Annotated in this window: 51 protein-coding genes and 1 pseudogene; 45 read left to right on the forward strand and 7 right to left on the reverse strand. The window is 35.3% G+C overall.

The annotated features are described in order from the left end of the window. Positions 1-146: 146 nt before the first annotated feature. The 5 genes from HW423_RS06755 to ftsY all read left to right on the forward strand — a co-directional run bounded on the left by HW423_RS06755 (position 147) and on the right by ftsY (position 8,222). Positions 147-1,928 carry an oligopeptide ABC transporter substrate-binding protein gene (locus tag HW423_RS06755; protein ID WP_218931178.1) on the forward strand — a complete coding sequence of 594 codons (1,782 nt, stop codon included), beginning with the start codon at positions 147-149 and terminating at the stop codon, positions 1,926-1,928. 156 nt (positions 1,929-2,084) lie between these two features. Next, positions 2,085-2,783, forward strand: a complete 699-nt coding sequence (gene rnc, locus HW423_RS06760; protein WP_218931179.1) for a ribonuclease III — start codon at positions 2,085-2,087, stop codon at positions 2,781-2,783. Then, the gene (smc, locus tag HW423_RS06765) at positions 2,783-6,346 is read left to right on the forward strand and encodes a chromosome segregation protein SMC (protein WP_218931180.1); all 3,564 of its coding nucleotides are present in this window, start codon (positions 2,783-2,785) and stop codon (positions 6,344-6,346) included. Before rnc ends, smc begins: the two co-directional genes overlap by 1 nt. An 11-nt stretch (positions 6,347-6,357) precedes the next feature. Continuing rightward, positions 6,358-7,158 (forward strand): Cof-type HAD-IIB family hydrolase, encoded by an 801-nt coding sequence (locus tag HW423_RS06770; protein ID WP_218931181.1) that lies wholly within the window; start codon positions 6,358-6,360, stop codon positions 7,156-7,158. A 38-nt stretch (positions 7,159-7,196) separates the two neighbouring features. Then, positions 7,197-8,222, forward strand: coding sequence for a signal recognition particle-docking protein FtsY (gene ftsY, locus HW423_RS06775; RefSeq protein WP_218931182.1), 1,026 nt, complete (start codon positions 7,197-7,199; stop codon positions 8,220-8,222). A gap of 58 nt (positions 8,223-8,280) precedes the next feature. Here ftsY and HW423_RS06780 read toward each other — a convergent pair whose 3' ends face one another. The 4 genes from HW423_RS06780 to HW423_RS06795 are packed head-to-tail and all read right to left on the reverse strand — an operon-like array spanning position 8,281 to position 11,758. Beyond that, positions 8,281-9,144 carry a metal ABC transporter permease gene (locus HW423_RS06780; protein WP_235956365.1) on the reverse strand — a complete coding sequence of 288 codons (864 nt, stop codon included), beginning with the start codon at positions 9,142-9,144 and terminating at the stop codon, positions 8,281-8,283. After that, the gene (locus HW423_RS06785; RefSeq protein ID WP_218931183.1) at positions 9,141-10,022 is read right to left on the reverse strand and encodes a metal ABC transporter permease; all 882 of its coding nucleotides are present in this window, start codon (positions 10,020-10,022) and stop codon (positions 9,141-9,143) included. The genes HW423_RS06780 and HW423_RS06785 overlap by 4 nt, the downstream gene beginning before the upstream one ends. Continuing rightward, positions 10,015-10,800, reverse strand: a complete 786-nt coding sequence (locus HW423_RS06790; RefSeq protein ID WP_218931184.1) for a metal ABC transporter ATP-binding protein — start codon at positions 10,798-10,800, stop codon at positions 10,015-10,017. The genes HW423_RS06785 and HW423_RS06790 overlap by 8 nt, the downstream gene beginning before the upstream one ends. Before the next feature lie 25 nt (positions 10,801-10,825). Further along, entirely contained in the window at positions 10,826-11,758 is a 933-nt protein-coding gene (locus HW423_RS06795) for a metal ABC transporter solute-binding protein, Zn/Mn family (protein ID WP_218931185.1), read from the reverse strand. A gap of 160 nt (positions 11,759-11,918) precedes the next feature. Between HW423_RS06795 and HW423_RS06800 the strand changes: the two genes are divergently transcribed. From HW423_RS06800 to rplS, 12 genes are all read left to right on the forward strand, one after another. After that, positions 11,919-12,284 (forward strand): metal-dependent transcriptional regulator, encoded by a 366-nt coding sequence (locus HW423_RS06800; protein WP_218931186.1) that lies wholly within the window; start codon positions 11,919-11,921, stop codon positions 12,282-12,284. Positions 12,285-12,293: 9 nt separating this feature from the next. Continuing rightward, on the forward strand, positions 12,294-12,617 hold the full coding sequence (ylxM, locus tag HW423_RS06805) for a YlxM family DNA-binding protein (protein WP_218931187.1): 324 nt from the start codon (positions 12,294-12,296) through the stop codon (positions 12,615-12,617). A gap of 19 nt (positions 12,618-12,636) precedes the next feature. Continuing rightward, entirely contained in the window at positions 12,637-14,124 is a 1,488-nt protein-coding gene (gene ffh, locus HW423_RS06810; protein WP_218931188.1) for a signal recognition particle protein, read from the forward strand. Between the two features lie 193 nt (positions 14,125-14,317). Then, positions 14,318-14,590, forward strand: coding sequence for a 30S ribosomal protein S16 (gene rpsP / locus HW423_RS06815; protein WP_138405513.1), 273 nt, complete (start codon positions 14,318-14,320; stop codon positions 14,588-14,590). A gap of 43 nt (positions 14,591-14,633) precedes the next feature. After that, on the forward strand, positions 14,634-14,885 hold the full coding sequence (locus HW423_RS06820) for a KH domain-containing protein (protein WP_171031390.1): 252 nt from the start codon (positions 14,634-14,636) through the stop codon (positions 14,883-14,885). Positions 14,886-15,022: 137 nt separating this feature from the next. Next, on the forward strand, positions 15,023-15,550 hold the full coding sequence (gene rimM, locus HW423_RS06825) for a ribosome maturation factor RimM (RefSeq protein WP_218931189.1): 528 nt from the start codon (positions 15,023-15,025) through the stop codon (positions 15,548-15,550). Further along, positions 15,540-16,259: a tRNA (guanosine(37)-N1)-methyltransferase TrmD gene (gene trmD / locus HW423_RS06830; protein WP_218931221.1), complete on the forward strand. Its 720-nt coding sequence runs from the start codon at positions 15,540-15,542 to the stop codon at positions 16,257-16,259. The genes rimM and trmD overlap by 11 nt, the downstream gene beginning before the upstream one ends. Before the next feature lie 150 nt (positions 16,260-16,409). Then, positions 16,410-17,645 carry a betaine/proline/choline family ABC transporter ATP-binding protein gene (locus HW423_RS06835; protein ID WP_218931190.1) on the forward strand — a complete coding sequence of 412 codons (1,236 nt, stop codon included), beginning with the start codon at positions 16,410-16,412 and terminating at the stop codon, positions 17,643-17,645. Continuing rightward, positions 17,642-18,274: an ABC transporter permease gene (locus tag HW423_RS06840; protein ID WP_218931191.1), complete on the forward strand. Its 633-nt coding sequence runs from the start codon at positions 17,642-17,644 to the stop codon at positions 18,272-18,274. Before HW423_RS06835 ends, HW423_RS06840 begins: the two co-directional genes overlap by 4 nt. An 11-nt stretch (positions 18,275-18,285) precedes the next feature. Further along, on the forward strand, positions 18,286-19,215 hold the full coding sequence (locus tag HW423_RS06845) for an osmoprotectant ABC transporter substrate-binding protein (RefSeq protein WP_218931192.1): 930 nt from the start codon (positions 18,286-18,288) through the stop codon (positions 19,213-19,215). After that, a complete protein-coding gene (locus HW423_RS06850) occupies positions 19,215-19,868 on the forward strand; it encodes an ABC transporter permease (protein WP_328803138.1) in 654 nt (217 codons plus the stop codon). The genes HW423_RS06845 and HW423_RS06850 overlap by 1 nt, the downstream gene beginning before the upstream one ends. A gap of 137 nt (positions 19,869-20,005) precedes the next feature. Further along, positions 20,006-20,359, forward strand: a complete 354-nt coding sequence (gene rplS / locus HW423_RS06855; protein WP_138405506.1) for a 50S ribosomal protein L19 — start codon at positions 20,006-20,008, stop codon at positions 20,357-20,359. A gap of 185 nt (positions 20,360-20,544) precedes the next feature. On the opposite strand, the gene HW423_RS06860 is transcribed toward rplS, so the two are convergent. Then, positions 20,545-21,159 carry a hypothetical protein gene (locus tag HW423_RS06860; RefSeq protein WP_218931193.1) on the reverse strand — a complete coding sequence of 205 codons (615 nt, stop codon included), beginning with the start codon at positions 21,157-21,159 and terminating at the stop codon, positions 20,545-20,547. Between the two features lie 450 nt (positions 21,160-21,609). Here HW423_RS06860 and HW423_RS06865 point away from each other — a divergent pair, with 450 nt between their 5' ends. From HW423_RS06865 to HW423_RS06895, 7 genes are all read left to right on the forward strand, one after another. Further along, positions 21,610-22,590: a tRNA dihydrouridine synthase gene (locus HW423_RS06865; protein ID WP_218931194.1), complete on the forward strand. Its 981-nt coding sequence runs from the start codon at positions 21,610-21,612 to the stop codon at positions 22,588-22,590. A gap of 72 nt (positions 22,591-22,662) precedes the next feature. Then, complete coding sequence (locus HW423_RS06870) at positions 22,663-23,691, forward strand: YeiH family protein (protein ID WP_218931195.1); 1,029 nt, start codon at positions 22,663-22,665, stop codon at positions 23,689-23,691. 79 nt (positions 23,692-23,770) lie between these two features. Then, complete coding sequence (locus HW423_RS06875) at positions 23,771-24,214, forward strand: hypothetical protein (protein ID WP_218931196.1); 444 nt, start codon at positions 23,771-23,773, stop codon at positions 24,212-24,214. An 11-nt stretch (positions 24,215-24,225) separates the two neighbouring features. Next, entirely contained in the window at positions 24,226-25,134 is a 909-nt protein-coding gene (locus HW423_RS06880) for a YitT family protein (RefSeq protein ID WP_235956369.1), read from the forward strand. A gap of 449 nt (positions 25,135-25,583) precedes the next feature. Then, positions 25,584-26,750 (forward strand): ABC transporter substrate-binding protein, encoded by a 1,167-nt coding sequence (locus HW423_RS06885; RefSeq protein WP_218931197.1) that lies wholly within the window; start codon positions 25,584-25,586, stop codon positions 26,748-26,750. Positions 26,751-26,856: 106 nt separating this feature from the next. After that, positions 26,857-27,609, forward strand: coding sequence for a helix-turn-helix domain-containing protein (locus tag HW423_RS11405; protein ID WP_218931198.1), 753 nt, complete (start codon positions 26,857-26,859; stop codon positions 27,607-27,609). Then, the gene (locus tag HW423_RS06895; RefSeq protein WP_218931224.1) at positions 27,510-28,400 is read left to right on the forward strand and encodes an IS3 family transposase; all 891 of its coding nucleotides are present in this window, start codon (positions 27,510-27,512) and stop codon (positions 28,398-28,400) included. The genes HW423_RS11405 and HW423_RS06895 overlap by 100 nt, the downstream gene beginning before the upstream one ends. A 98-nt stretch (positions 28,401-28,498) precedes the next feature. On the opposite strand, the gene HW423_RS06900 is transcribed toward HW423_RS06895, so the two are convergent. After that, positions 28,499-29,308 carry a Cof-type HAD-IIB family hydrolase gene (locus HW423_RS06900; RefSeq protein WP_218931199.1) on the reverse strand — a complete coding sequence of 270 codons (810 nt, stop codon included), beginning with the start codon at positions 29,306-29,308 and terminating at the stop codon, positions 28,499-28,501. Between the two features lie 136 nt (positions 29,309-29,444). Between HW423_RS06900 and HW423_RS06905 the strand changes: the two genes are divergently transcribed. From HW423_RS06905 to HW423_RS06925, 5 genes and pseudogenes are all read left to right on the forward strand, one after another. Continuing rightward, positions 29,445-30,284, forward strand: a complete 840-nt coding sequence (locus HW423_RS06905; RefSeq protein WP_218931200.1) for an alpha/beta fold hydrolase — start codon at positions 29,445-29,447, stop codon at positions 30,282-30,284. Between the two features lie 336 nt (positions 30,285-30,620). Next, positions 30,621-30,911 carry a hypothetical protein gene (locus tag HW423_RS06910; RefSeq protein ID WP_218931201.1) on the forward strand — a complete coding sequence of 97 codons (291 nt, stop codon included), beginning with the start codon at positions 30,621-30,623 and terminating at the stop codon, positions 30,909-30,911. 185 nt (positions 30,912-31,096) lie between these two features. Beyond that, a complete protein-coding gene (locus HW423_RS06915) occupies positions 31,097-31,315 on the forward strand; it encodes a hypothetical protein (protein WP_218931202.1) in 219 nt (72 codons plus the stop codon). 108 nt (positions 31,316-31,423) lie between these two features. After that, positions 31,424-32,275 (forward strand): annotated as a pseudogene (locus HW423_RS06920) (alpha/beta hydrolase). A gap of 143 nt (positions 32,276-32,418) precedes the next feature. Further along, positions 32,419-32,772, forward strand: coding sequence for a hypothetical protein (locus HW423_RS06925; RefSeq protein WP_218931203.1), 354 nt, complete (start codon positions 32,419-32,421; stop codon positions 32,770-32,772). Between the two features lie 48 nt (positions 32,773-32,820). Here HW423_RS06925 and HW423_RS06930 read toward each other — a convergent pair whose 3' ends face one another. Next, positions 32,821-33,333 carry a type 1 glutamine amidotransferase domain-containing protein gene (locus HW423_RS06930; protein WP_218931204.1) on the reverse strand — a complete coding sequence of 171 codons (513 nt, stop codon included), beginning with the start codon at positions 33,331-33,333 and terminating at the stop codon, positions 32,821-32,823. A gap of 120 nt (positions 33,334-33,453) precedes the next feature. On the opposite strand from HW423_RS06930, the gene mgsA reads away from it, so the two are divergent. The 16 genes from mgsA to HW423_RS07010 all read left to right on the forward strand — a co-directional run bounded on the left by mgsA (position 33,454) and on the right by HW423_RS07010 (position 52,655). Further along, positions 33,454-33,909 carry a methylglyoxal synthase gene (gene mgsA, locus HW423_RS06935; RefSeq protein ID WP_218931225.1) on the forward strand — a complete coding sequence of 152 codons (456 nt, stop codon included), beginning with the start codon at positions 33,454-33,456 and terminating at the stop codon, positions 33,907-33,909. 24 nt (positions 33,910-33,933) lie between these two features. Next, positions 33,934-34,509 carry a xanthine phosphoribosyltransferase gene (locus HW423_RS06940; RefSeq protein ID WP_218931205.1) on the forward strand — a complete coding sequence of 192 codons (576 nt, stop codon included), beginning with the start codon at positions 33,934-33,936 and terminating at the stop codon, positions 34,507-34,509. Positions 34,510-34,638: 129 nt separating this feature from the next. Next, entirely contained in the window at positions 34,639-37,245 is a 2,607-nt protein-coding gene (clpB, locus tag HW423_RS06945; RefSeq protein ID WP_218931206.1) for an ATP-dependent chaperone ClpB, read from the forward strand. A gap of 147 nt (positions 37,246-37,392) precedes the next feature. Beyond that, complete coding sequence (locus HW423_RS06950; protein ID WP_218931207.1) at positions 37,393-38,589, forward strand: AI-2E family transporter; 1,197 nt, start codon at positions 37,393-37,395, stop codon at positions 38,587-38,589. Between the two features lie 97 nt (positions 38,590-38,686). Then, entirely contained in the window at positions 38,687-39,280 is a 594-nt protein-coding gene (locus tag HW423_RS06955; protein WP_218931208.1) for an NfeD family protein, read from the forward strand. Position 39,281: 1 nt separating this feature from the next. Further along, the gene (gene floA / locus HW423_RS06960; protein ID WP_218931209.1) at positions 39,282-40,298 is read left to right on the forward strand and encodes a flotillin-like protein FloA; all 1,017 of its coding nucleotides are present in this window, start codon (positions 39,282-39,284) and stop codon (positions 40,296-40,298) included. After that, complete coding sequence (locus tag HW423_RS06965) at positions 40,298-40,975, forward strand: hypothetical protein (protein ID WP_218931210.1); 678 nt, start codon at positions 40,298-40,300, stop codon at positions 40,973-40,975. Before floA ends, HW423_RS06965 begins: the two co-directional genes overlap by 1 nt. Before the next feature lie 259 nt (positions 40,976-41,234). Next, positions 41,235-42,017, forward strand: a complete 783-nt coding sequence (gene rpsB / locus HW423_RS06970) for a 30S ribosomal protein S2 (RefSeq protein ID WP_218931211.1) — start codon at positions 41,235-41,237, stop codon at positions 42,015-42,017. A gap of 117 nt (positions 42,018-42,134) precedes the next feature. Continuing rightward, positions 42,135-43,019: a translation elongation factor Ts gene (gene tsf / locus HW423_RS06975; protein WP_218931212.1), complete on the forward strand. Its 885-nt coding sequence runs from the start codon at positions 42,135-42,137 to the stop codon at positions 43,017-43,019. Between the two features lie 73 nt (positions 43,020-43,092). Further along, positions 43,093-43,833, forward strand: a complete 741-nt coding sequence (gene pyrH, locus HW423_RS06980; RefSeq protein WP_218931213.1) for a UMP kinase — start codon at positions 43,093-43,095, stop codon at positions 43,831-43,833. A 148-nt stretch (positions 43,834-43,981) separates the two neighbouring features. After that, positions 43,982-44,542 (forward strand): ribosome recycling factor, encoded by a 561-nt coding sequence (gene frr / locus HW423_RS06985; protein WP_218931214.1) that lies wholly within the window; start codon positions 43,982-43,984, stop codon positions 44,540-44,542. A 176-nt stretch (positions 44,543-44,718) separates the two neighbouring features. Next, positions 44,719-45,441 (forward strand): isoprenyl transferase, encoded by a 723-nt coding sequence (locus HW423_RS06990; protein ID WP_218931215.1) that lies wholly within the window; start codon positions 44,719-44,721, stop codon positions 45,439-45,441. A 43-nt stretch (positions 45,442-45,484) separates the two neighbouring features. Beyond that, positions 45,485-46,273: a phosphatidate cytidylyltransferase gene (locus tag HW423_RS06995; RefSeq protein WP_328803140.1), complete on the forward strand. Its 789-nt coding sequence runs from the start codon at positions 45,485-45,487 to the stop codon at positions 46,271-46,273. 11 nt (positions 46,274-46,284) lie between these two features. Beyond that, positions 46,285-47,550 (forward strand): RIP metalloprotease RseP, encoded by a 1,266-nt coding sequence (gene rseP, locus HW423_RS07000; protein ID WP_218931217.1) that lies wholly within the window; start codon positions 46,285-46,287, stop codon positions 47,548-47,550. A 67-nt stretch (positions 47,551-47,617) separates the two neighbouring features. Continuing rightward, positions 47,618-51,919, forward strand: coding sequence for a PolC-type DNA polymerase III (locus HW423_RS07005; protein ID WP_218931218.1), 4,302 nt, complete (start codon positions 47,618-47,620; stop codon positions 51,917-51,919). A gap of 184 nt (positions 51,920-52,103) precedes the next feature. Further along, the gene (locus HW423_RS07010; RefSeq protein WP_218931219.1) at positions 52,104-52,655 is read left to right on the forward strand and encodes an NADPH-dependent FMN reductase; all 552 of its coding nucleotides are present in this window, start codon (positions 52,104-52,106) and stop codon (positions 52,653-52,655) included. Positions 52,656-52,816: the final 161 nt, after the last annotated feature.

Consider the following 52,816-nt stretch of genomic DNA (forward strand, 5'->3'; position numbering starts at 1 on the left):
AAAACGCTTTTAAAGTTTATTCTGAATCGATTTTTAGATTTATATCTAATAAAATTAAAATAAAATTAAAATTAAGCTTGATATTCTAATCTAAAACGGTTAATATATTATATATAAATAAGAATTACTAATTGGAGGTTAGTTTTATGAAAAATTTGTTTAAAAAGTCATTTGCACTAGCAACAACGGCGCTTACTTTATCAACTGTATTTGCAGCTCCAGCTGCTAGCCTAGTTCACGCACAAGAAGAAGGTGAAGGAGATGTTTTAGATTTCTCTCCTACTGCTGTAAACGAAGGTGAACCCATTGAAGGTGGATCTTTACGTTATGCCTTAGTATCTGATACAACTTTCGCTGGTGTTTTAAATAACATGTTATATCAAGGGCAACCAGATTCAACAATTATTAAATTTATTAACCCTGGTTTATATGGATACGATGAAAACTTTGCAATTGATAACTCAGGTTTCGCTGATGTCGAGTTTGATCAAGAAAACAAACAAGTGACAATTACAATTCCAGAAGGAACAACTTGGCATGATGGTGAAGAAGTCACAATTGATGATGTTATCTTCCCATATTATGTTATCGGGAACCCAGAATATACGGGTATCCGTTACGGAACTGACTTCCAAAATGTTGTTGGTATGGAAGAATATCACAACGGAGATGCTGAAGAGATTTCAGGATTAGAACGTGTGGATGACTACACATTAACAATAACATATCACAACTTTAATAATTCATTATTACAAGCTGGTGGAGGTGTTTCTAGATATATCGAACCTGAACACTTATTAGGTGAAGTACCAGTAGCTGAACTAGAAGATAGTGAATATGTTCGTACGAATCAAGTTGGATTTGGTCCATTCAAAATCGAATCGATTACACCAGGTGAGTCAGTAACATTCTCTGCTTTTGATGATTACTTTGATGGTCGTCCTAACATTGATGAAGTTATTCTTGAAGTTGTTAACCCAACAACAATTGTCTCAGAATTAAAAGCTGGTAACTATGATATCGCAGCATTACCATCAGACCAATATGATACATATTCAGATGCAACTAACTTCCAAAGTGTAGGATTCTTAGAGAACGCTTATACTTATATTGGTTTCAAACAAGGAACTTGGGATGCTGAAGCAGGGGAAGTAGTAACCGATTCAGAACGTATAACAACAAATAAAGCATTACGTCAAGCAATGGCATATGCTATCGACAATAATGCTATCGCAAATAACTTCTATTATGGTTTACGCCAAAATGCGAATTCATTAATCACACCAAACTTTACAGATTATCATAATGCAGACCAAGAAGGCTATGGTTATGATCCTGAGCAAGCAGCTCAAATCTTAGCTGATGCTGGTTTCGTTGATAATGATGGTGATGGTTTCGTGGAGGATCCAGATGGTGAAGCATTCACATTAGGTTTCGCTTCTATGTCAGGTGGAGAAACAGCAGAACCAATCGCACAATACTATATCCAAGCATGGGGTGAAGTTGGAATTAATGTTGAACTAGTTGATGGTCAATTAATGGAATTCAACTCATTCTACGAGCGTCTTGAAACAGATGATCCAGCGATCGATGTTTATCAAGGAGCTTGGGGAACTGGTGGAGATCCAAACCCAACTGGCTTATATGGTCGTACAGCTGCATTCAACTATACTCGTTGGGCAACTGAAGAGAACGATGAGTTATTAGCGGCGATTGAATCAGATGAATCATTTGACGAAGAATTCCGTCAACAAGCATTCTATGACTGGCAAGCGTATGCAATGGAAGAATTACCAGTAATCCCAACATTATTCCGTTATACATTAACAGCTGTTAATAACCGTGTAAGTAATTGGGATACTTCAATTGGATCAGATTTAAAATGGTCTGAAATCTACTTGTTAGCTGAAGAGCCAATTGCTGAATAATTATTAAGCCTAAATATTATATTCCTTTCTTTTTAGAACCTCTTCGGAGGTTCTTTTTTACGTCTATGATGGTATACATTGAGCTTTCATGATAGAATAAGTGTTGCATTGTAAGCTACCGACATTGGTAGAAAGAGAGTAAAGTAGGAGGATGCTATGAGTTTATTAATAAAACATTTAGAAAATATATTAGGCATAGACATAGAAGATGAAGCGTTATTTAAACGTGCTTTTATGCATAAATCTTATGTCAATGAACAAAAACATCACTTGTTAGAGTCGAATGAACGCTTAGAGTTTCTTGGCGATGCGGTGTTAGAAATTATTGTGAGTGATTACTTATATAACTTTTATCCCGAAGAACCAGAAGGATCATTGTCTCGGACTCGTGCGCAATTAGTTCGTGAACCAAGTTTAGCCCTTTTAGCAAGAAAAAACGACTTTCATGAGTACATTCAACTTGGTAAAGGCGAGTCTGCAAGTGGTGGTAATAATCGAGATTCAATCTTAGCCGATTGTTTTGAGGCCTTTTTAGGTGCAACGTATTTGGAACAAGGTATAGACGTTGTAACTAACTTTTTAAACAAGCAATTGTTATTAAATCACCAAGATATTCTTAAACAAGTGAATTTAGATTACAAGACACTTTTCCAAGAAAAAGCTCAAACACATGGAACAGTCTTAATTGAATACCGTTTAATTTCTAAAAAAGGACCCGATCACAATCAAATTTTCGAGATGGGCTTATTTGTAGATGATAAATTAATTAGCCGAGGTAAAGGGAACAGTAAAAAACAAGCTGAAATTCAAGCAGCGAAAATTGCTTACCAACATTTAATTGGAGAGGTTTCATAATGTATCTTAGTAGAGTAGAGATGACAGGCTTTAAGTCATTCGCTGACAAAACTGTTATTGAATTTAATGAAGGAATGACCGCTGTCGTAGGTCCTAACGGAAGTGGTAAAAGCAATCTTTCGGAAGCGATTAGATGGGTATTAGGCGAGCAATCAGCTAAAAGTTTACGTGGGAATCGAATGGAAGATGTTATCTTTAATGGAACACAAGCGCGTAAGCCAGTGAATATTGCAAAAGTGACTTTAGTTTTAAACAACGAGGATCGATATTTGGATTATGATTTTAGTGAAATCAGTATTACTCGCAGTTATAATCGAAATGGTGATAGTCAATACTTAATAAACAATGAACAAGTTAGATTAAGGGATATCGTAGATTTACTTTTAGATTCAGGATTAGGAAAGAATAGTTTTTCAATTATTTCCCAAGGACAAGTTGAACAAATATTTTTAAGTAAGCCTGAAGAACGACGGACGATATTTGAAGAAGCTGCAGGTGTTCAAAAGTACCAATACCGTAAGACTGAAGCTGAGAGACGCTTAGATAAATCAAGTGATAACTTAAGCCGGGTTAAAGACATTATTCATGAACTCGAATTACAATTGAATCCTTTAAGAAAACAAAGAGAGACGGCACTTCTTTATACGAGTAAGAAAGAAGAATTAAAAGAGCTAGAAGTTTCTCTATACACCCAACAAATCGAAGATTATCAAACAGGGTGGGAAGAACTTGAGGAACAATTAAAGAATATCGATGTAACCATAAATAATATAATCACGCAAAATGAAACTTTAAGTAACGAAATCGATGCATCTAAAAACAAACAAAATCTATTAATCAATGCGATTGATCAAAATTCGGATACATATCAAAAATTAACGTCTCAAATTGAAAAATTAAAAGCGCAACAACAGATGATTGGAAAAGATATTCAATATAGTGAAACAGAACAAGCAGATAAAGCTAATATTTATGAAGAACAAGTGGCTGAAAAGACAAGACTTGACCAAGACATCACGGAATATACAAAGCAATTACAAACTTTTGAGACAGATTTGAAAGCACTAATGACAGACCTAAAAGCAGTCAATAAAGATATCCAAATATCTCAAGGATTGAATGCGAACCAACAAGACGAATTACGTAATGAAATGTTGGAGTATTATCAATTAGAAGCCAAGTCAAACAATGAAATTCAACAGCAGAAAGCAGTCTTAGAAAGACTAAGAGCACGTAAAGACCAAGCTGTGGAGAAATTGAATAGTACTAGCCAAGAGCTTAAAAAGCTTGAAGTAGAAGCCAAAGAAGCAGAAGAAGAACTAGAGGCATTCACGGGCAGTCAAAGTGAACAAAGAACTTTATTACAAGAATTAACAGAGAATAATGAAAAACTGTCAAATCAACGAGATGAGTTAAGACAATTGCTCTTTAACCAAGAAAGACAAACTCAAACCATTGAAACCCGATTAAATTCACTGAAACAAATGCATGATAATTATACGGGTTACTTTGCAGGTGTGCGTGCGGTTATGCAACAAGCACAACGTTTAAACGGTATCGAGGGAACAGTTGCGGATTTATTAAATGTTAACGAAACGTATCAACTAGCCATCGATACAGCTTTAGGTGGATCAATGCAACACATTGTTGTAGCCAATGACCAAGCGGCACGTGAAGCGGTTAATTACTTAAAGCAACAAAGAGCAGGACGAGCAACTTTCTTACCACGGCCAAATATTAAACCGCGTCAAATTCAAAGTTTCAAACTTTTTCAAGCGCAAGAAATGCAAGGTTTTATCGCCGTTGCCTCAGAATTAGTCAGTTATGATGCGCAAAACGAGAATATTGTCCAGAACTTATTGGGAAATACAATCGTTGCTCAAACTTTAGTAGATGCGCAAAGTATTGCGAGAGCTTTAGGGCATTCAGTAAAGATCGTAACACTCGAAGGTGACGTGTTAATGCCAGGTGGATCACTCACCGGGGGGCAACAAAAGCAAAGACAACAATCGATGCTATCGCGCCAAAATGAAATTAAACAAGCAAGCGAAGCCTATGAGAAACATCGAGAACAACTTAAAAATATCGAACTAGATTGGGAAAAAGTTTCAGCAGAGTTAGCGAACAATGACCACCAATTGAAAGAACAACGTCAACAAGTAAATCAAACAGAAGGTATCTACCAACGTTTATTCCAATCGAGTCAAAACGCTAAACAAGCATATAAACAAGCTAATAATCAAATGATTATTTTAAAAGATTCAATTCGTGAATTCGACGAAGAACTTGATGAAGCGAGAAATACAATCGAACAAGCGGAACAAAATCTTGTGAAAGCAAAATCTTCGATTGAAGAATTAAATCGGATATTAGAACAACATAACCTCGATGAAGACGCCCGTCAGAAGAAATTAGCTGAGTTAGAAGAAATTAGACAGGACAAATCAACGAAAAAAGCGGTTATGGACGTTGAGATTAAACAATTAAAACAAACTTTATCAGATTTAAAGAATCAATATGAGCTAGTCAATAATTGGATTACAAATTATGAGTCGAGTAAGACATTCGGACTGTCGACGATTGAAGAGCTCCAAGAAAAACTGGAAGAAACTTTAGACGACATTGCTAAATTAGAAAAAGAAAGCGAAAGTTTACAAAATCAAATTCAAGCCGACCGTCAAAATCGCCAAGATTTAAGTGAAACGATTAATAAAAAAGAAAGTTTACTCAATAAATCTCAAGCAGAGAGTCAACGTAGTTTCCAAACACAAGCAAAACTACAAGCTCAGATTGAAAAAAATCAGGCCTTAATTGATAATCATTTGAATCATTTAAATCAAGAATATCAATTGACCTTCGAGATGGCTAAAAAAATTGCTAAACCGATTGAATCAACGGCTGAAATCTATAAAGAAGTTAAAGAATTACGTCAGTTCATCAATAAATTAGGACCGATTAATCTCCAAGCAATTGAAGACTATGATGAGTTAAATGAACGTTATGAGTTATTAGTGGAACAAGAAGAAGATTTATTAACAGCTATGGGGCAACTGAAAGATACAATGGATGAGATGGATGTTGAGGTTACTCGAAGATTTAGCGCAACATTCAAACTCATTAATGAGAAATTCCAACAAACTTTCCGAAGATTATTTGGTGGAGGTGAAGCCTCACTCGAGTTGACGAACCCCAAAGATGTCCTAACAACAGGTGTAGACATCGTTGCGCAACCACCCGGCAAGAAAAAGCAAAATTTGGCACTATTATCTGGTGGGGAACGTGCGCTAACAGCAATAGCCTTGTTATTCGCTATTCTGGAAGTAAAACCTGTACCATTTGTTATATTGGATGAGGTAGAGGCAGCTTTAGATGATGCGAATGTGTACCGCTACGGAGAATATATTAAAGAATTTAGAGAACAAACTCAATTCATCGTCATTACACATAGAAAAGGAACGATGGAGAGTGCGGACCGGCTATACGGTGTTACGATGGAACGGTCAGGTATTTCGAAATTAGCCTCAGTAAAATTAAGTGAAGCGGAAGAAGCTTTATCAGAATAAAGGAGTTATCAATGATAAAATTAATTGCCATAGATTTAGATGGAACGTTACTTCGAACAGATAAATCTCTATCAGAGGAGAATATCAATGCTATTCATTACGCCCAGTCAAAAGATATTAAAGTCGTTTTATGTACAGGAAGACCATACTTAGCGATGAAAGACTTTGCCGAGAATATTGGTTTCGATGGCGACGATGAATATTTAGTCGTATTTAACGGAAGCCAAGTGATTAAAGCAAACACTGGAGAAGTTGTCGTTAATGATGTTGTTGAAACGAGCGATTTAGAGCGTTGGTATGAAGAAACGGAACGTTTAAATTTACCATTAAATCCCATTGATTCTGAATGGGTCTATGATCCAATTGAATATCCAGACGGCAAAGAGTCAACTTATACAACGCTAGCACCAAGAAAAACTGTTAATTATCATGACTTTGAAGCAGATCATACATTTAACAAGTTCGTTATTTGTACGGTTGAAGATTATTTAAATGAGCAACTACCTAAAATCAATACAAATTTATTGGATGAATATCAAACTGTCTTATCACATCCTTATCAATTAGAAATTGGTAAGGTCAATGTTAATAAAGGAAATGCGTTAAAGAAATTAGGTCAACAATTAAATATCAAACCGGAAGAAATGATGACCATTGGTGACCAAAATAATGATCAGACGATGATTGATATGGCTGGTTACGGGGTTGCGATGGGTAATGCTGTTCAAGAGATAAAAGATAGTGCTTCATATATCACAGATACAAATGATAATGACGGTGTTGCGAAAGCAATCTATCATTTTATTAAGTAATAAAAGTGTTATAATATAAACAAATAAGGAGTGAGATTATGGGTATTTTTGATCGTATAAAACGTGCTTTTACCGGTGAAGACCAGGTTGTTAAAGAAGAACTGAAAGAAAAAGACACCGAGATTGTTTTTGATAAGTATGACAAGGGTATGGAAAAGACACGTAAAAACTTTTCCGAAAGAATTGCGGACTTGTTTACAAGTTTCAGAGAAATTGATGAGGATTTCTATGAAGATTTAGAAGAAGCCTTTATTGGTGCAGATGTAGGTTTTAATATGACAATTGCCTTAACGGATGCTATCCGCGATGCGATTGAAGAAGAGAATGTGAATCGTCCTGAGGATGTTAAACGTGTAGTTTTAGAACAGATGGTGAGCATTTATGAGAAGAATGAAACAGGATCGGTCGCAATTAAAGAAAATCCCGATGGACCAACCGTTATTCTATTTGTAGGGGTAAACGGTGTTGGTAAGACAACTTCTGTTGGTAAAATTGGTTATAACTTAAAACAAGAAGGCAAAAAAGTTATTATGACCGCAGGAGATACTTTCCGTGCAGGTGCCATTGAACAGTTAAATGTTTGGGGAGAGCGTTTAGATATTCCTGTTGTAACTGGAAAAGCCAACAGTGATCCAGCTTCAGTTGTGTTTGATGCAGTGAAACAAGCGAATGAAGAAAATTACGATTACTTACTCGTAGATACTGCCGGAAGATTACAAACTAAAGCGAACTTAATGGAAGAGTTAGCAAAAATGAAACGAATAATTGAACGCGAGAATCCAAATGGTGTTCAAGAAGTGTTCTTAGTATTGGATGCGACGACAGGTCAAAATGCACTCATTCAAGCGAAACAATTTAATGAAGCAACCGAAATTACCGGCTTAGTTTTAACGAAATTAGATGGAACGGCAAAAGGTGGGGTTGTTCTTTCGATTCGCTATGATTTAGATATACCGGTTAAATATATCGGTTTAGGTGAACAAGCGACTGACTTACAACAATTTGATCCAGAACAATATATGTATAATTTGGTTCGTGATGTGATTGAAGATAAGCAAGCTTAATAAAAAATCCGTGAGGTCAAAAAAGACCTCACGGATATTTTTGCTTCCTATTATCTAGTTATTTAATTACCAATTTCTGCTGTTTGAGTTTAGGGAGAATACTATTTGTTCCTAAAAACACGAGTAAAAAGACCCCAAAGCCTGTGACAGCAACCATACTTGAAATCGAAGTATCGAGATAGATCCCAATATAATAACCAAGGACTGAATTAAGTATAGCAATGAGAACGGAACCGATTAACAAAGTGCTAAATTTATTCGTAAAACATCTAGCGGTCATCCCAGGCGCTGCCATTAAGGCGATGACTAGAATAGACCCAACACTTTCAAAAGAAGTGACTGCCGTCAGAGAAACTAAAGTCATCAATACTAAGTCGAGCGCAGCAACATTAATTCCAATAGTTCGAGCAAAGGTTTCATCAAACAAACGAATCTTCAATGGATTATAGAAAATAAAGATGAAAGCCAAATTAATGAATAAAATGATCAAACCAATAAAGAATGCCTGTGGCATTTGAATTGAGAATATTTCAACTTGGCGTAATGGTGCCAGTTCGACTTGACCTAAAAGGACCATATCAATGTCTAAATGCACATTTGTATAATATTTGGAGATGATAATAACGGCAATTGAGAATAGTAAGGGGAACACCAAACCAATCGCTGCGTCGTTTTGCATTCGACCGGTCTTTGTCAATAAGTCAATTAAGATAACAGTAATGACACCGAACAAGGTTGCACCGATAATTAAATAGGGCGAAGATAAATCTTCAGTAAAATAAAAAGCAATCACAATCCCTAATAAAATGGTATGAGAAATGGCGTCGGCTACCATTAAACTCGAACGCATCAACAATAGAGAACCCAATAGACTACAAGCTAAAGCAACAACAATTAAAATTAATAAAATTTGAATCATCATGACACTACACCTCTTTTACGTAAAACATAAGAGCCTAGCAAGCCTTTAGGCCCGATGAAGACAGATACTAAAGCGATACCTGACAATACAACTACAATGGTTGGTCCTGTCGCCAAATCAGAAATATTTGTACTAAGTAAAGTCCCCATAAAACCAGCAAATAAGCCAAAAAAGCCTGATAAAAAGATAGTTTTAGGATAGTTATTTGTCCATTGCATTGCCCCAACGACGGGAGCGACTAACATGCTACTAATTAACTTTGTCCCAACAGCTTGTAAACCAATGACAATGGCTAATAAACTTAACGTTAATAAGATATAATTGATAAATTTCGTATTAATGCCAATGGTTTCAGCAAAAGTTTTATCGAACAAATATATTTTAATCTTTGGATAATAAAGCCAAAATATAAGGGCGATGATAACAGCAACAATCAAAATAACATTCACATCAAATTGCGTTAAAAAAGCGGCTTGTCCCATAATATAATTATCCAAACCAGAGAAATTCACTGATTGGAATTTGGGATTCGTTTGTACAATTCGGTAAAGCATTAAACCCAAACTGAAAAAAGATGATAGAACAAGTGCCAAGACGCTCTCATATGCGAAGTGACTATGTTTATGAATCCAGTTAATTAGAACAAAGGCTATATAACCAACAACAATGGCACCTAACAGTAACACGAGAGAATTTCTCGTTTGAAATAACATAAAAGCAATAATTACTCCAGGGTATACTGAATGCCCAATCGCATCACCCAATTGACTTTGGCCTTCTAAAACAATTGTAGTACCGATAATACCTGATGCGAAGCCCAGCGCCATAGTTCCAAGTGCGACAACCCAGAAGAAATAATCAAAAGAGATATCAAACATGTTGATCAACTCCAAGAATATGTAAGCCCGATTGTTTTGAACTCGGTTCAATATTATTTGGTTGCGAATGATTTAAATAGGCGTTATCAATATTATCTCGCGTAAATACATCGACTGTAGGACCTATTGCGACGACCTCTTTATTGAGGAATAACACATAATCAAAATTATCCGGCACTGAATTTAAGTCATGGTGAACTGTTAAACTCGTTTTTCCTTTATCTTGAAATTCTTTTAATTGCGCCATAATAATGGCTTCAGATTTCATGTCGACACCAGCAAGCGGCTCATCAAAAAAATACAAATCAGCGTCTTGTGCAATGGCACGTGCAATAAAGACTCTTTGTTTTTGACCTCCAGATAATTGACTGATTTGACGATTCGAAAGATCAGTGAGTTCCATTGCTTCGAGTGCATGAGACACAACAACTTTTTGCTCTTCACTCACAGATTGAAAGCCCCAACGATTTGAGCTCACTCCCATCGTCACAACGTCTTTGACAGTTGTTGGGAAATGCCAGTTCACCTCTGAAGTCTGGGGGACATAAGCGATTTTAGAGCGTGCTTGTTTCAATGTAAGGTCATTGAAAAAGCTTAGCTTATGTTGTTTAGCGGGTATTAAATTAAGGATAGCTTTTATAAAAGTTGATTTACCAGCACCATTTGGGCCGATGATAGCCATGCGAACATTTTCCGGAACTTGTAATGTAATATTGTTTAGGGCAAGAGTTTGTTGATATCTCACCGATAAGTTTTCGATAGTAATAATTGAATTCATATGAATCACTCCTTTTAAATTATAATTAACGAATTAAATGATCAACGATTAATGACACATTATGTTGATACATCTCAATGTAATTATCGTTCGACTGACCAGTTGCAGCTAAAGAGTCTGAGAACAATTCTTGACCTTCACCACCCACAACGACAACCTCTGCATCCTGTTGGTTGACTCCTTCTTGAAGCTTTTCCATCGCTTGCGGGTTAGATGTTGTATCTAAGAATATAGCTGGCACTTCATTGTCTACAATGAACTTAACTGTATTAATAATCGCATCATTAGATACTTCAGATTCAGTACTGATTCCTTGAGGAGCATATACTGTGAAGTCATAAGCCTGGGCAAAGTATGCAAAGGCATCGTGTGGAGTTACGAGAATGCGTTGTTCCACAGGTAATTCTGCAACTTTTTCATGGATCCATTGATTTAAAGCATCTAATTCTTCTATATATCTTTCTGTATTTTCATTTACTAATTCTTTATACTCAGGGTAAATTTCAACTAAAGCTTGTTGAGTTGTTAGAACAGATTGTTTATATAAATCTATATCGAACCAATAATGCGGATCGACTTCTTGAGAATCCTCAGAAATTGAGATTAGCTGGTCATTATTAAACTCCGCTGTCACAGATCTTGTATGTGGCAGTGCATCTAAAACTTCTGCCATCTGTGCCTCAAAATGCAAACCATGAAATAACACGAGGTCAGATTCAGTAATGTCTTTTAAATTTCTAGCCGTTGCTGTATACGTATGCGGGTCACCACCAGCAGGGACAATTGAAACAACCTCAAACGTTTCTGGGGCGAGTTGTTCTACAATATCTACTAAAAAAGTCGTTGTGACTGTAATTTTTTCTTTGTCTTTTTGAGCGTGACCGACGGGTACTAGATAAGTGAATAACAATATAATGGCCGCAAAAAGAACTAACATGTATTTTAAATATTTTTTCATTTCAAACCTCCAAACAAAAATTATTAGGTGTGCCTAAATGATAATTGAATTATAATGTTAGGTGCACCTAAAGTCAACCAATAAGTTTAAATAAATTTGAGGCTAAAGGGAAAACGTGGTAAAATTAGGATTGGAAAAAAATATCATTGGGGTGATGTCAATGTCACAGAGTCGTGAGGACTATGTTAAGTTTATTTATGAACATGCAGGAGACGAATCCATCTCTAATAAAACAATCGCTGAGGGCTTAGAGGTTTCTCCAGCCTCCGTGAGTGAGATGATTAATAAATTGGCTAAAGAAGGCCTAGTCATTAACGAACGCTACCGAGGTAGTGCTTTAACACCAAAAGGTCATCAGATGGCTCAAGAAATGGTGAGAAAACACGAAATATGGGAATATTTCTTACAAAATAGATTAGGATACACAAAACAAGAAGTACACGAATTCGCTGAAGTATTGGAACATGTAACACCCAAGGATCTAGCGGATCGTCTAGCTACTTATATTGAGTATCCTGAAGAATAGGTGAATAGAATGCCGTTAGAAAAAACGATTTATATTGGTCAATTGTTCTCATTTTATAAAGCTCTGTTGACAGAGAAACAGCAAGATATGTTGTCACTTTACTATGAAGAAGACTTATCTTTAAGTGAAATCGCCGAACACTTCGATATTAGTCGTCAAGGCGTTCATGATAATATTAGGCGTGGAGAGAAATCCTTGCTAGAATATGAAAAAACACTCCGTTTAAATGAGAAACGTGAAGAACGTATGCAATTATTAAATACATTGAGTGAGTTATTAACAAACCAAGAAGCTCATTCAGTCATAGAAAAATTAATTCAAATAGAAGATTAAAAAATAGAGGGGTAATAATATGGCTTTTGAAGGACTTTCAGATCGCCTCCAAGGTGCGATTAGCCAGGTTAGTTCGGGAGGGACAATCACCGAAGCCGACCTGAAACAAATGATGCGTGAGATAAGACTTGCTTTACTTGAGGCCGATGTTAACTTTCAAGTAGTAAAAACATTCGTTAAGAGTGTGAATGAAAGAGCATTAGGTTCCGATGTATTAAAATCTTTATCTCCAGCGCAACAAGTTTTAAAAATTGTTGATGAAGAATTAACAGCCTTAATGGGTGGGGAACTTGTCCCATTAAACTTCTCAGCGAAACCGCCAACAGTTATAATGATGGCAGGTTTACAAGGTGCTGGTAAGACAACAACAGTAGGTAAATTAGCTAAATTTATTTCTGAAAAAGAGAATAAAAAGCGTCCATTATTAGTAGCTGCCGACGTATACCGCCCAGCAGCGATTGAACAATTACAAACCATTGGTCAACAATTAGGTTTTGATGTTTATAGTGAAGGAACAGATGCCGATCCAGTAAGAATTGCTGAAGCAGCATTAAATCAAGCAAGATTGCAAGGAAACGATGTCGTTATTATTGATACGGCCGGTCGTTTACACGTCAACGAAGAATTAATGGCTGAATTACGTAATATTAAAGCAGTCGCAAATCCGCAAGAGATTTTACTAACTGTTGATGCTATGACCGGACAAGATGCGATAAACGTTGCCCAATCTTTCAATGAGTCATTAGATATAACAGGGGTTGTCATTACAAAACTCGACGGTGATACTCGTGGTGGAGCGGCACTATCGATTCGTTCAATTACCGATAAACCAATTAAATTTACTGGTCAAGGTGAGAAATTAGACGCCTTAGAACCATTCTATCCTGATCGTATGTCTAGTCGTATCCTAGGTATGGGGGATATGATGACGCTGATTGAGAAAGCGCAACAAGACTTTGATGAAGAAGAAGCTCAAAAGATGGCTGACAAAATCAAAGACGCATCCTTTGACTTTAATGATTTCATTGCTCAAATGGATCAAGTAAATAAAATGGGGTCAATCAAAGATATTATCAAGATGATTCCTGGTTTGAATAAATTGCCAGGTATTGACGAGTTTGATGTATCTGAGAAAGATATGGCACGTGTCAAAGCAATTGTGATGTCAATGACACCTCTAGAGCGTACAAACCCAGATATCATCTCACAAAGTCGTCGTAAAAGAATCGCTGCAGGTGCTGGACAAGATCTTCAAGCCGTGAACCAATTAATTAAGCAATTCAACCAAACACGTCAAATAATGAGTTCAGCTTCGAATGGTAAGATGGGTAACATGAAGAAAATGATGAATCAGATGACACAAAATGGTGGTGGAGGTATGCCAAATATACCAGGAATGCCACAAATGAATGATTCAGACTTTATGTCACCAGAACAAAAAGAAAAACAACAAAAAGAAAAAGAATTGCAACGTCGCTTGAAAAAAATGAAGAAAAAACGCCGTTAATCTCTAAATAAAGCTAAAGTTCACTTGGAAATAGGGAAATTTTTCTATTTTTTTGAAATATTAAACCTTATTATAGAAGTATTTATAAAAAATATTTCAAAAAATATCACCCTGTAAAGGAAAAACACTTTACAGGGGTGATGTTATCTGATAATATACTTAACTGTGAGATTAATTAATGGAGGTGACTTACATGGCAGTTAAAATTCGTATGAAACGTATGGGTTCTAAAAGAAACCCATTCTACCGTATTGTAGTAGCGGACGCACGTGCTCCACGTGATGGACGTATTATTGAACAAATTGGAACTTATAATCCAGTTCAAGAACCAAAACAATTAGAAATCAACGAAGAGTTAGCGTTAAAATGGTTAAGTGATGGTGCTCAACCATCTGACACTGTTCGCAACTTATTATCTACTCAAGGAATCATGCAAAAATTCCACGAGTCAAAACAAGCTAAATAAGGCATGTTTGATAAGTTTAGTATCACAATAAAGGATGATAAGAATGCCAGATATTGAAGCTTTGATAAAAACAATTGTTGAACCACTTATTGACAATCCTAATGAGTTTTCTGTCGATATTGTTGAAACAGAAGATTTTATAGAGTATCATCTTAATTTACATCCGGATGATATCGGACGTGTCATTGGCAGAAAAGGGCGTGTTGTGAGAGCAATACGTACAATCATTTATAGCATTCGTCAACGCGGTTCTAAAAGAGCTCGCATTGTCATTGCCGACGGTGATAGCGAATAAGGTTTAAAGTGCTAAGTAGAGACAAATTAATTTGTTTCTACTTAGCACTTTTTGTTTGGTGAAAATTTATATATAATAAAAGTAGTAAAGTAGCTTTAAGAGCAAAGTTATATAATGAGTGTGAAAGGAAATAAACTATGGAATATTTTCGTATAGGAAGAATTGTAAATACATTTGGCATTCGAGGAGAAATTAAAGTTATAGCAGATACTGATTTTCCCGAAGAACGATTTGCTGCTGGCGAGGTTTTAACGATATTAGATAATGATCGTCCCGTTCAAAAAGTAACAGTCAAAAATGCTAAGTTAAGTAAAGGAACATATATTGTAAGTTTCGAAGAATTCAATAATATAAATGATGTCGAAAAGTTTAAAACGATGTGGTTAGCCATTAATCAAGACCAACAACAAGAGTTGGATGATCATGAGTTTTATTTTCATGAAATTATTGGTTTAAAAGTAATTACGACTGAAAAAGAAGAACTAGGTGTGATAAAAGACATCTTAAGTTTAGGTTCGAATGATGTATGGGTAATCAAACGTAATAAACCCAAATTACCTGATGCTCTAATTCCTTATATCGAAGACGTTGTGAAAGAGGTCAATGTTGATGAAGGTTACGTTGTAATTGAATTAATGGAAGGGTTAATTGACGATGAGGATTGATGTATTAACTTTATTTCCTGAGATGTTTGCTCCAATGGATCACTCAATAATGAAACAAGCACAAGAGGAAGGTGTCTTATCATTTGAGACACACAACTTCCGTCGCAATCCGGTCAATAAGCATGGTCATGTAGATGATTATCCTTATGGCGGGGGTGCAGGTATGTTATTAAGAGTAGAGCCAATTGTAGATACATTAGAGGAACTGGAGATGACTGACAAGTCACGTGTTATTTTAATGGATCCAGCTGGGAAACCTTTTACCCAAGATTTGGCACAAGAGTGGTCACAAGAAGAACATTTAGTATTTATTTGTGGCCATTATGAAGGCTTTGATCACCGAGTTCGAGATTACATTACAGATGAAGTATCCATCGGAGATTATGTCTTAACAAATGGTGAACTTCCAACCATGGTCATGATAGATTCAACGGTTCGTCTCATTCCAGAAGTAGTTGGAAATGCCCATTCAATTGTAGAAGAGTCCCATCAAAGAAATCTACTAGAACATCCTCAATACACAAGGCCACGAGAATATAGAGGGAAAAGCATCCCTGATGTGTTGCTTAGCGGGCATCATAGTAATATAGAACTATGGCAACAAAAGGAAGCAATTAGAAGAACCTATAATAATCGGCCTGATTTATTAGAGAAAGCTGAATTAACTGACCAAGAACGTGAATGGGTTAAAGAATTTGAAAGTCAATAGGTTTAAATTTACTAAAAAAAATAAACTTAATATTTAATAAGAATCATTGACAAACGCGACAAATCAATCGAATTAAACTGTATTTCTTGAGATTATTTTATAATAATGGTATTGTGAAAATTGCGAAAAAACAAGGAGGAGAATAGAGTTGTGATTGAATTCAAAAACGTTTCAAAACGTTACGCTAGTGACGTATTAGCTGTGGATGATTTTAACTTAAAGATTGAAGATGGAGAGTTTATTTGTTTCATAGGTACATCAGGATCGGGTAAAACAACTTCGATGCGAATGATTAACCGTATGATTGAACCTTCAGATGGTGAAATTTTAATCGATGGAAAAAATATTATGGATATGAACCCAGTTAAATTAAGAAGACAAATTGGGTATGTTATTCAAAACATTGGTCTAATGCCACATATGACAGTTAAAGAAAACATTTTAATGGTACCAAAATTATTAAAATGGGATCAAGCCAAGCTTGATGACACAGCCAAACGCATGATTAAACTAGCTGAATTACCAGAGGAGTTTCTTGATCGATATCCTTCAGAACTATCTGGGGGTCAACAACAACGTATCGGAGTCGTCAGAGCATTAGCTGCAGAACAAGATATCATTTTAATGGATGAGCCGTTTGGTGCGCTTGATCCATTAACTAGGGATACACTGCAAGTAATGGTTAAAGAATTACAAGAAGAATTAGGGAAGACCTTTGTCTTTGTAACGCATGATATGGATGAAGCGCTGAAGTTAGCGACACGTATTGTCATTATGAGTAAAGGGAAAATCGTACAGGTTGGGACTCCGGATGAGATTTTAAGTAATCCGGCGAATGAGTTTGTGGCTCAATTTATTGGGCAAGACCGTTTAATTCAAGCTCAACAAGATACAACTAAAGTTGGCGAGATTATGAGTAAACGCCATGTGGCGATGATTGAAGACCAATCACTTATGGATGCTTTAGAATTAATGAAAGAGCAATCTGTGGATACGCTTCTAATTACGGATGAGAATAATGTATTAAAAGGTTTTGTTGATATCCATATGATCCAAAGACATTTTAATACAGCAATTAGCTTAGCGGATATTATGAGCTCAGAGATGTTCTCACTCAGAGAAGATGCTTTAGTACGTGAATCGGTTGATCTAATCTTAAAACGTGGGTACTCTTATGTTCCAATTGTGAATGATGTAGGTCATCTAAAAGGAATTGTTACTCGAGCGACTTTCGTTAACATTATTTATGATGCGATTTGGGGAGAATACGAATCGCTTTCTGATGTAGCACCTGAGAATGCTATAGAGAAAGATGATGATATCGAAGGAGAAGGTATTGTTATTCCGCCTGCTGCCACTGAAGAAGATGGTGAACGTGTGCTATGATAACATTTTTACAAGAAAATGGGAGTCAATTAGTCACGCTTATGTTTGAACATTTGTATATTTCTTTTATTTCCTTATTACTAGGCATTATTGTGGCTGTACCCTTAGGTGTTTTAATCACTCGAACACCTAAGGCAGCAAACTTTATTGTTGGTGTTGCAAGTATCTTTCAAACGATACCGACATTAGCACTACTTGCTTTGATGATTCCATTAATTGGGATTGGTCGTTTCCCAGCAATTATTGCCCTGTTTATCTATTCATTGTTACCAATATTACGTAATACGTATATTGGAATGAATGATGTAAGTCCAACAGCCAAAGATGCGGCTAAAGGAATGGGAATGACTGCCTTTCAATCAATTACGAAGGTTGAGTTACCCTTAGCAATGCCAGTAATAATGGCTGGTATTCGCTTGTCAGCCGTATACGTTATTGCTTGGACATCTTTAGCGTCTTACATTGGTGCTGGTGGTTTAGGGGACTTTATCTTAAGTGGTATTTCTCTATATCAAGCAGATTTAATCTTTGCCGGAACAATCCCTGTGACAATTATGGCACTTTTAGCAGATTATCTTCTCGGTAAAGTAGAAGTTTACTTTACACCTGAAGTAACTGCAGCCAAGTAGGGGGGATTCATATGATAAAGAATAGAATACATAAAGTGATTGTATTAGCTATATCAGTCTTTTTCCTAGCGGGATGTGCTTTGCCAGGTCTTGGTGGAGGCATCGGTGGAGAAACAATCAGAGTAGCTGGATTGAATTCAACGGAAGGTCAAATTATATCTTCAATGGTCCAACAATTAATTGAAGAAGAAACAGACTATAATGTTGAGCTAATTAGTAATTTAGGTACTGGTATTGTAGGACATCAAGCATTAATAAATGGGGATGCTGATATACTAGCACCAACGTATACTGGAACAGATATTGTAGCTATATTTGATGAAACCGCATCTTATGATGCGGATGCAACGATGGCTTATTTACAAGAAAGATTCGCGGAAGATTTTAATCATAAATATTATGACACCATGGGTTTTGAAAACACTTATGCCTTTATGGTTACAGAAGAATTGGCTGAGTCCGAAGATTTAGAAACAGTGAGTGACCTTGAAGAATTTTCTGGTGAGTTAAGAGCCGGCTTTGACCAAACATGGTTAATTCGTGAAGGTGACGGTTATCCAGCCTTTCAAGAGGAGTATGGCTTCTCCTTTAGCGAAACGTATCCAATGCAAATTGGATTGGTCTATGATGCTGTCTCTTCGGGTGACATGGACGTTGTCTTAGGTTACTCGACGGACGGGCGTGTTTTAAGTAATAACTTAGTTGTATTAGAAGATGATCTTGGTTTCTTCCCGCCTTATGAGGGATCTGTTCGTTCGACCTTTGAGATCTTAGAAGAGTATCCTGATTTGGATCCACTCTTACAAAGACTTGTCGGTAAGATTGATACAGAATTAATGCAACAATTAAACTTTCAAGCAGATGATAATCTACTTGAACCGTCAGTTGTTGCACAACAGTTTTTAGAAGAGAATAATTACTTTAGAGAGGAGCAGCCATAATGGATAGTATGAATTTATTTGAACAGTTTATCTTCTATTTCTCGATGAATGGATCATATGTACTGGGACAATTTTGGCGTCATTTCTTAATCTCTATCTATGGAGTTTTATTCGCTTCAATTGTTGGTATTCCGATTGGAATTTGGATTGCCCACAATAGAAAGATGAGTACATGGGTTATAGGCGTGGCAAATGTATTACAAACCGTTCCCTCACTTGCGATGATGTCGATTATAATGTTAGCGGTTGGTTTAGGAGTAAACACGGTTATCGTGACGATCTTCCTTTATTCGCTACTGCCAATTATCAAGAATACTTATACAGGTATGATTACTCTGGATGCAGATGTTCTGGATGCAGCGAAGGGGATTGGGATGACAAATTGGCAACGACTTAAAGATGTTGAATTACCTTTATCAATGTCTGTGATCATGGGCGGTATTCGCAATGCTCTTGTACTAGGGATTGGTATTACAGCGATTGGTGCTTTCATTGGTGCGGGTGGTTTAGGAGATATTATTATCCGAGGGACTAACGCAACAGACGGAGGAGCCATCATACTTGCTGGAGCAATACCAACGGCATTAATGGCGATATTAACGGACGTCGCTCTTGGTTGGATTGAACGTCGTTTCTATAATCGTGTCCGATAAATAAAAAAAGTAAAAATCCCTTTACAAGTTTCTTATTTTAGGTATAATATTACAAGTGGCCATTGGGCCCCGAATTAACTATAATCCGCTAAGTAGAATGACTATTTAAGATTATTTGTTGGAAGGAGAAAGATAAAATGAGTATTAATCCAATTATTGCAAAAATTACTTCAGCTCAATTACGTAATGACATTCCTGATTTCCGTCCTGGAGATACAGTACGTGTTCATGCGTTAATCGTTGAGGGAGAACGTGAACGTGTTCAACTTTTTGAAGGATTAGTTATTAAACGTCGTGGACAAGGCATCTCTGAAACTTACACAGTTCGTAAGATTTCTAATGGTGTTGGTGTTGAACGTACATTCCCTGTACATACACCTCGCGTACAAAAAATCGAAGTACTACGTCAAGGTAAAGTACGTCGTGCTAAATTATACTACATCCGTAAATTATCTGGTAAAGCAGCTCGTATTCAAGAGCGCGTTAGATAACAATTCTGCTAAGAATGGCTATAATAAGCTATTCTTAGTTTTTTTTATTTGTATATTTTTCGTTCTATATTTCATTCAAAAGGAGCTTATGAGGTAGAAATATTATTGTAAAAAGAAAAGAGCCCACGGAGGCACTTTTCTTTTAAAACTAGATGGATTAACAGTAGAAATATTTGTGTATAAAGTTAATTTAAATTAATTTCTGCATTCTTAATTTCCAAATATTCGCCTTCTAATACTTCGATATAATTACTTTTATCTATAGAAGAATAATCAATGTAATCATTCATATTCGCGTCACCGGTAATTGTATAGCTTGCATGCTCATCAGTTGCAGTTACTTTATACTCTCCAGGATCAATATCTATTCCAATTCTATAAACGCCAGGACCGATTATATCGTTCTCAATAACTACAGGTTCAGCATCTTCAACTGGTATAGCAAAAGAATTTTTTAATTCTAAAAATTGGTCTTCTTCTACTGACATATAAACAAAAGTATCAAAAGACATGTACGCCACATAGTCTTCGCCACGAGCATCATTAGTTAATGTATAAGAAGCATGATCTTCCACTGAGAAAACTTTATACTCACCCGCAGGCATATCAGTACCAATTTTATACACATCTTCTTCGAAAGTTGTTTCATAAGATTCAGGATCAAAAGGATCCTTGTATTCAGTTTCTTCTATAGATTCAACACTTTCATCTATATCTGAGGTTGAAACTGACTCTTCTGCGTTTACTGGCAATCCATTCAATAAAACTAAAGCACAACTTAGTAAAAGTATCTTTTTCATATTAACCATCCTTTATCGTTATTAATAAAAAACAAAATCAACATTATGAGAATATACTTTGTATTTTTGTAAAAAATACTGTTAAGTAGAATGACCAATAAATATTGGATATAATTTTAATTAGTAAATAAATAATTTCTTACTATTTAATCAACTCCTTAATCATATAAACATTCATATTTATTATATCAAATTTATTAATATAGCGCTTGAAATAGTCCTAAATATCAAGGATTTAATCTAGACTTTTAGTTCATCTTACGTTATGCTATGTTTTGCCAATTCATCAATCTTAGTAATTCACATGTATTTTAGTAAATGAACTAATCAAGCTATTTGAAATGAACCGGCTAAGACTGGCTTTGATGCTATTCTTAGCTTTTTTATTTGAGTTTTATATAATTGACACAATGAAGTAAGAAATGACTTAAGAAAGGAATTAATAATAGTATGACGTCTAATTTTTGGCATGATTTACCTAAACCATTCTTTATCCTAGCACCGATGGAAGACGTGACGGATGTAGTTTTTCGCCATGTTATTCAAAAAGCTGCAGAACCTGATGTATACTTTACAGAATTTACGAATTCTGAAAGTTACTGTCATCCCGATGGGATCGAAAGTGTTCGTGGCCGTTTAACTTTTACCCAAGACGAAGAGCCAATTGTTGCTCATATTTGGGGAGATCGACCAGAGTACTTCGAACAAATGAGTATTGGAATGGCAGAAATGGGCTTTAGCGGCCTTGATATCAATATGGGTTGTCCAGCACCTAATGTGGTAAAACATGGGCGTGGAAGTGGCCTAATCAAGCGCGAAGACGTTGCTGCTGAGCTTATCCAAGCTGCAAAAGCAGGAGGCCTTCCAGTAAGTGTTAAAACGCGTTTAGGTTATTTAAAAGTTGATGAGTGGAGAGGGTGGTTGACTCACTTGTTAAAGCAAGATATTGTCAATTTGTCAATTCACTTAAGAACGAAAAAAGAAATGAGCAAGGAAGATGCTCATTGGGAATTAATTCCAGATATCATGAAATTACGTGATGAAATTGCTCCAAACACATTAATTACGATTAATGGAGATATTCCCGACCGTCAAACAGGTTTGGAATTAGCTGAAAAATATGGTGTTGATGGTGTCATGATTGGTCGAGGTGTCTTTAAAAATCCATTTGCATTTGAAGTAGAGAAAAAAGACCATAGTCCAAAAGAATTATTAGACTTATTAAGATTACACTTAGACATATTTGATCAATATAATGAAGATGGTCAACGTCATTTCAGACCTTTACGTCGCTACTTTAAGATTTATGTGCGTGAATTCAAAGGAGCTAATGATTTACGTATTCAATTAATGGAGACAAATACAACCGATGAAGCACGTCAGTTCATCGATAACTTCGAAAATAAATTTTTAACATCGGATGCAATGTAATTTAATGAAGAGCTATAGAAATACACTTAATTTCTATGGCTTCTTTTTACATATAATGGATAGGAGAAAATAATGCGTAAAAATACAACAGTTATAAATGCTTTATATGGAATTGTAGTGACTTTGATATTAGCAGTTGTTTCGATAACGATTACCAATGTTCTTCCGAATGGGTATATTGGTGCCAGTGTTCTGGCAATGTTAATCGGAATGGTATTTCATCCGCTTGTAAAGAAGTTATTACCTTCTTTTACTGGAATTGATTTAGTTGCTAAGCGATTACTCAAAGTTTCAATTGTTCTAATGGGAGCGTCCTTAAGTCTAACGCAAGTTGTTGAGGTTGGGAAGTTCTCACTAATAGTGATGGTATTTACTTTAGCTACCGCTTTTATATTTGGTAACTTGATAGGAAAGTGGTTTAATATGGACTGGAAATTATCTAACTTAATTTCCGTAGGAACAGGTGTGTGTGGTGGCAGTGCCATTGCAGCAGTTTCACCTATTATTAAAGCCAAAGATGAAGATATAGCTTATGCCTTATCAGCGACATTTATTTTTGATATTTTAATGGTTGTTTTATTCCCGATTGCGGGACAATTTTTCGGCATGACTGATTTAGGCTTTGGATTATGGACAGGGACTGCAATTAACGATACTTCGTCGGTTGTTGCTGCAAGCTATGCTTTCTCAGAAGCGGCAGGAAATTATGCTGTGATTGTTAAATTAACAAGAACATTAGCCATCGTTCCAATTGTATTTATTTACTCGATTGTTAATCAACGGATTGAACAAAAGGCCCGTCAAAGTGATGAAAGTTCAGACGCAACATTTAAATTAACGAGTGTGATTCCTTGGTTTATTCTATTCTTTTTAATTATGGTCATATTACGTTCTGTTGGCGTCATATCAGCTGAGTTTGGCTCCTCTTTATCATCAGTAAGTAAATTCTTTATGGTCATGAGTTTAGGAGCGATTGGTTTACGAACAAACTTTAAATCTGTCGCTCAAAGTGGAATTTTACCTATGGTACACGGTTTTATTATTTCAATGTTAGTCGTAATTGTTTCTTTCGTAATTCAAGTGATATTAGGTCAAGTTTAAAAAGTGTAGGGTTTGTTCCTTAACTAATAAATGATATACTTAACTTGTTGTTGATTAATGAATTTATGGAGGGAAAATAATGTCTGTCATTCACACTAATTTTGAAAACAAACTTAATGAAATGAATATTCCGTTTAACAAGAAAGAAATCGAAAACGGACATATATTATATCGTTTTAATTTTCGTCTTACAACAGAACGTGCACTCGTTGTAGAGGTCATCATCCAAGCATCAAAAGATAAGTACGCTGATGCTCAAATCATCTACCGTCATGTTCACTTACTAACGGATCGTAGTAAAGAAGCAGAGGCTTATGAATTACTTAACTCATTAAACGAAATGAAAACGGGTTACTATAGTCTTTACCTAGCTGGTGATGGAGAAGTTTTCCTTAAAACACTGTTAAGAACGGGTGAAGATGCTGAGCCATTATATCAAACATTGGTTATGGGTTCGGGAATTGCTAAAGGCTTACAAACAGATTTAGTAAATGTGTTAGGTGAATCAGGAAAAGCAATGTAAGGTGACCACAAATGATAAAAAAAGTTCTATCACAATATCCTGCGCTTAATATTTTAAGCCAATTTTTTATTATTTTATTTTCGGCTTTATGTTTTGCGGTATCACTGAATATGTTTCTAATTCCTGGGGACATTTATAGTGGGGGAGTTACTGGTATTTCTCAGTTGATTACCTATTCACTAAAGCAATTCACACCCTTTGGAAATATTATTCAGACTGGTACATTAAACTTCTTACTTAATATTCCATTATTGATATTAAGTTATATGAAGTTGGGACGTCGTTTTACCATTTTAACGGTAGTCGTTGTAGCTATTATGACGGGTTTTACTTTAATCATTCCTGTCCAACAGGTATCTGCAAACCCACTACTTAACGGAATTGTTGCTGGAGCTCTTAATGGGTTAGGCGGAGGATTAACGATCAAATTTGGTATGTCAGCAGGAGGAATTGATATTATTGCTCTTGTGATTAACCGATTAGTACAAATAAACGTAGGGTCTTTATCACTACTTATTAATTCGGTTGTTATCGTTGGTGCAGGAATTTTATACTCTTGGGAATTTGCTTTATATACATTAATTTCAATGTATGTAACTTCTAGGGTAGTAAATTCAATTCATACAAACGAACAACGCTTAACTGCCTTTATCGTTACCGATAAAGAAGATGAAGTAGTCAAGTCAATCTATGACCGTATTCATCGTGGAATTACGATTCTTGATGGACGTGGAGGCTACTCGAAAAAGACACGCAATACGCTGATGATCGTCATTAACCGATATGAACTTTATGATTTAGAGATGGCAATAGGAGAAGCGGACATTCACGCATTTGTTAATATTATCCAATCTACAAGAGTAAATGGAAACTATCTAAATCGAGACCAACAAAATAAATTAAAGCAAAATAAAACTTAATTATTAAACACTAGTTATAAGAGATGACAGTCAATCCGCTTTAGGTTTTGATGCATACTTCATGACTAGTGTTTTAAATTATAAATTTTTCATAAAATGAGAATAAAATGAATAATTAACGTTGACATTCTCATAATCATCCATTATTATGAAAATAACAAAAAAACTAAGAAGAGGGATTAATATGATATTGAGTATTATTAACAATCAAAATGATTTTCAAAATTCATTTAATAGCGTCGTCGTGGTCGTTTAATACGATCTATGACGGGGCCAATTGATTGTGCCTGCATAGATTTCTGAAATCTAATGCGGGTTATACTCAATATATACTTCTTAATAGGGGATTATTAAGTAGATATGTTAAGTTTAGGAATAGACCTGAATTAGATTTTAGAAAATCTAATTTAGGTCTTTTTTGTAAAAATTAAAAAGAATGGAGAATTATTATGAAACTTAGAAAAATCGGATTAACATTATTATCGGGATTATTACTTTCAACTACAGCTCATACACCTTCAGTGGCTTTTGCTCAAGATAGTATCATTATTGGTGGGAATTTAGAATTAACTGGGAATGCTGCTGCTTATGGTTCACCTGCGGCTGATGCAATTAATTTATTTATTCAACAAATTAATGATAATGGGGGTATCCTAGATGGTCGTATGTTAGAGGCAGAAATTATTGATAACCGCTCAGATTTAACAGAATCAGCATCAATCGCGACTCGTTTAGCTGGCAGTGACGCCGTTGGGATTATTGGACCTACAGCAACAGGTGTAGCAAAAGCAGCTATTCCAATTACTAATGAAGCGGGTATCGCAAACATCTTTGCAGCAACTACAGGGGATGGGTTAACAATAGCTGATGATGGATCACTATTAGTGTATATATTCCGTGTGTGTTTCGAAGACTCATATCAAGGGTTAGCTGCGGGGGCTTATACAGCGAATGAATTAAATTTATCAAAAGCGGTTATCTTAACGGATCAAGCTTTAGACTACTCTCTTGCCTTAGCTGATTCTTTCACTGAAACATTTACAGAAAATGGTGGAGAAATCTTAGAAACACAATCATATCAGTCAGGAGATACTGATTTCACGGCTTTACTCACGTCGTTATTAGGTAAAGATTTCGATGTGTTATACATTCCAGGTTACTATACTGAAACAGGGTTAATTATTAAACAAGCAAGAGAGATGGGGATTACTCAACCAATTATCGGTGGAGATGGCTACCATAGTGATACATTAGTAGATTTAGCAGGGGCTAGTAATGCTACAGATGTATACTTTACAACTCACTTCTCTGAAGAAAGTGATAATCCAAAAGTTCAGGAATTTTTAGCTGATTTTGAGGAAATGTATGGCCGTTCAGCAGACACATTCTCAGCCTTAGGATATGATGCGATTGGTTTGCTTATTGATGCAATTGAAAGAGCGGGATCAACGGATAGAGATGCAATTCGTCAAGCTTTAGAAGAAACTGAAAACTTTGAAGGAATTACAGGAACATTCTCAATGGATGAAAACCATAATCCAACCAAATCTGCTTTAATGTTACGTCTAGAAAATGGAGAAATTGCGGAAGTATTTGAAGCTTCAGCAGGTGAATAAAAACTATAATTGAACAAACTGATAAAAAAATAGGAAGGCTGACATCTTGATATGCTCCCTCTAAAGTAGACACTTAAAAAAGTAAACTACTTTAGGGGGAATTTTTATGTACTCAAATATGAAGCATACAGTGGCTGAACTGGAGTATTATATTCTTCAGTATTTAGAGGGTATGACTTTTCCTATGTTGAAGAATTTAGGACTACAGTATGAGAAAACATACTTTTTATTTGAAGTGAGGCTCTATCAACAACATGGCATTGATGGCCTTCAACCACCGAATAAGCATCAACACTATTCATCGGAATTTAGAGAACAGGTGGCACAAGAACACCGGGTCGATAAGATATCCATCTATGAACTGGAAATTAAATATAATATTCCATCTCAGAAAACGATTCGTAGCTGGATTTTTAGGTATACTAATGGTGGGGAGTCTCGATCCTACAATTCAAAACCAGAGGTGTATCTGATGAAAGGGGAAAAAACGACTTACGAAGAAAAACTTTATATTGTTCTAGACTATCTAAAAAACGACCTGTCATATAGAGAGACGGCAGAAAAGTTTCAAGTTTCATATAATAGTGTTTACGCATGGGTGAACAAATATAAGAAACATGGTCCTGACGGTCTTATCGATAGCCGAGGCGGATCAAAACCCACTGCGATATTAACAGACAAAGAACGGTTAAACGTTGAAAACAAGGCCCTTAAAGCCCGAAATGAGTATTTAGAAATGGAAAACGATGCCTTAAAAAAATTACAAGAAGTGGAAAGAGAGTTGATGTTAGCCAAACAAGGCTCGAAGCAGAGTATCAAACGATTAAAAAACTTCACGAAGAAAAAGCCTACAAAGTAACCTGGCTGTGCCAAGTACTAAAGGTTAGCCGATCAGGCTATTATAAATGGTTAAATCGTCAACCATCACAAACAAAATTGCGCTTAGAAAAATTAATGGCACTCATTCAAGAAGCACATGAAAAATTTAAAGGGATTTATGGCTATCGCCGTATGACTATTTATTTAAATCACTTCCAACAAGCCGCAGTCAATCATAAGTGTGTCTATCGCTTAATGAAATGGATGGGCATCCAAGCAGTCATTCGTCGAAAACGGTATCGTTATAAAGCCCACACACCTAGCCATGTCGCTGAGATTGTATTGAATAGAGCCTTTCAAGAAGAATATAAGCCCTTTGAGATTCTCTTAACTGATGTGACAGAATTTAAATATGGTACAGCGTCTAAAGCGTACTTAAGCGCTATTTACGACTATGGTGCGAAAAAAGTGGTTGCCTATCACCTATCAAATCGAAATAATAATACCTTAGTTCGAGACACGGTCGCTCAAATTACAGACGTCATCATGCCAGCTGTGACGCCCATTCATAGCGATCGGGGTTCTCAATATACAACTCATTTCTTTAACCATTTTATCGATGAATTTGACTTAATTCAAAGTATGTCGAGAGCTGGAAAATGTATTGACAACGGGCCGATGGAGTCTTTTAGGGGTACAATCAAGGAAGAAATGTATCGATTGAAAACTTACGATACTTTTGAGGCATTAGAGGCCGATATTCACCAATACATTACCTTTTATAATGAAGAACGAGTGACGTTATCCATGGGGTTATCGATTCCAGTATAAAGAAAAGACGAATCCGAAGATTCGCCTTAACTGTTTTTATTATTTACCTGTCTACTTGACAGGGGGCAGTTCATCTTAATGTCAATCTTCCTATTTTTTTATAGATTGAAATAATTTGCTAAGAAGTGGGCTAGCCCATCTTCATCGTTGGTATATTCAGTTTGAGTGTCTGCAACACCCTTGATTTCATCAGTAGCATTCTTCATCGCCACACCTAAACCAGCGTACTGAATCATTTCTAAGTCGTTATTCTCATCTCCAAAAGCTAAGATATTCTCATTTGGAATGTGATAGAACTTGCTAACTTTATCCACAGCAACAGATTTGTTGATTCCTTGGCGAACGACTTCTAGAATCGGCAAGACGCCACCCCAAGTACGTACAGACACATCGTCACCGTAGCGAGCCATAATTCGATCTTCAATCGTTTTTTGCTTTTCAACGTCACATAGAATAGTTAATGCCGTTGGATTCTGAGTTAAGTTTGCGCGACTTAATTGACTAATTTCGGCTAGATCTTTAGGGAAGAAAGGACTATCCGGCAAATTCATTGATGAAGAAAATAGTCTATCCTTACCTTCAGCAATTAATAAATTGATATCTAAATTATCTTGATTCGCAAATAATTCAAAAGCGATTTCCTTATCCAATTCCTCATGATAGGCAGGTAAGAAGTGTGGCTTTCTTGGATGATGACAATAAGCACCATTAAAGTTTACCATTGGCGAATTGATATTCATTTCATTGTATATATTGATGCTATTTCTATATGGACGCCCAGTAACAATCATAACGATATGTCCGAGCTCATCAAGCTTTCTTAAAGTTTCAATTGTAAATTGAGAAAGTTTTGACTGATTATTTAAAGTTGTGCCATCTAAATCAATGGCAATAAGATGTTGATTCATATAAGAAACTCCTTTCATATATAGATGATTATACTTAATTCTTTTCAATCATACAAATGAATGTTTAAATTGTATTTCTTCATCAAAATTCGATACAATATAAGATATTAATAAATATTAAACATGGAGGAATTTTATGCGTCATATTACTAAGTCTTATTATATAAATGAAATACCCGTCATTGAAATTATCGATGCGAATTTAGAAGATAAAGTTGCACCATTAGCTATTTTTTATCATGGATTTACCGGTAGCAAGGACTCGAGTATGACCTTTGGTAATGAAATCGCTAAACGCGGTTTCCGAGTTATTATGCCAGATGCCCAACATCACGGTGAAAGACGTAAGTATGGAGTGGATTTGAATGTGAATGGTATCTTATTTTTTGAAGCTTTGATGAGTAACGTCAAAGAATTTCCAGAGATAGTTCACTATTATCGTTCGAAAGAATTAATCAAAGACGACTTTATAGCGGTAGCAGGTATGTCCATGGGTGGTATGACGACTTCATTAATATTCAAAGCAAATAAAGAAGTCAATGTTTCTGTAGTGTTAATGGGATCGCCTCAACAAATCAAATTTAACGATTGGATTGTTAATCAATATGTGAGTCATGGTGGTGAAGTGGATCAATTAGCTCCAAATGCTAAAACAATCTATGAATATATGACCGAATACTTCAAGAAGTATGATTTGGGACTGGATCCAAAAGCTATTAATCATAGACCCCTATTATTCTGGCATTCTAAACAGGATCCAGTTGTCCCTTACATCTACGCAGAAGAATTTGTGGAAGCTGCAACAAAAATCCCAGAAGGTAAATATGTATACTTTAAACTAGACGATCAGGGTGCGCATAAAGTACCTTTCATCGAAATGGCAAGGATGGCTGAATTTATTTCTGCTGCTTATAATGAAGAGGTTGAAAATGTTTATGAAGTAGCCGAAGAAAATTTCAATAAACTGTGGGGATAATCACTAAAGAAATTAAATATATCCCAATTATAGATAAAACACTTTAATTATTAAGTGAAGCGCTTTATTTTACCTGATATTATAAATACATCAGATGAATGGGTGGATTAATTTAAATTGAATCTTAAAACAAAAAGTAAATAAATAATTGAATTCGACGGACTAAATTTTAAAGACCTAAACAACAACGGTGTATTAGATCCATATGAGGACTGGAGATTATCAAGTCGAAAGAGAGCTGAAAAGCTTGTCTCATTAATGAAAATCGATGAAAAAGTAGGTATGTTAATGATTAATCAATTAGCTATGGAGAAGGCGAAAATACAGAAATCCTAGATGAGTGAGATGTTTGATTTAGGCTTATTCGAAAACAAAAATTATGTTGGAGACCAACTTGTCAGGGATGAAACAACTAAGAAAGAAGCTGAAGAAGAAACTGAAAAACATCAAGAACTTCTTATAAAAGACGTAAAGGCATTAAATATCGAAATTATTGAAGATTATAAAGAAGCTGACATTGTAGCGTCATTCCTAAACCCAGTTAGTGGTTCTTACTTTGATGCGACACCTTGTTTATTAGAATTAGAAATCTGCGAAGAAAAGAAGAAAAGACGAATATTGCACTGAATGGCGACACTTATAAAAAAACAACTTTAAGTAATTTCTTTGAATTAAATAAAATCGTAGGCTACATGAACGAAAACGGCAAAAAAGTTGTCACATCAGTGAATATGATCTTGCCTTGGATTTTAGAGAATATCGAGAAGAAATAAGATGCCTTACTTGTTAGCTATGATACATTCCCTGGAGCAGTGCTTAAAGTGATCCTCGGTCAATTCTCTCCAATTGGTAAACTACCTTTAACATTACCCAAGAATAGTAAAGTTATTGGAGTAGACGAATATGGCGAGTCAATTTCACGTAATGACGTACCAGGTTACGATAAAGATAAATATATGCGTAAAGGAATGACTTGTGCTTATGTTAATCAAGCAGGGAATGAATACCGAAGCGGTTTTGGTTTAAATTAATAGCATTTATTTTTTACCATAGAAAGTGCTTATCTTTTACTTAGTACGTTTAAACGTTATAATGTAAACAAATTTAAAGATGAGATATGGGGTGAGTAGGTGCAACCAATGTTTTGGAAACGAACGGAAGATTATTACTATTTAAAAGTAGAAACACATTATTTAGATATACCCTATTATAATCAGAAAAGACGCATCCGTATTTTATTACCGAAAGATTATAAAAAAGATATTGATAGTGCTTACCCTGTATTGTATATGCTTGATGGACAAAATGTGTTTTACAGTAAAGAGGCATTTGTAGGTCATTCTTGGAAAGTTATTCCCTCAATAAAAAATAATTTAGATTTACCTAGAATGATTATCGTTGCCGTAGATAATGCTAGCGAAAATCGATTAAATGAATATTCACCATGGCCAACGGATCAAACAAAGTCTGAAGAATTTCAAGGTGTTGGTGGGGATGGAGCATTACATGCTGAATGGTTTGTTAACGAATTAAAACCCTTTATTGATAACAATTATCGAACATTTACTGATAGAAAGAATACGTTACTAGCTGGGAGTTCAATGGGGGGCATTATGACAGCCTATATGGGGAGCAAGTATCCAGAAGTCTTTGGAGTTCTTGGTGTATTCTCCTTAGCGTCATGGTTTAATGAGGAAGAATTTTTATCATTCATCAATGAGCATCCTTTAAACCCAAATACGAAAGTATACATACAAGTAGGAACAAGCGAAGGTGATGATACGGATGCTAATTTTATCGAAGGAAAGATGAATCAGCAATATATAGATTGTAATCTTAGATATTATAATGATTTACTTAAAATGAACCATCCAATCGATAATATTTGGTTATGAATTATGGCAGACGAGGAGCATCATGAATTTTATTGGGCAAGACATTTTCCAGAATTTTTAAAATTTGCCTTTGAGATTATCGAAGTAGATAATTAGTAATTTTTACTTTAAAATACTGGATTATCTGAAAACTTGCGTTATAATGTAAATCTCTTAGATATTTTAATAAAGGAGTTTTTATAATTAATAAACATCAATTTATAACACATACAATTGAATTAGTTGATGAAACCCATCCTTTGATTGCTCAGTTTCAACTTTCCTTAATGTTGCTAGTACCAAGTAAGTTTATAGCGACGGATATTCGCACAGGCTTTCCAAACCTAATTAATAATGAGCGGATAATTATTGACCAATTTGTTCTGATGCAATTCGAGGATTACAACAATAATACCGATAGTCAAAAACTGAGACCCTTATTATATGCAGATAATTTCCTACAAATTATTGAAGATGATTTATTTAATTATTATCAGACACATGATGAGATCGAATTAGTGAGTTGTAATTTGAATTTGTTTACCGATGTAAGATCAAATTCAACCATCAAACTATTTTCATCAAATCCCGAAGATACAAGTAATGATAATTAGCAAAAAGAAAACTCCCTTAACGGGAGTTTTTTTCTTTCTATTCAAATATTATGCTAAAGCTTCAACAATCGCTTTGTTAAATGCGTCGATATCTTCGGGTGTACGACTAGATATGATTCCAGAAGGGTCGATAACGACTTCTTCATCATAGAAGTTAGCACCAGCATTTTTTACATCAATTGCGACTTGTTTCACACTTGTAATGTCTTTACCACGTAGTATATCTGCATTGACTAATAATTGCGGTCCGTGACAGATGGTAAAAATTGGTTTCCGTGCAAAAGCAAATTCTCGAACAAAATCAACGATACGATCGTCTTTTCTTAATTTGTCTGGAGAAAATCCACCTGGAATAAATAAAGCATCATAATCAGCTGACTTCACATCATCAATACTTTTGTCAATTGTAACTTCTGCTTCGCCTTGTTTCCCTTTGGCAGTATGTCCTGCTTCAGGTCCAATTGTTATAACCTCGTGACCTACTTCTATTAATACATCACGTGGTGAAGTGAATTCAATATCCTCGAATAAGTCTGTTATTACTGTAGCCACTTTTGCCATTAATAAACTCCTCCTTTGAGTTTTCTAATCACAGTTTAACAAACTGTTGTAAGAATGCAATTGATTTGCTTGGATTAAATATATTGAGTATTTGATAAGAAAGAATATCCTGTATCTGATATAATTAAAATAAAAAAAGGAGGTGTGTTTAAAGTGAAAATAGCTTTAATCGCGCATGATAAGAAAAAAGATAATATGGTTAATATTGCGGTAGCTTATCGCCATATTTTGGCAAAACACGAATTGTTTGCTACAGGGACAACAGGTCAAAGAATTATTGAGGCGACAGGTTTAAACGTTCATCGTTATAAATCAGGGCCATTAGGTGGAGATCAACAAATTGGTGCAGCAATCTCAGATGATCGTATGGACTTAGTTTTATTCTTAAGAGATCCTTTAACTGCCCAACCTCATGAACCGGATGTGTCTGCCTTATTACGTCTTTGTGATGTTTACGATATTCCATTAGCTACAAATATGGGGACGGCTGAGATTTTAATTCGTGGATTAGAAAGTGGATTGGTTGATTGGAGACTTGTGCGTCACACTCAAGAACACAAAAAAATCGATATTTAATTGATATCATAAGGAGATTTGTGAGTGAGTAATTTAAAACAAATGGTATTGGATTATGGAAAAGTTTATCCTGGAAATGTCTTAAAAGTTGATTCATTCTTAAATCATCAAATAGATCCACATGTGATAAAAAGTATAGAAAACGATTTTTATCAATACTTTAAAAATAAAGGTATCACAAAAGTTTTGACCATTGAATCATCTGGAATTGCACCAGCTTTAATGGTCGCCTATCGTTTTGATGTTCCAATGTTATTCGCCAAGAAAGCTTTACCGAGCACAATTAAATCAGAAGATAAATATGAAACTCTGGTTCATTCATATACAAAGAACACATCAAGTAACGTGTTTATATCAAAAGAATATCTTGATAAAGATGATAAAGTGTTGATTATAGACGATTTTCTAGCTAATGGTGAGGCTGCAGCGGGGTTAGCAGATTTAATTGAGCAAAGTGGGGCTGAAACGGTTGGCATAGGTATATGTATTGAGAAATCTTTCCAACCCGGTAGAGAAAGATTAGAAAAAGCTGGATACGATGTTTATTCAACTTGTCGTATTAAATCATTAGGTGACGGAAAGATTGAATTTTATGAATAAAAAAAAGGTAAAAAAAAACATTTGACCTTTACTGACCAATGGTATATAATAAATATAGCCTCAAGAGGGGCTTATACTTATACATAAAAAACATTGATCAATTTTGACCAATAGAAAGGCTGTGTAAATATGATTGATAAATTAACAACCACTATGCAACAAGCAATTGGTGAGGCACAGCAAGTAGCCATAACACGGCAACATCAACAAATAGAGATTGCGCATTTATGGTTAATTATGCTACAAGCAGACCATTTTGCTTATAAATTATATAGTGAACAGAATATTCCTATGGATCAATTTGTTCGTCTTGTTGAAGATGAAATTGATAAAATTTCTCAAGTGAGTGGGAGTAACATACAATATGGACAAGGTATTAGTCAGAACTTAAACCGTCTACTACAAGATGCAACAACCATTGCAGCGGAATATAATGACGAATATCTATCAACAGAAATCATTTTGTTGGCTTTATATAAACAAAAAAATAATCCAATTGTTAAATTTTTATTAGATAATGGCTTAACTGAGCAAAAATTTAAAGGAAGAATTGAAGAATTGAGAGGAGGAAATCGTGTGACATCTCAAAATCAAGAAGAAACATATGAATCTCTAGAAAAATATGCAATCAACTTAAACGAAGCCGTTAAATCAAATAAAATGGATCCAATCATTGGACGTGATGAAGAAATTCGTGATGTAATTCGAATTTTATCACGTAAATCAAAAAATAATCCAATCTTAATTGGGGACCCAGGTGTAGGTAAAACGGCGATTGTTGAAGGACTAGCACAAAGAATAGTTCGCAATGATGTACCTGAAAACTTAAAAGGAAAAACACTTTATTCTTTAGATATGGGTGCATTGATTGCCGGAGCAAAATATCGTGGAGAGTTTGAAGAACGCTTAAAAGCGGTATTAAAAGAAGTGAAAGATGCAGAAGGGCAAATACTTTTATTCATTGATGAAATTCATACAATTGTAGGTGCAGGTAAAACTGAAGGTTCAATGGATGCAGGGAATCTCTTAAAACCGATGTTAGCTCGTGGTGAATTACACTGTATTGGTGCGACGACACTTGATGAATATCGACAAAACTTTGAAAAAGATAAAGCATTAGAAAGACGCTTCCAAAGAGTGATGGTTAATGAACCAAATGTTGAAGACACTATCTCAATATTACGTGGTCTAAAAGAACGTTTTGAGATTCACCATGGTGTGAATATCCATGATAATGCTCTAGTGGCAGCAGCAACACTTTCAAACCGTTATATTACTGATCGTTTCTTACCAGACAAAGCGCTCGACTTAGTGGATGAAGCTTGTGCAACAATTCGTATGGAATTAAATTCGGTTCCACTAGAAATTGACCAAGTAAATCGTCGTTTAATGACTTTAGAAATTGAAGAAGAAGCATTGAAAAAAGAAGACGACGAGGCAAGTAAACGACGTTTAGAGATTCTTCGCGAAGAATTAGCGAACTTACGAGAAGAAGCGAATGATTTGAAAGCACGTTGGGATATTGAAAAAGAAGAAACTAATAAGTTACGTGATAAACGTGAACAATTAGATCAAGCCCGTCATGACTTAGAAGATGCAGAATCTGAATATAATTTAGAAAAAGCGGCTGAATTAAGACATGGAATCATTCCTGAACTGGAGAAAGAATTAGCAGAAATCGAGAATGAACATGTTGAAACAGAAGTACAAAGTCGTTTAACACAAGAATCAGTAACTGATGCAGAGATTGCTAAAGTTGTTGGCCGTTTAACTGGTATTCCAGTGAACAAAATTGTTGAAGGTGAACGAGAAAAATTATTACATCTTGATGACATTTTACATAGAAGAGTCATTGGACAAGATGAAGCCGTTCGACTTGTACATGAAGCAGTACTTAGATCACGTGCTGGGATTCAAGATCCGAACCGCCCAATTGGTTCGTTCCTATTCTTAGGACCAACGGGTGTTGGTAAAACAGAATTAGCTAAAGCACTTGCTGTGGCATTATTCGATTCTGAAGACCATATGGTCCGACTTGACATGAGTGAGTATATGGAGAAACATACGGTGTCTAGATTAGTGGGTGCCCCTCCAGGATACATTGGACATGATGAAGGTGGACAACTGACCGAGGCCGTACGTAGAAATCCGTACACCATCATTCTATTGGACGAGGTGGAAAAAGCCCATCCAGATGTTTTCAATATATTACTCCAAGTATTGGATGATGGTCGATTGACCGATACGAAAGGACGCGTTGTAGACTTCAAAAATACTGTCGTCATAATGACAAGTAATATCGGGTCACACTTACTACTTGAAGGAGTAGGAGATAATGGCGAAATTTCTCCAGAAACTGAAAAACAAGTAAATCAATTACTTCGTCAACAATTCAAGCCAGAATTCTTGAATCGTATTGATGATACTGTTCTTTTCTCTCCTTTAACTTTAGACAATATGAGTGGAATTGTACTCAAAATGATTGAAAACCTTTCAAATAGATTGGCAGACCAACAAATAAAATTAGAAGTGACTGAATCAGCAACTCAATGGCTTGCTGAACAAGGTTACGATCCGATTTACGGAGCGAGACCTTTACAACGCTTCATAATGAAAGAATTAGAAACACCACTAGCTAAAGAAATTGTAGCAGGAAATGTCTTACCAAATTCGGTGATTACTGTTGATGAAAGTGAAGGACAACTTACCTTTAACAGTACTGAAGCTATGGTATAACAGAAAAACGATTAAACCAGCGCATTGAAAAATGCGTTGGTTTTTTTTAGTTACATTTAACAAACACTGTATAACGTACAATTAGTAATATGACTATATTGGAAAAAATAAATATGTTATATTAAAAGAATATAACGGAGGTGAAATATGAACAAAGTAAAAAAATATCGTTTTGATATTATTAAATATTTATTTATAGCAGGTTTAATGGTATTGGCCATTGTTAATTTCGACAGACTAAAAAACATTTTTAGTTATTTATTGACAATTTCAATGCCAATTATTTTAGGTTTTATTATTGCATATGTACTGAATATCCCGATGGTGATGTTAGAGAAACTATATTTTCCCAATAGTGATAGTATTGTTATTAAAAAGACACGCAGACCAGTGAGTATTTTTGTATCTATTATAATAATTACTGTCGTTTTAATTTTTATTTTGAATTTAGTGATTCCTCAATTGATATCAGTCTTTGGCCGAATTATTGAAATAATTCCACTCTTAGCAAATGGAATTCAAAACTGGGTGATAGAAAATGAAGAGATATTTCCCCCATTAGCTGAGTTTGTCGAAACTTCTCAAATTGATTGGCAAAATATTGTCACAAATATGATTTCTATTGCGAATCGTTTTACGACTAATATTATTGAGACAACACTTTCAACAGTGGGCTCTGTCTTTAGTATCGTTGTAAATTTATTTCTTTCATTGATGATTTCTCTTTATGTGTTAATGTCTAAAGAGACTTTAGGGAGACAGTTTAAAATCTTATCAGAAACATATCTACCTGAAAGAGGACATAAAGGAATAATGTATGTGTTAGAAGTAACTGATTTTTCTTTCCGAAATTTTATCACAGGAGAGGTATTGGAAGCTTTAATACTTGGCTCACTTGTGACGGTTGGTATGTGGATTTTCCAATTTCCTTATGCTTCAATGATCGGAGCATTGACAGGAGTAACAGCACTAATACCTGTATTAGGGGCTTATATTTCTGGAGCCATTGGATTTATTATGATTTTCGTGGATTCACCAATTCAAGCGTTAACTTTCTTAGTCTTTATTATTGTTATACAACAATTAGAAGGAAATCTCATATACCCTCGGGTAGTAGGTGGTTCGATTGGACTCCCAGGCTTGTGGGTATTAATATCAATAACAATCGGTGGTGGCCTATTAGGGATTTGGGGAATGCTTTTGGCTGTTCCATTAGTTTCGACTTTGTTTAAGTTATTAAAAAATGACATAGAGTACAGAAGGAATTATAAATATCAAGCGCAAGAGTATGTTGATGCCGTTGAAGAAATAAACGAATCGGATGAACAAGAAGTTAATAATTAGTAATTTAGTTACTGAACAATTTTTTGCTAAAAATTCATAGATATCTCTTCGGAAATCCTTATAATAGTGGTATAATGATTATGAGAGGAGGGTATATATGATTGCAAGTTTATTAATAGGTATGCTGTTACTTAGCTTATGTCTATTTTACAGTCCAAAATGGCTGTACTTAGGATTAGCAGTAATAGCATATGGTTTTTATTTTGGAATGCAAGGTCAAAACTTACTCGTGTTCATAATTTTCTTACTAGGTATACTTATGTTAATTGTGGAGTTTTATGTTCCTGATTTCGGAATTATTGGTATGTTTGGTTTATTAGCCATAAGTATTTCGCTTTACATGCACTTAAACGACATCGGTGATGTAGTGTTAACATTGTTAGCGATGATACTTGTTAGTGCGATCGGAATTTTTGTCCCATTAAAATTAGGTAAAGATTTAGCTATTAGTAATGGTTTTGTACTTGGGACTTCTTCTGAAAAAGAAAAAGGATACTCGAGTCATAAAGATTTTACATATTTATTGGGTGAAAAGGGTGTCACAGTCACAGCGCTTAGACCTGTTGGACGTGGTGAGTTTGATGGGGAGTATTATGAAGTTGTAAGTTCCGAGGACATGATTCAAAGTGGGACACCCATTTATGTTTCAAAAGTTGAAGGCGCAAAAATTTACGTAAGAAAGGAAATATAATATGAATAATTTTCCAAATAATGATTTTGAGTTATCGTCTCTAATTTCGATTGGTATTATTATTGTTATTTTAATAATACTAATTTCTTTATTCTTTAGATTCGTACCCGTAGGATTATGGGTTACAGCTTATTTCTCTGGTGCTAAAGTTTCAATTGGTAACTTAGTAGGTATGAGATTACGTCGAGTTCAACCGTCAGAAATTGTACGACCATTAATTAAAGCGACAAAAGCTGGACTTACACTAGATACGAACCAATTAGAGGCGCATCACTTGGCTGGTGGGAATGTCAACTTAGTTGTTGATGCACTGATCGCAGCTCAAAGAGCAAACATTGATTTGGTATTTGAACAAGCTGCAGCGATTGACTTAGCTGGACGTAATGTTTTTGAAGCCGTTCAAGTTTCAGTAAATCCAAAAGTAATTGAAACGCCACTTATTTCTGCCGTTGCAATGAATGGTATTGAAGTAAGAGCGAAAGCAAAAGTAACAGTTCGAGCTAATATCGAACGACTAGTGGGTGGTGCTGGTGAAGAAACAATTATTGCCCGTATCGGTGAAGGGATTGTAACGACTGTTGGTAGTTCAGAAAGTCATTCAAAAGTCCTTGAGAATCCAGATTCTATCTCACAAACAATTCTACGTAAAGGGTTAGACTCAGGAACTGCCTTTGAAATTCTGTCCATTGATATTGCCGACGTGGATGTTGGACGTAACATTGGTGCGAAACTTCAAGCGGATCAAGCGATTGCTGATAAAAATGTTGCACAAGCCAAAGCCGAAGAGCGTAGAGCGTTTGCAGTGGCAGAAGAGCAAGAAATGGTTGCTGAAGTTCAACGTATGCGTGCGCGTGTGGTTGAAGCTGAGGCTGAAGTACCATTAGCAATGGCAGAAGCTTTCAAAAAAGGAAATCTTGGTGTCATGGATTACTACAATATGAAAAATATAGAATCAGATACATCAATGCGTGATTCGATTGCTAAAGGAACGAGTTCAACCGAAGAAGGTAGAGAATAATGAATTTTCTAGTTGGTGTATGGCTAATATACTTATTAGGTTCGTTTTTATTTTCAGTGTTTGCTCCAAGGATTAGAAATCAACAATATAAGAATTATCAAGATTCAGTGATTGATAATCATGAATCGGTAGAGAAACCCACTACCAAGCCAACAAATAAAGAACAGTTACAAAGTAAGTCTGATATTCGTGCTCGAAATGAACGTGTGCAGGCAATGCGTAAAAGACATAATAATCAGAGCGACAATTCAAAGCGAGTGAAAAACTTGTCTTTAAGCCAGTTAAATAATAGTTTAAAAAAAGCTAATAATGCGCTGAGAAATACTGACATATCTTCTGAGCAAAGTTTTGAATCAGAGGATGATTATCAAGTTGATTTTACGAAAATTGCTGATTATGATAATCCCGTTGATCATTCTTATATGGAAGGGGAAAGTCCAGAGCAATATTTAAATGAATTAGAAAATTGGTACGCAGATGCTTCAATTGAAGATGTTTCATGGATGGAACTGGATAACACAAATATTCTCCAAGATGAACATACACAAAAAGCAGCCAGACCTAAAAATCAAACTGTCAATCATATGTATCACTCTATGAGAGATGGGGCAAAGCTAAGAGAAATGATGGTTTTCAATGAAATTATTAACAAGCCCAAGAGTCTTCGAAATAAATAATTGACATACTAAAGATGCGAACGAAACCAATATATATTTGGATTTGTTCGCATCTTTAACTTTTGAGTATACATAAGCTAATTAAATTTAATAAAAAAACCAAACTAACTTGCATAATGCGAGAGTATATAGTAATATAGTCCGTGGTGTAAAACCAAAAACACACGAATAATGATAATTTAACGGGTGCTCTCCAAGGAGAGACGTTTTGTTAGTAGAGTTATTCGGAGGAAAACAAAACCAAAGGAGAATGATAATTATGGCAGTTATTTCAATGAAACAATTGTTAGAAGCTGGTGTGCATTTCGGACACCAAACACGTCGCTGGAACCCAAAAATGAAACCTTATATCTTTACAGAGCGTAACGGTATTTATATTATTGACTTACAAAAAACAGTTAAGTTAGTTGATAAAGCGTATAACTTTATGCGTGACGAAGCAGCTAATGGAGCGGTTGTATTATTTGTAGGTACTAAGAAACAAGCACAAGGTGCTATTGACGAACAAGCAAAACGTGCTGGTCAATACTACATTAATCACCGTTGGTTAGGTGGATTATTAACTAACTGGGAAACAATCCAACAAAGTATTCGTCGTCTAAAAGCTATTGAAAAAATGGAAGAAGACGGAACTTTTGATGTATTACCTAAAAAAGAAGTATTACAATTACGTAAAGAATTAGATCGTTTAGAGCAAAACCTTGGTGGTATTAAAGATATGCCTCGTATTCCAGATGTAATCTTTATCGTTGACCCACGCAAAGAACACATTGCAATCCAAGAAGCTAAAAAATTAAATATTCCATTAGTTGGAATGGTTGATACAAACTGTGATCCAGATGAAATTGACTATGTTATTCCATCAAATGACGATGCTATTCGTGCGATTAAATTAATCACAACTGCAATGGCTGACGCAGTTCTTGAAGGAAACCAAGGACATAGTGAAGATGATTCAGAAGAAAAATCTGACAAAGAATTTTTCGATAACTTATTTGATTCTGAAGAAGAAGCTACTACAGCAGATTCAACAGAAGCTTAATAATTAGATTATTCACAGCTGTCTTAATTCAGGACGTTACACAGGTCTAAAAACCTTGCCCTGTGTTAGGACAGTTTTTTATTTTGACTTTAAAATATCAAGGAGGATTTGAGTTTAATGGCTAAAATTAGTGCAAAACAAGTTAAAGAACTACGCGAAATGACTGGTGTAGGTATGATGGACGCGAAAAAAGCGTTGGTTGAAGTTGACGGAGATATGGATAAAGCGATTGACTTTTTAAGAGAAAAAGGTTTATCTAAAGCTGCTAAAAAAGCAAGCCGTATCGCTGCAGAAGGTTTAGCTGCAACAAGTATCAACGGAAACACAGCTGCAATTATCGAAGTTAACTCAGAAACTGACTTTGTTTCTAAAAACGAAGAATTCGTAAATATTGTTAACACAATTGCTGATGCAGTTGCTGCTAACAAACCAGCTACTATGGAAGAAGCTAACGCTATCGAAGTTGACGGCAAAACAATTGCTGACATCGTCTTAGAAGCTACTAATAAAATCGGTGAGAAAATTTCTTTCCGTCGTTTCGCTATCTTAGAAAAAACAGATAACGATACTTTTGGTGAGTACATCCATGGTGGTGGACAAATCGCTGTTATCACATTAATCGAAGGATTATCTGATGAAGATGTAGCGAAAGATGTTTCAATGCACGTTGCTGCAATCCAACCTAAATACGTTAACCGTGACGAAGTTCCTGCTGAAGAATTAGATCACGAGAAAAAAGTTCAAACAGAAATCGCATTAAACGAAGGTAAACCAGCTAATATCGTTGAAAAAATGATTGATGGTCGTATGAACAAATTCTTAGCTGAAATTAGCTTAAACGAACAACCATTTGTTAAAGATAATGATCAAACAGTTGGTAAATTCGTAGGTGATAAAGGTGGAACAATCAAACAATTCATTCGTTTCACTGTTGGTGAAGGAATCGAAAAACGCCAAGACAACTTCGCTGAAGAAGTGGCTGCTCAAATGAAAAAAGATTAATTTTATACCCTTAGCCCCAGTTTCCTGGGGCTATTTTTAAAGATATGATTACGAATTAGAAAGGCAGTATGATATGACTAAAGAAACAACAAAATACAAACGTGTAATTTTAAAGCTTAGTGGAGAGGCAATTGCTGGAAATCAAGGCTTTGGAATCCATCCCGATACAATTAAAGAAATGGTAGAAGAGCTTAAGGACATTCATGACTTAGGTGTTGAAATTGCCATTGTTGTAGGTGGAGGAAATATCTGGCGTGGTACAATCGGTGAAGAAATGGGAATGGAACGTTCTCAAGCTGATTACATGGGAATGTTAGCAACAGTAATGAATGCCTTAGCATTACAAGATGTATTAGAAAATAGTGGTGTTCCAACACGTGTACAAACTTCAGTAGAGATGCGTCAAATCGCAGAGCCGTATATTCGTCGTCGTGCAATTCGTCATCTTGAAAAAGGCCGTGTAGTCATCTTCGCTGGTGGAACAGGGAATCCTTTCTTTACAACTGATACAACAGCAGCATTACGTGCCGCTGAGATCAATGCGGATGTTATTCTTATGGCAAAAAATAATGTTGATGGTGTTTATGACTCTGATCCAAAAGAGAACAAAGCTGCCGTTAAGTATGACAACTTAACTCACCTTGATGTTATTTCAAAAGGCTTGAAAGTGATGGATTCTACTGCAAGTTCATTAAGTATGGATAATGACATACCTTTAGTTGTATTTAACTTAAATGAATCAGGGAATATTCGCCGTGTTATTCTTGGAGAAAATATCGGAACAACAGTTGAAGCAAAACTAAATAATCAATAGTACATATTTTAAAGCTTAATATTTTTGGACGATAGGTAGTGACAAACATATCATACCTATCTGAATGTCTGATTTAATACTCATTATATATGAAATATGGTATAATGAGTTAAATTGAACTATAGAGTATTATTAGGAGGATTTTTTTATGACACCGAGTGAAATTTTATCTACAACTAAAGAAAGAATGAACAAATCCGTTGAGGCTTATCAACGTGAAATTGCTTCAATTCGTGCTGGACGCGCAAATGCTAGTATATTAGACCGTGTAAACGTAAATTATTATGGTGTTCCAACGCCATTGAATCAACTTGCGGGTATTTCAAGTCCAGAAGCAAGAATGTTAGTTATATCACCTTATGATAAATCTAGCTTAACCGATATTGAAAAAGCTATTTTACAAAGTGATATCGGTATTACACCATCAAATGATGGAGACGTGATTCGTTTAGTAATTCCAGCATTGACGAAAGAAAGACGTGCGGAATTAGCGAAAGTTGTCGGAAAAGAACAAGAAAATGCCAAAGTTTCTATCCGAAATATTCGTCGTGATATTATTGATTCAGTTAAAAAGCTTGAAAAAGCAAAAGAATTAACTGAAGATGATGTAAAAGATTATGAATCAGATATCCAAAAAATTACTGATGACTCAACTAAAAAAATCGAAGAATTAACTAAAGCTAAAGAGGATGAGATTTTTAACGATTAATTGAATAATCGTCCTAATGATTGCTGTTGATTTGGGTTCTAATCGAAAATACTTTTATCTAAAGGTTTTACTAACTTTTTTAGATAAAAGTATTTTTTTGTTTTCATGATTATTATTCGTAATTTTGCATTATTTTGGTATAATACTAAGGATGATTATTTAAAAGGGAGTATTTTATGAATAATGAATTTGAAACAGTTCCCAAGCATATTGCAATTATAATGGATGGGAATGGACGCTGGGCTAAGAAAAGATTTTTACCACGCGTAGCTGGGCATCGAAAAGGTGTTCAAGCAATTAAAAAAATTACAATTAGAGCGAATGAGCTTAATATAAAATTAATTACAATGTATGCTTTTTCAACAGAAAATTGGGGACGTCCAAAAGATGAAGTGGACTTTCTGATGAAATTGCCGAAGGAATTCTTTAACGATTTTTTACCTGAATTAATTGAACATAATATTCGAATCGAAGTCATCGGTGACACAGATGCACTTCCTGAACAAACTAAAGGAATCTTAAACTCAGCCATTGAAGATACAAAACATTGTACTGGAATGATATTAAACTTTGCATTGAATTATGGAGCACGCCAGGAAATTACTAGTGCAGTGAAAAGTATTATAACTGAAATTCAAAAAGATAAAATTGACTTAAGTGATGTATCAGAAGAATTAATTAATAAACATTTAATGACGAGTCGTTATAATGAACTCAGTGATCCTGATTTAATTATTCGTACAAGTGGAGAAGAACGCTTAAGCAATTTCCTATTGTGGCAAGCTGCCTATAGTGAGTTTTACTTTACAGATGTGTTATGGCCTGATTTTAATGAGGATGAACTTGACAAGGCTATTAATGCTTATAACGGCAGACAACGACGATTTGGAAAAGTTTAATAATTATCTGTCGTCTTAAGTCTTAGGAGGAATAATTTTGATTGTGAGAATTAGAAGTGCCGTCATAGCACTTGCGATTTATATCCCATTCTTATTAATAGGTGGCGGTTATTATGCATTTGCGATGTGGGTTATTGGAATTATAGGATTATTTGAATTTGCAGAAATGCAGAAATTAAATATATTTAATCATATTGGTTTCTTTTCTGTCGTTGGTTTGACTTCTTTGCTCATACCTCAAATGTATATGCCAGAAATTTTGAAACAGGGCAATTCAGAGTATTTATTTTACATTTGTAGTCTGATGTTGTTAGTATTTACTGTGTTCAACCATCGAAAGTTTAATTTTGCTCATGCGGCTATCATTGTGTTTGCCTGTATTTATATAGGTTATGGGTTTAGATTCTTAATACTATTTCGCGAGATGGGTCTAGAAACAATTCTTTACTTATTAGTTGTAGTATGGTCAACTGATTCCGGTGCGTACTTTGTCGGTAGGAAGTTTGGAAAAAGACCACTGGCTCCTGAAATCAGCCCGAATAAGACAGTTGAAGGAATGATTGGTGGTGTTTTAACCGCACTACTTGTATCGAGTATATTTGTCGTTTTATTCCAACCAGCCTTAGGTGTAGTGAATCAAGTATGGATGTTAACAATTATAGTGTCTCTTTTTGGACAATTTGGTGATTTAGTTGAATCGGCATTTAAACGTTATTTTAACGTTAAAGATTCGGGTAAATTTTTACCGGGTCATGGTGGTATGTTAGACCGATTTGATAGTTTAATTTTCGCAAGTTTTATAATGATGTTTTGGATAAATTTATTTAGATAGGATGGTTACTATTGACGACTTTACTAGTATTTTTAGTCATATTTTCGATAATTGTAGTTATACATGAGTTTGGACACTATTTTTTCGCAAAGCGTGCAGGAATTTTAGTTAGAGAATTTGCGTTAGGGATGGGTCCTAAATTATTTTCTAAACAAGGGAAAGATGGAACAACATATACAGTCAGATTGTTACCACTTGGTGGTTACGTTCGTCTAGCTGGATTATATGAAGAAGATGAAATTCAAGCTGGAATGGAAGTAGGTTTAGAAATTAATGATAATGATCAAGTATCATTGATTAATTTATCGGATAACTTTTCAGTTGTCGAGATGCCAGTGAGAGTTGACAATGTTGATTTAATTGATGAGATGATCATTGAAGCCGTTCCTGTAGGTCAAACGGATATCGTAAAATACTCAGTGGCAAAAAAAGCAAACATAATTGAAGCGGATGGAACTAAATTACCAGTTGCACCACGTGAAATGCGCTATGAAAGTGCGAGTGTTTGGAATAAGATGATTACTAACTTTGCAGGACCAATGAATAACTTTATATTATCCATTATTGCTTTTACAATTGTGGCTTTTATGATTGGTATTCCTAATACAGATAGCGTCATTGGTGAAGTTGTTGATGGATCAGTAGCTCAAGAAGCTGGTTTAGTTGATGGCGATAGAGTAACTGAAGTCAATGGGCAATCTGTAAGTGAGTGGTCTGATTTAGTATTATTAATTCAAGAAAGACCAAACGAAGAATTACAAATGACTGTTGAACGTGAGAATGAAACGGTTGATACAGTTGTGAATGTTCAGGCTGTGACGGATGAACAATCTGGTAATGAAATTGGACAAATTGGAATTATTGCGGATAGAGAGTTTAGTTTTGGAAGTAGTATTACTTATGGTGTGACAGCGACTTGGGGAATTATCACTGGCGTATTAGGAGTTATCGGCAGTATGATTACGAGTGGCTTCAATATTAATAACTTTGGTGGCCCAGTAGCGATGGCTCAGATGACTGATCAAGTTGTTAGCCTTGGGCTACCAGTAATAGTGAACTTCTTAGCGATGCTTTCTGCTAATTTAGGAGTATTCAACTTACTACCCATACCAGCTTTAGACGGTGGTAAAATTGTTTTAAATGCGATTGAAGCAATTAGAGGGAAACCTTTAAGTGAATCAAAAGAAGGAATCATTACAATTATTGGCGTGTTAATCATGGTAGTATTAATGGTTGCGGTAACATGGAATGATATTAACAGGGCGTTTTTCCAATAGGTTTTAATTTGAGGATGTGGCATCATTATTGATGGTTGCATCCTTAATTTTATCGAAAGGAGTCATTATGGCGGATAAAAGAGAATTATTCGAATTACTTCTCGATCATATTCAATTAAATGATGAAGAAATCGTTGAAGAACTACAACATACTGAAATTAAAACTGTGAATATATTAGCACAGTCAAACCAATGGCATTTTACATTTACTTCACCAAATCGAATTCACCCAAATGCATATCAAATTTTTCAACATCATATATTAAAAGCATTTGAGCATATTGGTAGAGTTGAGACTTGGTGGCTATTTGAAGAGGATTCTTTAGAATCTAATAACATACTTGAATATTGGTACGCTATTATGTCAGTAATAGCACAAGAAAAGCCTTTTATTCGGTCAGTCTTGTCACAAGCGAAGTATGAAATTGTTGGTGAATCATTAAGAATTGGATTAGCTAGTGATATTCAAATTAATATGTTAAAAGAAAAATACGAACGATTATTATTAGAGAAACTCGAACAAGTCCAAATTACTGACCTTAATTTAGAGTACTATGTTGACGAAGAGTTATTACAAGATGAGATTAACGCAGTTCGAGATCGTCAAAGTAATGAAGATGAACAGAGCTTATTAGAAGCTTTAGAAATTCAAGAAAAAAGACAAAAACAAGAGCGAACAGTTGTGCAATCAACCTCTGATGATATAGGAAAAGATATTCCTAATAAACCGGCATTGCCAATGATTGAATTAGATGATAATCAATTTAAACAAATCATTGAAGGTTTTATATTTTCGCATGAAATTAAAGATTTGCGTAGTGGAAATCAGCTTTTAATTATGAATATTACTGACTACACGAGTTCAGTGACTGTTAAACTGATGTCTGGCCGTCGCATCTCAAAAGAAGCATTGAATCAATTTAGTAAAGGTGAATGGATTCGACTAGAGGGAGATATGATCCCAGATAATTTCACTTCGGAATTATACTTTAGACCGAGAAGTGTTAGAAAAGTGACGGTCCCTGGACGGGAAGATAAAGCACCGACTGATGAAAAACGTGTTGAATTGCATGCTCATTCAAATATGAGTCAATTAGATGCAACAAATTCAGCCACTGATATTGTTACTCAAGCAGCTAGATGGGGTCATAAAGCTGTTGCTATAACGGATCACGCTGTAGCACAAGCTTTCCCAGATGCATATTGGGCGGGAAAAAAACATGGAATAAAAGTAATCTACGGAATTGAAGCTTATGTCGTGAATGACGGTGAACCCATCGCATTTAACTTAAGAGATGAGGTTTTAGATGAAGCAACTTATGTTGTATTTGACGTGGAGACAACTGGGCTATCTTCTGTCTATGATGACATCATAGAACTTGCAGGAGTTAAGATGAGAGAAGGCGAAATTATTGATACATTCGAAGCCTTTATTAATCCAAACAAACCATTGTCAGCTTTCACTACTGAGCTAACAGGTGTTACTGATGATATGGTTAAAGATGCTCCAACAGCTAAACCAGTTTTAGAACAATTCCAACAGTTTTGTGGTGATTCCATTCTAGTTGCGCATAACGCAACGTTTGATATTGGCTTCATTAATAAAGGCTATGAACGTGTTGGCTTACCACAAACTGACTTACCAGTGATTGATACATTAGAACTGTCTCGTTTAGTGAATCCAGAATATAAATCGCACCGTTTGAATACTTTAGCTAAGCGATATAATGTTCAACTAGAACAGCATCACCGAGCAGTCTATGACTCCGAGACAACTGGGTACATCTTGATGAAGTTATTAGAACAAGCGAAGGATCAATTTGGTATCATCAATCATAACCAATTAAACGACCAAATAGGACAAGGCGAGAGTTTTAAACAATCAAGACCTTTCCATGCAACTCTATTAGTTAAAAACCAAGATGGACTGAAAGCTTTATTTAAGTTGATTTCATTGTCTAGTACAGACTATTTTTACCGTGTGCCCCGCATACCAAGGTCTGTATTAACAGAGTATCGAGATGATTTATTAATCGGAACGGCCTGTTCAACAGGGGAAGTATTCACTGCCATGATGCAAAAAGGGTATGAAGAAGCAAGTGAACTAGTTGATTACTACGATTTCATTGAGGTTCAACCTCCATCAGTTTATGAACCACTCATTAAAGATGATTTGATTCGTAATGAGGCTGATTTAAATCACATCATTAGCGAAATGCTTCGTCTAGGTGATGAAAAGAATAAAACCGTTGTTGCGACTGGAAATGTTCACTACCTGGATGAAAAAGATGCAATTTATCGTGAAGTATTGAAGAAATCGATGAAAATCAACGCTAACAGAACTTTACATATGCCAAAAGTTCATTTCAGAACGACTGATGAAATGTTACAAGATTTTTCATTCCTGGGTGCTGAAAAAGCTCAAGAAATCGTGGTTACGAATTCTCAAAAAATTGCAGATTCAATTGAAGAAGTTGCTATTATTAAAGATGAATTATATCCACCTGTCATTGAAGGCGCAGAAGAAGAAATTACTCAAATGAGTTATGACAAAGCGCATGAAATGTATGGAAAACCTCTTCCTGATATCGTCGAGAAACGAATTAAGAAAGAGTTAGATAGTATTATTTCCAATGGATTCGCCGTGATTTATTTAATCTCGCAAAAATTAGTATTAAAAAGTAATGAGGACGGTTATCTAGTAGGGTCCCGTGGTTCGGTTGGATCAAGTTTAGTCGCAACCTTAACAGGAATTACAGAAGTTAATCCCTTAGCCGCACACTACTATTGTACCGAATGCCACTATAGTGAGTTTTTCACTAATGGCGAACATAAATCTGGTTATGACCTTCCATCCAAGGCTTGTCCTGATTGTGGAGCCGAATTGAAAAAAGATGGACAAGATATTCCGTTCGAAACTTTCCTTGGATTTTACGGAGATAAAGTTCCCGATATTGATTTGAACTTCTCAGGGGATTACCAAGCAAAAGCGCATGCGTATACTAAGGAGTTATTCGGTGAAGACTATGTCTTTCGTGCAGGAACAATAGGTACAGTTGCCAATAAAACTGCTCACGGTTACATTCGAGGGTATTTAGAATCTTCAGGTGAGCATCTGCCTCAGGCTGAAAGAGAACGATTAGCATATGGTATTGAAGGCGCTCGAAGAACAACCGGTCAACATCCGGGTGGTATTATTGTTATCCCTGACTTTATGGATGTTTACGACTTTACACCTGTGCAATATCCAGCGGATGATGTGAATGCCGAATGGAAGACTACACACTTTGATTTCCACTCTATTGATGCCAATGTCTTAAAGCTTGATATTCTTGGTCACGATGATCCGACCATGATTCGTATGTTACAAGATTTAAGTGGTATTAATCCAATGGATATTCCGCCCGTAGATGAAAAAGTGATGCAAATATTTAGCGGTACTGAAGTCTTGGGGGTAACGCCTGAACAAATCAATTCTGATACCGGAACACTTGGGGTTCCAGAATTCGGGACTGGCTTCGTACGTGGGATGGTTTCTGAAACAAAACCAAAAACATTCGCAGAATTACTTCAAATCTCTGGACTTTCACATGGGACAGATGTTTGGTTAGGAAATGCACAAGAATTAATCAAAAATAATGTCGTTGAACTATCGGATGTAATAGGTTGTCGTGATGATATTATGACAACTTTAATCCAATACGGTTTAGAAGATGGGACTGCCTTCCAAATTATGGAGCATGTGCGTAAGGGGAAAGGGATTCCTGATGAATGGCAAGCAGATATGCGAAGTCATAATGTACCAGAATGGTACATTGACTCTTGTTTGAAAATTAAGTATATGTTCCCGAAAGCCCATGCGGCTGCTTATGTTCTGATGGCCTTGCGTGTTGCTTACTTTAAAGTGTATTATCCAATGTACTATTACGCTGCGTATTTCTCAATTCGTGCAAAAGACTTTGATTTAGTTGCTATGCATCAAGGGAAAGAAATGGTCAAAAGACGTGTCCGTGAAATTAATGACAAAGGCTTTGGAGCAACAAATAAAGAAAAAGAATTAGTGACAGAACTAGAGATAGCGAATGAAATGTTAGAACGTGGATTTAAATTCCAAATGATTAATATTGTAAAATCTGACTCGAAACATTTCATCATCGAAGGGGATTCATTAATTCCACCATTTAGAGCCGTTCCTGGTTTAGGTAATAACGTAGCTGAACAAATTGTGAAAGCACGTCAAGAAGCACCATTCTTATCAAAAGAAGATTTACAAAAGCGTGGGAAAGTTTCAAAAACAGTACTAGCTTTCTTAGACGATAATGGCGTCTTAGAAGGATTACCAGATGAGGATCAGCTCAGTTTATTTTAAATATTAAATAATTTACACTTCTTTTTAAGTTTTCTAACCTAAAAAGAAGTGTTTTTATGTACTGATTAATAATTATCTCTAAAACTAAATTATTTTAAAAAAACAATCCCTTTCATTTGTATAACCATTTGAATGTCGTTAGAATATGATAGTAATCAAAATTATTTTAAGGGGATGTTATTTTATGACAAAAATTGGAGTAGTAGTAGGTAGCTTACGTAAGGAATCATATGCGCGTAAATGGTCGGTAGCATTAGCTGAGTTATTCCCGGCAGATGTAGAAGTAGAATTTTTAGAAATTGGAAATTTACCATTGTATAATGAAGAATACGATGAAAACAGTCCTAGCGAATATACTGAATTCCGTAACGCTGTATCAGCTCAAGATGCAATTATTTTTGCGACACCAGAATATAACCGTTCAACTTCTGGGGTATTAAAAAATGCCATTGATGTTGCTTCTCGTCCTTGGGGGCAAAGTGTATGGGCAGGTAAGCCAGCTTTAATCCTAGGTCACTCTATTTCAAATATTAGTGGTGCGAACGCTGTTCAATCACTACGTCCTACATTAGCATTCTTAGATATGCCAGTGTTAGCTCAACCAGAAGTTTACTTAGCAAATTCACAAAATTACTTTGATGAAGACGGTAAATTGAATAATGAAGAAACACGTGGTTTCTTACAAACAGTAGCAGATGCATTTATTGCACATATCGAAAAAACACTAAATAATTAAACAAATACAACTGATATGAGTTGTTAAAAAAGGTTCTAAAATAAATGAGGTTGATGACAAATTTCGTCATCAACCTCTTCTTTGACTCTACACAAAAACGCAGATATCCGTTATATTAAAAGTACGACCAAATAACATAAGGAGGATATCTACGCATGAAT

The sequence above is a fragment of the Ruoffia halotolerans genome, assembly GCF_014049385.1.
Classification (GTDB): domain Bacteria; phylum Bacillota; class Bacilli; order Lactobacillales; family Aerococcaceae; genus Ruoffia; species Ruoffia halotolerans.

What these genes read in the sequence shown, in the direction of transcription:
- clpB (WP_218931206.1), top strand. Translation starts at nt 34,639, where the DNA reads ATGATTGATAAATTAACAACCACTATGCAACAAGCAATTGGTGAGGCA.
- HW423_RS06800 (WP_218931186.1), top strand. Translation starts at nt 11,919, where the DNA reads ATGTCACAGAGTCGTGAGGACTATGTTAAGTTTATTTATGAACATGCA.
- HW423_RS06755 (WP_218931178.1), top strand. Translation starts at nt 147, where the DNA reads ATGAAAAATTTGTTTAAAAAGTCATTTGCACTAGCAACAACGGCGCTT.
- HW423_RS07005 (WP_218931218.1), top strand. Translation starts at nt 47,618, where the DNA reads ATGGCGGATAAAAGAGAATTATTCGAATTACTTCTCGATCATATTCAA.
- HW423_RS06820 (WP_171031390.1), top strand. Translation starts at nt 14,634, where the DNA reads ATGCCAGATATTGAAGCTTTGATAAAAACAATTGTTGAACCACTTATT.
- smc (WP_218931180.1), top strand. Translation starts at nt 2,783, where the DNA reads ATGTATCTTAGTAGAGTAGAGATGACAGGCTTTAAGTCATTCGCTGAC.
- HW423_RS06850 (WP_328803138.1), top strand. Translation starts at nt 19,215, where the DNA reads ATGGATAGTATGAATTTATTTGAACAGTTTATCTTCTATTTCTCGATG.
- HW423_RS06870 (WP_218931195.1), top strand. Translation starts at nt 22,663, where the DNA reads ATGCGTAAAAATACAACAGTTATAAATGCTTTATATGGAATTGTAGTG.
- ffh (WP_218931188.1), top strand. Translation starts at nt 12,637, where the DNA reads ATGGCTTTTGAAGGACTTTCAGATCGCCTCCAAGGTGCGATTAGCCAG.
- HW423_RS06910 (WP_218931201.1), top strand. Translation starts at nt 30,621, where the DNA reads ATGAGTGAGATGTTTGATTTAGGCTTATTCGAAAACAAAAATTATGTT.
- HW423_RS11405 (WP_218931198.1), top strand. Translation starts at nt 26,857, where the DNA reads ATGTACTCAAATATGAAGCATACAGTGGCTGAACTGGAGTATTATATT.
- HW423_RS06905 (WP_218931200.1), top strand. Translation starts at nt 29,445, where the DNA reads ATGCGTCATATTACTAAGTCTTATTATATAAATGAAATACCCGTCATT.
- HW423_RS06840 (WP_218931191.1), top strand. Translation starts at nt 17,642, where the DNA reads ATGATAACATTTTTACAAGAAAATGGGAGTCAATTAGTCACGCTTATG.
- HW423_RS06865 (WP_218931194.1), top strand. Translation starts at nt 21,610, where the DNA reads ATGACGTCTAATTTTTGGCATGATTTACCTAAACCATTCTTTATCCTA.
- rimM (WP_218931189.1), top strand. Translation starts at nt 15,023, where the DNA reads ATGGAATATTTTCGTATAGGAAGAATTGTAAATACATTTGGCATTCGA.
- frr (WP_218931214.1), top strand. Translation starts at nt 43,982, where the DNA reads ATGACACCGAGTGAAATTTTATCTACAACTAAAGAAAGAATGAACAAA.
- HW423_RS06875 (WP_218931196.1), top strand. Translation starts at nt 23,771, where the DNA reads ATGTCTGTCATTCACACTAATTTTGAAAACAAACTTAATGAAATGAAT.
- rnc (WP_218931179.1), top strand. Translation starts at nt 2,085, where the DNA reads ATGAGTTTATTAATAAAACATTTAGAAAATATATTAGGCATAGACATA.
- HW423_RS07010 (WP_218931219.1), top strand. Translation starts at nt 52,104, where the DNA reads ATGACAAAAATTGGAGTAGTAGTAGGTAGCTTACGTAAGGAATCATAT.
- HW423_RS06780 (WP_235956365.1), bottom strand. Translation starts at nt 9,144, where the DNA reads ATGATGATTCAAATTTTATTAATTTTAATTGTTGTTGCTTTAGCTTGT.
- ylxM (WP_218931187.1), top strand. Translation starts at nt 12,294, where the DNA reads ATGCCGTTAGAAAAAACGATTTATATTGGTCAATTGTTCTCATTTTAT.
- pyrH (WP_218931213.1), top strand. Translation starts at nt 43,093, where the DNA reads ATGACTAAAGAAACAACAAAATACAAACGTGTAATTTTAAAGCTTAGT.
- rpsB (WP_218931211.1), top strand. Translation starts at nt 41,235, where the DNA reads ATGGCAGTTATTTCAATGAAACAATTGTTAGAAGCTGGTGTGCATTTC.
- HW423_RS06885 (WP_218931197.1), top strand. Translation starts at nt 25,584, where the DNA reads ATGAAACTTAGAAAAATCGGATTAACATTATTATCGGGATTATTACTT.
- HW423_RS06990 (WP_218931215.1), top strand. Translation starts at nt 44,719, where the DNA reads ATGAATAATGAATTTGAAACAGTTCCCAAGCATATTGCAATTATAATG.
- rplS (WP_138405506.1), top strand. Translation starts at nt 20,006, where the DNA reads ATGAGTATTAATCCAATTATTGCAAAAATTACTTCAGCTCAATTACGT.
- HW423_RS06965 (WP_218931210.1), top strand. Translation starts at nt 40,298, where the DNA reads ATGAATTTTCTAGTTGGTGTATGGCTAATATACTTATTAGGTTCGTTT.
- ftsY (WP_218931182.1), top strand. Translation starts at nt 7,197, where the DNA reads ATGGGTATTTTTGATCGTATAAAACGTGCTTTTACCGGTGAAGACCAG.
- HW423_RS06770 (WP_218931181.1), top strand. Translation starts at nt 6,358, where the DNA reads ATGATAAAATTAATTGCCATAGATTTAGATGGAACGTTACTTCGAACA.
- HW423_RS06900 (WP_218931199.1), bottom strand. Translation starts at nt 29,308, where the DNA reads ATGAATCAACATCTTATTGCCATTGATTTAGATGGCACAACTTTAAAT.
- HW423_RS06790 (WP_218931184.1), bottom strand. Translation starts at nt 10,800, where the DNA reads ATGAATTCAATTATTACTATCGAAAACTTATCGGTGAGATATCAACAA.
- HW423_RS06845 (WP_218931192.1), top strand. Translation starts at nt 18,286, where the DNA reads ATGATAAAGAATAGAATACATAAAGTGATTGTATTAGCTATATCAGTC.
- HW423_RS06795 (WP_218931185.1), bottom strand. Translation starts at nt 11,758, where the DNA reads ATGAAAAAATATTTAAAATACATGTTAGTTCTTTTTGCGGCCATTATA.
- HW423_RS06950 (WP_218931207.1), top strand. Translation starts at nt 37,393, where the DNA reads ATGAACAAAGTAAAAAAATATCGTTTTGATATTATTAAATATTTATTT.
- trmD (WP_218931221.1), top strand. Translation starts at nt 15,540, where the DNA reads ATGAGGATTGATGTATTAACTTTATTTCCTGAGATGTTTGCTCCAATG.
- HW423_RS06880 (WP_235956369.1), top strand. Translation starts at nt 24,226, where the DNA reads ATGATAAAAAAAGTTCTATCACAATATCCTGCGCTTAATATTTTAAGC.
- tsf (WP_218931212.1), top strand. Translation starts at nt 42,135, where the DNA reads ATGGCTAAAATTAGTGCAAAACAAGTTAAAGAACTACGCGAAATGACT.
- HW423_RS06860 (WP_218931193.1), bottom strand. Translation starts at nt 21,159, where the DNA reads ATGAAAAAGATACTTTTACTAAGTTGTGCTTTAGTTTTATTGAATGGA.
- floA (WP_218931209.1), top strand. Translation starts at nt 39,282, where the DNA reads ATGAATAATTTTCCAAATAATGATTTTGAGTTATCGTCTCTAATTTCG.
- rpsP (WP_138405513.1), top strand. Translation starts at nt 14,318, where the DNA reads ATGGCAGTTAAAATTCGTATGAAACGTATGGGTTCTAAAAGAAACCCA.
- HW423_RS06930 (WP_218931204.1), bottom strand. Translation starts at nt 33,333, where the DNA reads ATGGCAAAAGTGGCTACAGTAATAACAGACTTATTCGAGGATATTGAA.
- HW423_RS06785 (WP_218931183.1), bottom strand. Translation starts at nt 10,022, where the DNA reads ATGTTTGATATCTCTTTTGATTATTTCTTCTGGGTTGTCGCACTTGGA.
- HW423_RS06955 (WP_218931208.1), top strand. Translation starts at nt 38,687, where the DNA reads ATGATTGCAAGTTTATTAATAGGTATGCTGTTACTTAGCTTATGTCTA.